Below are 57,671 nucleotides of genomic sequence, written 5' to 3' on the forward strand. Positions count from 1 at the left end.
CCGCCACCCTGCGGGCGTACCTGCGGGACCGGCTGCCCGACCACATGGTGCCCGGCGCGTTCGTCACCCTGGACGGGCTGCCGCTCACACCCAACGGCAAACTCGACCGGGCGGCCCTGCCCACCCCGGAGTTCGAGTCCGATGCCCCGGGCCGCGCACCGCGCACCCCGCGGGAGCAGTTGCTGGCCGAGCTGTTCGCCGAGGTCCTCGGCACCGGCCGGGTCGGCCTCGACGACGGCTTCTTCGACCTGGGCGGTCACTCGCTGCTCGCCACCAGGCTGGTGTCCCGGATCCGGGCGGTGCTGGGTGCCGAGGTCGCGCTGCGTACCTTGTTCGAGACGCCGACCGTGGCCGGTCTCGCCACCGCCCTCGACGGCGCAGGACGGGCCAGGCCCGCCCTGACGGCCGCCGAGCGCCCCGAGCGGGTACCGCTGTCGTTCGCCCAGCGCCGACTGTGGTTCCTGCACCAGATGGAGGGAGCGGAAGCCACCTACAACATCCCGTTCGCCCTGCGGCTGTCCGGACGGCTGGACGAGCGGGCACTGGACACCGCCCTCGCGGACGTGGTGGCCCGGCACGAGACCCTGCGCACGGTGTTCCCCGAAGCGGACGGCAGCCCGCATCAGCACGTCCTCGACCCCGACGACGCCCGCCCGCGGCTGCGCGTCACGCAGACCGACGAACACCGTCTTCCTCAGCTGCTGGCAGAAGAGGCCCGGTGCGTCTTCGACCTGACCGCCCAACCGCCGCTGAAGGCGGCGCTGTTCGCGCTCGCCGATGACGAACACGTACTGCTGCTCGTCCTGCACCACATCGCGGGGGACGGCTGGTCCACCGGTCCGCTCTCCCGTGACCTCGCCGAGGCGTACGCCGCCCGGTGCGCGGGCCGCAAGCCGGAGTGGCAGCCGCTGTCGGCCCAGTACGCGGACTACACCCTCTGGCAGCGTGGGCTGCTCGGCGACACCACCGACCCCGACAGCGCCTTCGGCCGCCAACTCGGTTACTGGTCCGAGCAGTTGGCCGACACTCCGGAGAAACTCACGCTCCCCGTCGACCAGCCGCGTCCGGCGGTGGCGAGCTACCGGGGCGCGCACCTCCTCGTCGAGCTCGACGCGGAGCTGCACACGGGCCTGCGGGACCTCGCACGCCGCTCCGGGGCCAGCCTGTTCATGGTGCTCCAGGCCGGACTCGCCGCCCTGCTCACGCGGCTCGGCGCGGGTTCCGACATCCCGGTCGGCACCCCCGTGGCGGGCCGCACCGACGAGGCCCTGGACGACCTGGTCGGCTTCTTCGTCAACACCCTTGTGCTGCGCACCGACACCTCCGGCGACCCGTCGTTCGGGGAACTGGTGCACCGGGTCAGGGAGACCGCGCTCAGCGCCTACGCCCACCAGGATCTGCCGTTCGAAACCCTGGTCGAGGAGCTGAACCCGGCCCGCTCGCTCTCCCACCACCCGCTCTTCCAGATCATGTTCGCCCTGCAGAACGCGCCCATGGGCACGTTCGACCTGCCCGGCCTGCGGGTGAACCCGCTGGCCGTGCCGACCGGTACCGCCAAGTTCGACCTCGGCTTCAACCTGTACGAGCGGCTCACCGACGACGGCGCCACCGCGGGCATCGCCGGCGCGGTCGAGTACGCCACCGACCTGTACGGCCCGGACACGGTCGCCGGCCTGGTCGACCGCTGGACGCGGCTGCTGCGGGCCGTCGTCGCCGAACCGGAGCTGCCCATCGGGGACATCGACGTCCTCACGGACGACGAGCGGCGGCTGCTGGGGGACGCCAACGACACGGCCGTGCCGGTGGATCCCGTTCCCCTTCCGGTGGCCTTCGCCCGGCAGGCGCGGAAGACACCCGGCGCGATCGCCCTGGTCGCGGGCGAGCGCGAGCTGACGTACGCCGAACTGGACGCGCGTGCCAACCGGTTCGCGCACGCGCTGATCGGACGGGGCATCACGGGGGAGGACATCGTCGCCCTGCGGCTGCGGCGCTCCGTCGAGCTGGTCGTCGGCATCCTCGGGGTGATGAAGGCCGGGGCCGCGTATCTGCCCGTCGACCCGGACTACCCCGAGGCGCGGGTCACCCACATGCTCGACGACGCGCGCCCCGCCCTCGTCGTCGACGACCCGGCGACCGTCTCCGCCACCGACGGCCACCCGGACACCGACCCCGCGGCAGCGCTCGACGTACGGCACTCCGCCTACGTCATCTACACCTCCGGCTCGACCGGCCTCCCCAAGGGCGTCGTCGTCAGCCACGCGGGCATCGCACACCTGGTGGCCGCGCAGGCCGAGCGGTTCGCCATCGACGCGGACAGCAGGGTGCTGCAGTTCGCCTCGCCCAGCTTCGACGCCTCGGTGTCCGAGCTGTACACGGCGCTGCTGACCGGCGCCGCACTGGTGCTGCCGCCGCCCGGCAACCCGCTGCCCGCCCTGACGGACACCACCCTGGGCGTCACCCATGTGACGGTCCCGCCGTCGGTGCTCGCCACCGTCGACGACGCGGCGCTGCCGGTGTCCACGCTGGTGGTGGCGGGCGAGGCGTGCAGCCCGGAGCTGGTGGCCCGGTGGGCTCCAGGACGGCGGATGATCAACGCGTACGGTCCGACCGAGACGACGGTGTGCGCCACCATGAGCGCCCCGCTCACACCGGCCGGCCGGGTTCCTTCCATCGGGCGGCCGATCGCGGGCACCCAGGTGTATGTCCTGGACGCCCGGCTCAAGCCCGTGCCTCCGGGGGTTGCGGGTGAGCTGTACGTGGCGGGGGCGGGGCTGGCCCGCGGATACCTCCACCAGCCGGGTCTGACGGCCGGGCGCTTCGTCGCCTCCCCCTACGGCCCGCCCGGCACCCGTATGTACCGCACCGGTGACCTGGTGCGCTGGACGGCCGGCGGCGAGCTGGAGTTCGCCGGGCGCGCCGACGACCAGGTCAAGATCCGCGGCTTCCGCGTCGAACCCGCCGAGATCGAGACCCAGCTGGCCGGCCACGCCGAGGTCGGCCGGGCCGTAGTCGTCGCCCGCGACGACCAGCACGGCGACAGGCGGCTCGTCGCCTACGTGGTACCGGCCGCGGAGACCCGCGACCACCGACGGGAACTGGACCTGGTCGACACCTGGCGGCAGACCTACGACGCGTTGCCCGTCGACGCCGCGCGCACGGCTCCCGGGGAGAACTTCACCGGCTGGAACAGCAGTTACGACGGCCGGCCCATCGCGGAGGAGGAGATGCGGGAGTGGCGGGACACCACCGTCGACCGCATCCGGGCGCTGCGGCCCCGCCGCGTCCTGGAAGTCGGCGCGGGCACCGGCCTGCTGCTCGCGCGGATCGCCCCGCACTGCGAGACGTACTGGGCGACGGACTTCTCCGCCAGGGCCATCGGCACGCTCGAACAGCATGTGAGCCAGACCCCCGGGCTCGGCGGGCGGGTGGTGCTGCGCACCCAGCCCGCACACGACCTGACCGGGCTGCCGGCGGGTACCTTCGACACGATCGTCGTGAACTCCGTCGTCCAGTACTTCCCGAGCGCCGACTATCTGCTCGACGTCATCCGGAAGCTGACCGGTCTGCTCGCCCCGGGCGGTGCGCTGTTCGTCGGCGACGTGCGCAACCTGCGGCTGCTCCGGCCGTTCGCCACGGCCGTCCAGTTGCACCGGGCGGCCCCCGGCACCCCGGCGGCGGACATCCGACGGGCCGTGGAACAAGCGGTGCGCCGCGAGGAGGAACTCCTCGTCGACCCCGACTTCTTCACCGCCGTGCGCGACCACGTCGACGACATCGGCGCGGTCACCGTCGAGGTCAGGCGGGGACGGCACCACAACGAACTGACCCGCCACCGCTACGACGTCACCCTGCGGAAGCGGCCGGCTGAGCCCTTCGAGCCGGACAGCGTCACCGAGTGCGCCTGGGAGGCGGGCCTGTCCGCCCAGGACCGGGTGCGCGAACTGCTGGCGGCGACGCCCGCGGTCCTCAGGATCACGGGCGTCCCCAACGCCCGGGTGGCCCGCGAGGCCGCAGCCGACCGCGCCCTGCACGACGGCGCCGCCGCCACGGCGGAGCTGCTCGACCGGTTGCACTCACCCGCACCGGATGCGGCCCCCGGGCCCGAGGACTGGTATGCCGTCGGCGATGCGTACGGACGTCACGTCCACCTCAACTGGTCGCCCGATGCGCCGGATCTGCTCAATGTCGTCCTCGCCGACCCGGAGCAGGTGGACGCGGACGCGCCGCTGGAGCCGTACCGGCCCGTACCTCCGCAGCGGCGGAACCTCGGCTCGCTGACGAATACCCCCGGTGGCGCCCGCGCCACCGGATCCCTGGTCAGCGCCCTGCGTGCACACGCCCGTGAGCGGCTGCCCGAGCACTTGGTGCCGTCGGTGTTCGTCGTGCTCGACGCGCTGCCGCTCACCGCGGGCGGCAAGCTCGACCGTGCCGCGCTCCCGGACCCGGACGCGGGCCAGGTCACAGGCAGCAGCGGGCGGGCGCCGCGCACTCCGCAGGAGGAGCTGCTGGCCGACCTGTTCGCCGAGGTACTGGCCACCGGCCGGGTCGGTGTCGACGACAACTTCTTCGACCTCGGCGGGCACTCCCTGCTCGCCACCCGCCTGGTCTCCCGCATCCGGGCCACCCTCGGCGTCGAACTGGACGTCAGAGCCCTGTTCGAGGCCCCCACGGTGGCCGGTCTCGCGACCCGGCTCGACGAGGCGGGTGCCGCACGGCCGCCGGTCACGGTCCGCGCGGAGCGGCCCGAGCGGGTACCGCTGTCGTTCGCCCAGCGCCGGCTGTGGTTCCTGCACCGCATGGACGGGCCGAGCGCCACGTACAACATGCCGCTCGCCCTGCGCCTGACCGGACCTCTCGACCGGGACGCGCTGCGGACGGCCATCGGGGACGTCGTCGCCCGGCACGAGAGCCTGCGCACGGTGTTCCCGGATACCGGCGGCCTTCCGTACCAGCACGTCCTGGACCCGGCCTCGGCCCGGCCCGTCCTCGCGGTCACCGAGTCCGACGAGACCCTGCTGCCCGGGCTGCTGGCGCGGTCGGCGGGGCACGGCTTCGACCTGGCGGCCGAACCCCCGGTGCGCGCCGAGCTGTTCGAGCTCGCGCCCGAGGAGCATGTGCTGCTTGTCGTGGTCCACCACATCGCCGGTGACGGCTGGTCCATGGGCCCGCTGTCACGGGACCTGGCTGTCGCGTACGCGGCGCGCCACGAGGGGGAGGAGCCGTGCTTCACCCCGCTGCCGGTGCAGTACGCCGACTACACCCTCTGGCAGCAGGAACTGCTCGGTGATGCGTCCGACGACGCCAGCCGTCTGGCCGCCCAACTCACCTACTGGGAAGAGGCGCTGGCCGGACTGCCCGAACAGATCCCGCTGCCAGCCGACCGGCCCCGGCCGGCCGCCGCATCGCAGCGCGGCGCCCAGCTGCCGCTGCGGATCGACGCCGGGCTGCACCGCGCGCTGCGCGACCTTGCCGCCCGGCAGGGCACCAGCCTGTTCATGGTGCTGCAGGCGGGTCTTGCCGCGCTGTTCACGCGGCTCGGTGCGGGTACGGACATCGCGGTCGGCAGCCCTGTGGCCGGCCGTACGGACCAGGCTCTGGACGACCTGGTCGGCTTCTTCGTCAACACCCTGGTGCTGCGTACGGACACGTCGGGTGATCCGGGGTTCGCCGAGCTCCTCGGCCGTGTGCGGGAGACCGCGCTGTCCGCCTATGCCCACCAGGACGTGCCGTTCGAGCACCTGGTCGAGGTGCTCAACCCGGCCCGGTCCCTCTCCCACCACCCGTTGTTCCAGGTCATGCTGGCCCTGCAGAACGCCCCGGCAGGGGAGTTCACCCTGCCCGGCCTCACCACGGGCCATCTGGCCGTGCCGACCGGGACGGCCCGCTGCGACCTGACGTTCAGCCTCGCCGAACGGTACGACGAGGACGGCACCCCCGAGGGCGTCATGGGCGCGGTGGAGTACGCCACCGACCTGTTCGACCCCGCCACCGTGACGACGCTCGTCGCCCGCTGGGTGCGGCTGCTCCGGGCCGCCGTCGCCGACCCGGAACTGCCCATCGGCCGGATCGACCTGGTCCCGGGCGAGGAACGCCACCGGCTGATCGTGTCGAACAACGACACCGGAACGGTGCCGGCCGCGGCCCGCCCGCTGCCCGAGCTGTTCGCCGAGCGGGTGCGGGCCACTCCCGACGCGGTCGCCGTCGACAGTGCCGATGAGACGGTGACGTACGCCGAACTCGACGCCCGCGCCAACCGGCTCGCGCACGCGCTCACCGGCCGGGGCGTCGGTCCCGGTACCCCGGTCGCGGTGCTCATGGAACGCTCGGCCGGCCTGGTCACGGCGATCCTCGGCGTCCTGAAGGCGGGCGGCGTGTATGTGCCGCTGGACCCGGGCTTCCCGCCCGCGCGCGTCGACCTCGTCGTACGCGAGACCGGCGCCGTGCTGGTCCTCACCGAGGACGTGCTCACCGCGCTGGTGCAGGCCGAGCCCAGGACCGGCGCTCCGGACGTGGCCTGCCACCCGGCACAGTCGGCGTACGTGATGTACACCTCCGGCTCGACCGGCGGGCCCAAGGGCGTCACCGTCACCCACGCCGACGTGGCCGGGCTCGCCCTGGCCCCGTGCTGGGCGGGCGGCACCCACGAACGGGTGCTGCTCAACGCACCCGCCGCCTTCGACGCGTCGACCTACGAGCTGTGGGTGCCGCTGCTGTCCGGTGGCACCGTCGTGGTCGCCCCGCCGGGACGGCTGGACGTCCGGGAGCTGTGCCGGGTGATCACCGAGCGGCGGGTGACCGGGCTGTGGCTGACGGCCGGTCTGTTCCGGCTGGTCGCCGAGGAGGAACCGGCCGGACTGGCCGGGGTACGCGAGGTGTGGACCGGCGGTGAGGCGGTGTCCGCGGCGGCGGTCGCCCGCGTGATGCGGGCCTGCCCCGGCATCCGCGTCGTCAACGGCTACGGCCCCACCGAGACCACCACGTTCGCCGCGCACCACCGCATGTCCACCGCGCCCGACCCGGAACGCGGCGTGCCGCTGGGCCGGCCCATGGCAGGGATGCGGCTGTACGTACTCGACGAGCGGCTGCGCCCGGCCCCGACCGGTGTCACGGGCGAGCTGTACCTCGCAGGAACCGGAGTGGCGCGCGGCTACCTGAACCGTCCCGGTCCGACGGCCGAGCGCTTCGTCGCCGACATCTACGGCCCGCCCGGCGCCCGCATGTACCGCACCGGCGACCTCGCCCGGTGGAACGCGGACGGCGAGCTGGAGTTCGCCGGCCGCGCCGACGACCAGGTCAAGATCCGCGGCTTCCGCATCGAACCCGGCGAGACCGAGGCGGCGCTCGCGGCCTGCCCCGGCGTGGCACAGGCGACCGTCGTCGTCCACGAGGACCGGGAGGGCGACAAGCGGCTCGCCGCCTACGTGGTGCCCGGCCCCGACGGCGGGACGGAACCGCAGGAGCTGGCGGAACGGCTGCGCCGCGAGCTGCCCTCGTACATGGTCCCGGCGGCGTTCGTGGTCCTCGCGGCGCTGCCGCTGACCGCGAACGGCAAGGTCGACCGGGCCGCACTGCCCGCGCCGGACTACGGCGACGGCGGGCACGCGGCCCACCGGGGCCCGCGTACCCCGCAGGAGCAGGTGCTGTGCGACCTGTTCGCCGAGGCGCTGGGCGTGGAACGGGCCGGTGTCGACGACAACTTCTTCGACCTCGGCGGTCACTCCCTGCTCGCCGCCCGCCTGGTGGCCCGCGTCCGCGACACCCTCGGCGTCGAGATCGGGCTGCGTACCCTCTTCCAGGCCCCGACGGTCGCCGCGCTCGCCGACCGCCTCGCCCTGTGCGACGCCGACGGCTCCCTCGACGTCGTCCTGCCGCTGCGGCCCGCCGGGCCGGCCACCCCGCTCTTCTGCGTGCATCCGGGCGGCGGGGTCAGCTGGTGCTACAGCGGCCTGCTGAACCACGTGGCCCCCGAGCACCCGGTCTACGCCGTCCAGGCCCGCAGCCTGGCCCGGGACGAACCCCGGCCCCGTTCCTACGAGGAGATGGCAGCGGACTACGTGGAGCAGATCCGCAAGATCCAGCCGGAGGGGCCCTACCTGCTCCTCGGCTGGTCGGCGGGCGGGCTCATCGCCCACGCCGTCGCCACCGAACTGGAGCGCCGAGGACAGCGAACCGCGCTGCTCGCCGTCCTCGACGCCTATCCGGTCGTCGACCTCACCTTCGACGAGGCGCCCGTGCCCAGCGAACGGGACGTGCTGGCGGGCATGCTCGACTGCGACCCCGCCGAGATCGGCGAAGGACCCCTCACCTACGAGGAGGTCATGGAGGTGCTGCGGCGCCGGGGCAGCGCCCTGGCGAGCCTGGAACAGCGGCACATCGAGGCCATCGTCGCCGTGATGATCAACAACGCGCGGCTGGCCCTCGACTTCCGGCCCGCCGTGTTCCACGGGGACATGCTCCTGTTCAACTCCACCATCGACCGCGAGAAGGACTCCCCCGGAGCCGGGGTCTGGCGCCCCTACGCCACCGGCTCCATCGCGTCGTACGACATCACCGCACGCCACGACCGAATGACCCAGCCGGGCGCGCTCGCCCAGCTCGGCCCCGTGCTCGCCGCACGGATCGCCGAGACCGAGCGCGGCCTCCGCTGCCCGAACACAGCTGACGAATGCCCGAACGCAACCGACGAACCCCTTACCGAGGAGAACTGAGCCATGACCAACCCCTTCGAGGACGCCGACGCCACGTACCTGGTGCTCGTCAACGACGAGGCCCAGTACTCACTGTGGCCCGCCTTCGCCGACGTGCCCGCCGGCTGGACCGTCGCCCACCCCGAGGACAGCCGGCAGGCGTGCGTCGAGTACGTCGAGCGCACCTGGACCGACATGCGGCCCAAGAGCCTGGTCGACGCGGTGAACGCGGCCGGCGGGGCGCAGGGGGCCTGAGTGAGCACCCCGACGGACAGTGGCGTGACCGGCCTCGCGGCTCACGCCCCGCCCCCCGTACCCGACTACGCGGCGGCCATGGCGACGGACGCCTTCCGCCGCGACCCGTACCCCTTCTACGCCCGTATGCGCCGGGAGAGCCCGGTCCACCGGACGGCGCAGGGCATCTGGTACGTCACCCGGTACGCGGACGCCGAACAGGCCCTCGCCGACGTCCGGTTGTCCAACGACGGGGACCGGATGACCCAGGCCCTGGTCGCACGCGACGGCCGGCTGCGCGACCTGAGCCGGCTCACCGCCCGGCTCGGCCCGGTGATGAGCAACACCGACCCGCCGGACCACGCCCGGCTGCGCAAACTGGTCAACAAGGCGTTCACCGCACGCCGGGTGGAGGAGCTGCGCGAGCGGATCCAGGTGGTGGTCGACCGGCTGGTCGACGGGGCCGTGGCCACCGGCGGACCGTTCGACGTGCTCGCGGCCGTGGCCTCGCCGCTGCCGCACACGGTCGTCTGTGAGCTGTTCGGCATCCCTGAGGCCGACCGGGAGCAGGTCAAGGAGTGGTTCCGCGGGCTGGGCCGGATCCACGAGGACATCGACCGCGCCGAGCAGGTGGTGGACGAGTTCGAGGCGTACCTCATGCGGCTCGCCCGCGAGCGGCGCGCCCGCCCGGGCGACGACCTGATCAGCGCTCTGGTCACAGCGCAGGGACACGACGACCGGCTCACCGACGAGGAGTTGCTCTCGACCTGCTTCGTGCTCATCACCGCGGGCGACGAGACCACCACCAACCTCATCGGCAACGGCCTGCTCGCCCTGCTGAACCACCCGGACCAGCTGGACCTGCTGCGCGACCGGCCCGAACTGATCCGCACCGCGGTCGACGAACTCGTCCGCTACGACAGCCCCAGCCAGGCCATCGTCCGGGTGGCCGCCGACGAGGTCACCATCGGCGGGCAGACCCTGGCCCCCGGCGACCTGGTCTACCTGGTGCTGGCGTCGGCGGGCCGGGACCCCGGCCGCTACGACGATCCCGACCGGTTCGACCTGACCCGGCCGGGGGCCTCCCGCCACCTCGGGTTCGGCCACGGCCCGCACTTCTGCCTCGGCGCGCCCCTGGCACGGCTGGAGGCGGAACTCGCCATCGGCACGCTGGTGCGACGGCTGCCGGGGCTCCGTGCGGCCGTCGGGCCCGAGGAACTCGACTGGCGGCCCAACCCGCTGCAGCGCCGCCTGACGGCGCTCCCTCTCACCTACGACCGGAGAAGTGATCGACATGCCGCGTGAGTTCCAGGTGCGACGCGACCAGGTGCTGCCCTGCCCGCCCGAGCGGGTGTGGCGCGCCGTCGCCACCGGTGAGGGCAACGCCGGCTGGCTCTACCCGATGGAGATCGAGCCGGGCACCGGCGGTGCGGTGTCGCGCGGCTCGTCCACCGTGGTCGAGTGGCAGCCGCCGCACCGCTTCGCCTGCCGCACCCCGGACCAGGACGGCTTCACCAACACCCTCAGCTACGCCGTCGACGCCGGGGACGACGGGACCTCGCTTCTCTCCATGGGCATCCACTGGGTGCACACGGGCACCCCCGACGACGGCTGGGACACCCGCGCCGACGCCGCCGAGAGGCACGTGGACTTCTACCAGCACAGCCTCTCCGAGTACCTCCGCCACTTCGACGGACGGCCCGCCGGTTACGTCAAGGCCAGTCGGCCCGGCCCCCCTTCGTCCCCCGACGCCTTCTCCGCCGTACGCGACCGGCTCGGCGTACCGGGCACCGCCACCGCGGGCGACACGGTGAAGGTCACCCTCCCGGACACCCCCGGCGGCCCCGTCGAGGCGCACGTCGACTACACCGACGCGGACTTCCTCGGTCTGCGCACCCCGGACGCGCTGTACCGCTTCTACAACGGCAGCGCCTGGAAGTGGCCCCTCTGGGTCGGCCACCACCTCTTCGCGGCCGACGCGGACGTCGAGGCCGCGACCCGGGACTGGGACATGTGGCTGGCGGAGTCGGCCCCCTGACAGCACGGCACGAAGGACACCACCCATGCAGACACAGACACAGACACAGACACCGGCACCGGCACCGGCACCGGCACTCGTGTATTCCGCCGAACTCGTCGAGGAGGGCGGCGTCTACACGCTCGTGGTCACGGACCGGATCCACGGCACCGTCCAGACCTCGGTCGTGCCGCAGCGCGCCATGGACAAACTGCCGTACTTCCTCTCCCTGTTGAACTCCCGCCAGTCCGCCGCGTTCCGCTGAGCCAGAAGGCCACACCGACCATGCCCCTCACCCGTCCGACGTTGACCGCCGCGCCCGGCCCGGTGGCACGCCGCCGCCCCACCACCGACCGGTGGTTCCGTGTCCACCGGTGCGCCGCGCCCCGGCCCGCCCGCCGCCTGGTGTGCTTCCCGCACGCTGGCGGCACGGCCCAGCTCTTCCACGACTGGACCGCCCACCTGCCCTCCGACGTCGAGCTCCTGGCCGTGCGCTACCCGGGACGCCAGGACCGGCTGGCCGAGCCGTGCGTCGAGAACATGGCGGAGATGGCCGACGCCGTCACCGAGGCCCTCACCGCCCATCTCGATGTCCCGCTCGCCCTGTTCGGGCACAGTATGGGCTCCGCCATCGCCTACGAGGTGGCGGTCCGTCTGGAGGCCCGCCGGGTACGTCCGGACCGGCTGTACGTCTCCGGGCGCGCCGCCCCGCACCGTGCACGGCCGGCCGGTATCCACGCCGGCGACGACGCGGGTCTGATCGCCACCGTGCGCGCTCTGGGCGACTACCAGTCGGAGGTCTACGACATCCCGGAACTGCGGGAGTTGCTGCTGCCGGCCCTGCGCGCGGACTACCGCCTCATCGAGACGTACCGGCCGCCGCGGCCCGCTGTGCTGCGCACCCCCATCACCGCCTACACCGGATTGGACGACGCCCACTGCCCGGCGGACGACGTGGGCGCCTGGGCGGAGCTGACCGGGCCGGGCCGCTTCGACCTGCGCACCTTTCCCGGCGACCACTTCTACCTGGTGCCGCACGAGGGCGAACTGGTCCGCGACATCAGCACCCGGCTCCGGGGCAACCCGCAAGACACCGACGAGGGTTGAGCACAGCATGCTGGATCTGAGCGAATCACCCATGCGCCGCCCGGCGAAGGAGCCGTACCTTCTCGAACCGGCCCTGCAGGCCGACCCCGCCGCCGGCTTCGGCAAGATCCGCGAACAGGGCCCCGTGGTACGTGGCTGGCTCACCGACACCCAGCCGGTCTGGCTGATCACCCGCTACGACGATGTCCGCGCGGGCCTGCGCGACCCCCGCTTCGTGAACACGCCGGACGCGGTGGACGGCCACACCGGCGAGGACCCGCGCCAGGTCCTGGTGGACATGCTCAACCTCCCCGACGAGGTCAGGAAGTACTTCCTGGTGTCCGCTCTCGACATCGACCCGCCGGACCACACCCGCCTGCGGGGCGTCGTCGCCCGTGCCTTCACCGCCCGCCGTATGCAGGACCTGCGGGCCCGTGTCGAGCGGCTCACCGCCGGGCTGCTGGACGACCTCCACCGGTGCTCGCCCGACGGCGTCCTCGAACTCGTCGACGGATACGCGTACCCCCTGGCCGTCACCATCGTCTGCGAACTGACCGGCGTCCCCGAGAAGGCCCGCCCGGTCTTCCGCCGCTGGGGCGACGACATCCTCGTCATGGAGGCCGGGCGGCTGCGGGAATCCTCCCCGGCAGTGATCAACACGGTCCTCGGGCTGCTCGACGAGCGGCGCCGCGAACCCGGCGACGACCTGCTGACCACGCTCGCCGCGGCACGCGACGACGACAGGTTCCGGCTGTCCGACGAAGAAGCCGTCGCCATGGTCCTCAACGTGGTCATGGCCGGCTACGACAACACCGCCCAGCTCCTCATCAACAGCGTCGCCGCTCTCCTCACGCATCCGGATCAGCTGCGGCTGCTGCGGGACGACCCGGGCCTGATGCCGGGCGCCGTCGACGAGTTCATCCGCTGGGGCGGCCCCGACATCATGGTGCGCATGCGCATCGCGGCCGAGGACGCCGACTTCCGGGGCACCCGCATCCGCAAGGGCGACTGCGTCCAGTTCATCCTGGTCTCCGCCAACCGCGACCCGCGCCGCTACGACGCCCCCGACCGCCTCGACATCACCCGCGTCCCGCAGGACGGCGGCGAGAACCACATCGGCTTCGGCCACGGCATCCACTACTGCGTAGGAGCCGCCCTGTCCCGGCTGCAGTGCGAGATCGCGCTGAAGACCCTCCTCGCCCGCTACCCGGACCTCTGCCTGGCCGACGGCCCGGACAGCCTGCACCGCACCGCCATTCCGGGGGCGGCGCCGCGGCTGCCGCACCTGCGGGTGCGGATCTGACAGCCGTCCCGCCCGCGTCCGTGGCGGTGGCTTGCTGAACGCAGCCTGAACACGTTCGTTCCCGGCGTGACCCGTGTGGGACGGGGGCTGTTGGGCAGCGCGAAACACGGCGGCCCCGACAAGGGAGATGGTTCGATGCGTCACGGAAAAGCGCTGCGCGATGCGATCGGTACAGCGGGAACGACGCCGTTGATCGGCGTGTACGACATGTACTCGGCGTCGATCGCGGCCTCGCACTACGACGGGATGTTCGTGTCGGGCTTCGGCTTCGCCGCATCCCACTACGGGCTGCCGGACATCGGGTTCATCGCCTGGCCGGACATGGTGGCCTTCGTGGAAAGGCTCCGCGGAGCCTTTCCGGCGCATCATCTGCTGGTGGATGTCGACGACGGTTACGGCGATCCGGAAGTGGCCTGCCACGTCGTGCGGCGTCTGGAGCGGATCGGCGCCTCGGGTGTGATCCTGGAGGACCAGAAGCGCCCCCGCCGGTGCGGGCACGTGGCCGGGAAGCAGATCCTGCCGCTCGACGAGTACCTCGAAAAGCTGGAGCGGGTGCTGGCCTGCCGGACCGATCTGCTGGTGGTGGCGCGTACGGACGCCACGGACGAGGCCGAGATCCTGACACGGGCCAAGGCGCTGGCGGCCACCGACGCGGATGTGGTGCTGGTCGACGGGGTCCGCGATGTGGCCGCTGTCCGGCGCATCCGGCAGAGCATCGGTGACAAACCACTGCTGTTCAACCAGATCGCGGGAGGCCGCTCCCCGCGGCTTTCGCTGCCCGAGCTGGGCGAAGCCGGTGTGGACGTGGCGATCTACAGCACGCCGTGCCTGTTCGCCGCGCACGAGGCGATGGACAGTGCGCTGGCCGGACTCCGGGCAGCGGACGGACGGCTGCCCGCAGCCGAGGGCGCCGGAATCGGTGTCGCCCAGTCCATCGAGCTGCTGAACGGCAATCTCCGGGGGATGCGCACGGCTCCCGCGCTGTGACGTCCCGGGGCAGGTGAGGGGTTCTACGGGGGACCGGCCCACGCCCGTAGTACCTGGGTATGACGGGCGAGGCCGGGACGAGCCCTGGGTACCACGGCGGACGCGTTCCCCGCTCCTAGCGTGGGGTGACGCGAGCCGGGACGGTCCGGCTGCCTGAGGTGAGGGCGAACCGATGATCGAGGCGCACCAGTTGTCCAAACGCTACGGGGACAAGGCGGCGGTCGATCGCCTCGACTTCACGGTGCTGCCCGGCACGGTGACCGGCTTCCTCGGTCCGAACGGCGCGGGGAAGTCGACGACCATGCGGATGATCGTGGGCCTGGACGCGCCGACCAGCGGTTCGGTCACCGTCAACGGGCGCCTCTACGCCGAGCACACCGCGCCGCTTCAGGAGGTCGGTGCGCTGCTCGAAGCCAAGTCGATCCACCCCGGGCGCTCGGCCTTCAACCACCTGATGGCGCAGGCGTACACCCATGGGATCCCACGGAGGCGGGTGGATGAGGTCATCGGGATGACCGGCCTGCAGCAGGTGGCGAAGCGCCGTGCCGGCGCGTTCTCCCTCGGGATGGGGCAGCGGCTGGGGATCGCGGCCGCCCTGCTGGGCGATCCTGCGACGATCATGCTCGACGAACCGGTCAACGGCCTGGACCCCGAGGGGGTCCTGTGGATCAGGAATCTGCTCATCGGTCTGGCTGAGGAGGGGCGTACCGTCTTCGTCTCCTCGCACCTGATGAGCGAGATGGCGCTGATCGCCGATCACCTCATCATCGTCGGACGTGGCAGGCTGCTGGCCGACACCACGGTCCACGACCTGGTGCGGCAGGCAGGCGGTGACACGGTCAAGGTCGCCAGCTCCGACCCGGTCCGGCTGCGCGAGGTTCTCACCGGCCCCGGCGTCGACATCACCGGCCGGGCAGGCTCGGAAGAGCTGCAGGTCACCGGCCTCTCCGCGCGCGACATCGGGACCCGGGCCGCCGAGCACGCCATCGCCGTGTACGAACTGACCGCCAAGACCGTCTCGCTGGAACAGGCGTTCATGGACCTGACCCGGGATTCCGTCGAGTACCACGGCTCCGCCGCAGGCACCGAGACCACCAGGAGTGCCGCATGAGCACCGTCACAGAAGCGCCGGCCGACAGCCCGGTTCAGGCGGCGCGGCCGTCCTACCGGGTGAGCGGCCCCCGGGTGCTGCGTTCGGAGTGGGCCAAACTCTGGTCCCTGCGCTCCACCTGGATCACCCTGGGCCTCGCCCTGGTCTTCATGGTGGCTTTCGGGCTCATCGCGTCGGCCCGCTACAAGTCGGGCATCGGGTCCGGAAGGCCCATGGACAAGGACTTCGCCGACGCCACGGCGGTCAGTCTGTCGCTCTTCGGGACGAACTTCGCCCAGCTGGCCCTCGGCGTCCTCGGTGTGCTGGTCGCCGCCGGGGAGTACTCGACCGGGATGATCCGGTCCACCCTGGCCGCGGTCCCGCGCAGGCTGCCCGTTCTGTGGTCCAAGGCCGCCGTGTTCGGGGTGATCGCCCTCGTACTCAGCAGCGTCGGCGCCATCGTCGTCTTCCTCTTCGGCAGCGTCATCGTCTCGGGCACGCCCGCGGCGCTCTCCCTGTCGGACGCGGGTGTCGTGCGCAGCCTCCTGGGAGCGGGCCTCTACCTCGGTCTGGTCGGTGTGGTCGGTGTCGCCCTGGGCGCGCTGCTGCGCTCGGTCGCCGGAGGGATCTCGGTTCTGGTCGGGGCTCTGATGCTGGTACCGGGACTGGTCTCGCTGCTGCCCGGTTCCTGGCGGGACAACATCAGCCCCTACCTGCCCAGCAACGCGGGCGAATCGGTCTTCACGCTCCACAACAGCGCCCCGGCGCTCTCGGCAGGCGCCGGTCTGGCGGTCTTCATCGGGTGGACGGTGCTGGCCCTGGCGGCAGCCGCCTACCGGCTCACGCGCACCGACGTCTGACCAGCGGCGAGCGGGACGCACGGCCCCGCCCCGCACGTACCCGGATCCCGCCGGGTGGCTCCGCCCGCCCCTCGGCGGTGTCACCCGGCGGGTCGCGGATGATGGGGTGGTGACACACATGGCGAACGAGGACCTGCTGTGGGAACACCCTCTGGTGGCTCGTCTGATACGCGGCGGACGACGCCTGCGCCAGGACCACCGGAGCCGGCCCTGGCTGCTGAACACCGGGCTGGTCGTCCTCGTCCTGCTGCTCTTCGGCCTGCCGGACCTGCTGCACCGGGGCGATCGCGACGAACTCGTCCGTGTCACGGACTTCCCGGTCGTGGGAGCTGTCGCCCTGCAGCTGGGGCTGGCACTGCCGCTGCTGTGGCGGCGCAGCAGGCCCGTCACCGTGTTCGCCGCCGTGATGACGGTCTTCCTGCTCCAGTGGTCGATGGATGTGTGGCTGCACATCGATATCGCTCTGTTCATCGCCCTCTACGGTGTGGCGAGGCGAGGCGGGCTGCGGTACCTGCCGTGGGTCTGCGGTGTCACGGTGGCGGCGATGGTGCTGGTGGTTCTGCGGGTCTCCACCGTGGCGTCGCCTTTCGAGGCCATGTTCTTCCTGTGCAGCGCCGCCACCGCGGCGGTCGCCCTCGGCCTGGGCGTACGGATCGGGCAGGCTCACCTGGGGGCGCTGCGGGAGCGCGCGGCCCGACTGGAACGCGAGCGGGACCAGCAGAACAGACTGGCCGCCGCTGCCGAACGGGCCCGGGTGGCACGGGAGATGCACGACATCATCGGCCACAACCTGTCCGTGATCATCGGCCTGGCGGACGGCGGTGCCTACGCGGCCGATGTCGTACCCGAACGAAGCAAGGAAGCACTCCAGCTGATCGCGGGGACCAGCCGGCAGGCGCTCGGCGAGCTGCGCCGGATGCTCGGCGTACTCCGGGAGGAACCCGGACCTGGGCCGCAGGGGCCCGAACTCAGTCCGCAACCCGGAATCGCCGACCTCGAAGCCCTGTGCGAGCGAGTCCGGGTCGCAGGTCCCGAGGTGGCCTACCGCACCGCCGGTGATCTGGACACCCTGAACGAGGGGGTGCAGCTGACCGTCTACAGAATCGCCCAGGAGTCGCTGACCAACGCTCTCAAGCACGCCGGACCTGACACCAGGACCTTCCTCACCGTGGCCGCCGATGCCGGGGGGATCCGTATCCGGGTCGAGGACACGGGTCCGGCGGACGGCCGGACCGTTCCGGCCGGGCCGGACACCGGACACACCGACGTGGGGCGTTCCTGGCCCAGCGGGCAGGGCATCGCCGGTATGGCCGAGCGTGCGGCCCTCTACGGCGGTACCGTCACGGCCGGGCCGAGGCCCGGCGGCGGCTGGGCGGTGGAGACCCGGCTGGACCCCGCTCCGCCTCCCGCCGTGCCTGCCCGCCTGCACCGGTGTGAGGCGTCATGACGACTGTGCTCATCGTCGACGACCAGCCCCTGCAGCGCTTCGGCTTCCGTATGCTCCTGGAGAGCACGCCCCACACCGAGGTCGTCGGCGAGGCCGCACACGGCGCGGAGGCCGTCCGGGCGACCGCGGAACTGCGGCCCGACGTCGTACTGATGGACGTGCGGATGCCGGGCATCGACGGCATCGAAGCCACCCGCCGCATCGTGGCGGCCGGCGGCCGGTCCCGCATCCTGGTGCTGACAACCTTCGACCTGGACGAATACGCACACGCGGCGCTGCGCGCGGGAGCCAGCGGCTTCCTCCTCAAGGACGCCCTGCCCGAGGAACTCCTCGCCGGTATCCGCGCGGTGGCCGCTGGAGACGCGGTCATCGCTCCCGCGCTCACCCGCAGACTCCTCGATGCCTACGCGCACCACCTGCCCGCCCGGGCCCCCGAGGAAGTACGGGCTGACGACACCCGGCTGAGCTCGCTGACCGAGCGGGAACATCAGATCCTGGTCGCTCTGGGACAGGGCTGGACCAACGGCGAGATCGCGGAACGGCTGGTGCTCTCCGGGTCGACGGTGAAGACACACGTCGGTCGCGTGCTGGCGAAGATGGGCGCCAGGGACCGGGTGCACGCGGTGATACTGGCCTACGACCTCGGCCTGACCCGGCCGAACCGCCCGCGGTGACACGGGGACTTGTCCAGGACCGCCGGCAGGAAGGGCCGCGCGGGCGGGGCTCCGCCGCTCCCCGGGATGTGCTGCGGGAGCGACGGAACAGCCGGTGAGTGGGCCGACGGCGCTGTCCGCGCGGCTACTTCGCCACGACGGCGACCGGTGCGTCCCAGGCGTCACGGTCGATGGTGAGGGTGCCCCCGGTGTGGGTCACCTTCTTGTTGACGGCGAACTGGTGGCCGCGGCGGTGCCCGGTGTACAGGGTCGAGGCGTACGGGAAGCCCTTGGTGGTGGAGTAGATGTCGTCGTAGCGCGCGTACCAGAGGATCTCCGGCAGGTCGGTGCGTGTCCTGGCGTTGGCGATGACGGCGGCGCTGGAGTTGCTGAACCCGTAGAAGCCGGACCAGTAGCCCTTGGCCTTGACGGTCTTGTCGAAGGAACGGACATAGGCGAGCACGGTGTTCACGCAGGACGTGTTGGCCGGATCGAAGTACTCCATGTCCAGGTACACGGGGCTGCCCGTCTTCATGCCGAGTCCCGCCTCCTTCGCCACGGCGTCGGCGGCGTCGGTGGCACCGAGCGAGGTGGCGTTGGCGGCGGTGATCTTCTCCGGGTTGTTGCTGGTCTGACACGGCGGCTGCGCGCCGACGTACAGCGGGATCAGCTTCCAGCCGGTGGCGCTCACGGACTTCACCCAGGAGGCGGTGAGCTGCGGCTGCGCACAGCCCCGGTTCTTCCCGCCGACGTACACGGCCGCGCCGCGGTAGACGGACGAGGCGTACCAGCCCTTCATCGCGGTCAGTGAGGGAGCGGTGCAGGTGTCGAAGGCGTGTCCGGTGAAGACCGTGGGCGCGGGCCGGGTGACGGTCGTGGCGTTGGCGGCCGCAGCCGCGAAGGCGCCACCGGCCAGAACGCCCGCACCTGTCAGAGACATGGCGATATAGCGCCGCTTTTTGGATATGCGGTGATTCGGCACAGAGACCTCGACGGTTCTCGAAGGAGGAGGAAAAGAGAGCAAGGCAGTGGCCGGAGACGGGCATGCGGGCAGCCGTCTCGGCGGATGTGCAGCATCTCACGACCGTGATCAACTCAGGCAGGTTGTGGAGGAGTTGTGCCGACCTGTGATCTAAGCTTGACGTGCCCATTACTTCTGCGGCGCCGGGGAGCCTTCATGGCGCGGTGTGGGCGTAGTACAGCGTGTACGCCCCGTAGGTCACGGAGACCGCGGCAACGGTGGCGATGAGGACGACGGCGGTGCGCGGCCGGGCCTTCGTCAGGGCGAGTGCCGGGGGAAGCAGCAGTGGAAACGCGGGCAGGAGGAAGCGTGGCCGGGAGGCGTAGAACCCGGTGCCGCCGATCGCGATGACGAGGAGCACGAAGGAGTAGACGACCAAGGACAGCGGCGGCCGGTCCATGGCGAGCAGGACGAACGCGGCCACGGCGGCGAGCAGGACAGCGGCGGCCATGTCGTAGGCCAGATGCGGTGCGGCGCCCCGGTCCGTGAAGAGCCGCCGGACGAAGTGGAACTCACTCGCGCCGAAGTCGAAGCGGGAGCCCCATTCCCGCTGGATCCTGAAGTAACCGAGCGGGCTGCCCGAGCGGTGGCCCACCCAGGCCGCGTAGCCGAGCCAGCCGAGCGGTGCGAGGGCCGCGCCGGCCCAGATCCGCCAGTCGCGCCGGAGATCCTTTCTCCGCAGGAGTGCGAGTCCTGCCGCGCTGATCACCGCGACCGCGACAGCGATGGCGTTGGGGCGCGTCAGCCCGGCGAGCAGGGCCAGAGCTCCGGCCCACAGCCAGCGGCGGGTGAGGAGCGCGTACAGCGACCAGGCGGCCAGCGCCGTCATCAGCGGTTCGCTGTAGGCCATGGTTTCCACGACGGCGTGCGGGAGCAGCCCCCACAGCAGGACGAGGAACGTCCCGGTCCGGCGGCCGTGCAAGCGCTCACCGACGGCGTAGATGCCCCAGGCGGCGGCCCCCGCGGAGAGCCAGGCCACGACCAGTCCGGCAATCGTCAGGCTGATCGGAGCGAGTGTGGCAACTCCCCGCTCCAGACCGGGGAAGAGCGGGAAGAACGCCAGATCACTGCGCGTCGTGCCGGGAAGCCTGCCGGGGATCACCGTGCCATAACCGTGCCGGGCGATATGTGCATACCATCTGCTGTCCCAGGAGTCGCCCAGCGCCGCCCACACCGGCCGGTGCGTCGTCAGCGCGACAGTGGCCGCGACGGCCAGGCCCGCCAGGCGCGCCACGGCGTACAGCACCAGAGCAGGAGCGGCCCTGCGCAGTGCGCCACGCGCCCGGTGCGACGGGCGGAGGGCGCGCTCGGTGCGGGGAGGTGCGCCCACTGCGGGATCGGCAGGCACCACTCACCTCCGCTGCCGGTGCGACGAGACGCACTGACTCCCGCTCGTCCTGGACTCTGACATCCCCACCTCCCCGATGGTGCGTGGCGCGTGCTGCGCGCGCGAGCGGGGCAGGGCAGGCGGGTGGCGGCCGGGAGTGGGACAGGAGTGCCGGACGGGGCGGGGCGGCACTCAGGATGTGTTCAGGTTTCCGATGGCACGGTCTGGCGTCATGACATCCGATACGTACAGCAGGCCCGGCGCGGCTCGTGGCCACGGCCTGCGTTGGAACAAGGTTCCCGAGGTCACCGTCTACTTCTGGGTGATCAAAGTGCTCTGCACGACGGTCGGTGAGACCGGGGCCGACTATCTCAATTCCCAGATGGGGCTGGGGCTGACCGGTACCTCGCTCGTCATGAGTGTGCTGCTGGTGGTGGCCCTGGTCGTCCAGTTCCGCGCCAACACCTACCGGCCGGGGATCTACTGGCTGGCCGTCGTGCTGATCAGTGTGGTCGGAACCCTGATCAGCGACAATCTGACCGACAACCTGGGAGTGCCGCTGCAGGACACCACCGCCGCGTTCGCCGCGGTGCTCGCGGTGGTGTTCGTCGCCTGGTACCGAGCCGAGCGGACCCTTTCCATCCACACCATCGACACGGTGAGCCGGGAGGTCTACTACTGGCTCGCTGTGCTGTTCACCTTCGCGCTCGGAACGGCCGCCGGTGACCTCGTCGCCGAGCAGCTTTCCCTGGGCTACTGGGTGTCCGCGGTGCTGTTCGCGCTGGCCATCGCCGCGGTCGGGGTGGCGCACTTCGCGATGGGCCTGAACGCCGTCTGGAGCTTCTGGATCGCCTACGTGCTCACGCGCCCGCTGGGAGCTTCCATGGGCGACTACCTCTCGCAGCCGACCGGCGACGGCGGGCTCGGCCTGGGAACCACGGTGACCAGTGTGCTGTTCCTGGCGGTGATTCTGGCACTGGTCGTATATCTGACCGTGGCGCGGCGGGACTCGACGGAGCCCCGGGAACTCACCCAGCCGGCAGACTGACGACGAACCGGGCACCGGTGGCGTGCAGTTCGTCGTAACGCACATCACCACCTGCGGAGCGGGCCAGGCGTCGCGCGAGCGACAGTCCCAGGCCCGCTCCGGTGTGCTCGTCGTCGGGGGCCGCACGCCGGCCGGGGTGGAACAGGTACGGCACGAACGGCCCCGGCACGCCGGGGCCGTCGTCCGTGACATCGATCCGTACGCCGCCAGGCAGGCCGGAAACGTGCAGGCTGACACCTGAGTCGGCATGGCGCAGACCGTTGTCGAGGAGCGGGCCGACGATACGTTCGAGCAGCGCGGGGGAGACCCCGACGGACAGTTCCGGGTCTCCGCCCACGACGGTGAGTCCCGGGGTCCGCGGGCCGCTCGGGCCCTCGGCCAGTCGGGTCAGTACCGCCAGGACGACTGCGGTGCCGGGTTCGCTGCGAGCGCCGGCGCGCGCGTCGTCGAGCAGGGTCTCGCAGATCGCCCGCATGGACTGCGCGGCGTCGGCGACGGCCAGGTGGCCGGTCCGGGTTTCCTGTGCCGTACGGGGACGGGCCTGCAGCCAGTCGAGTTCGGCCACGATCCTGGCCAGCGGATTGCGCAGCTCGTGCGACAGCTCCTTGGTCAGCTGCTGCTCGTGCCGCAGCACGGCCCGTATGCGGTCCAGGAGCGCGTCCAACGAGCCGCCCAGCTGGGTGAGTTCGGTCGGCCCCGCCCTGCCGCGGAAGCGCTCGTCGGAGTCGGCGGCGCTCCACCGGGTGGCCTGGTCCGTCATGGTGTGCACCGGGCGCAGTGCCCGCCCCACTGCCAGCCGGGTGAGGGCGTAGGTGCAGGCCAGCATGGTGATGTCCAGTGCGATGGACGCGAAGAGCATGGTGTCGGCTGAGCTGAGGTAGGGCGCGAGGTCCAGTGCGGTGACCACGACCGCGCGAGGCGCGGCGCCGTCGGTCGTCGGGACGGCCACGGCACACAGCCGGACCGCTCTGCCGGTGTGCAGGGTCGTGCAGCCCTGCCCGCCGTGTCCGGCGAGGGCGTCGGCGGCGCGGGTGAGGGAGCGGGCGCCGGAGCTGTTCGGCGGACGTTCGAGCAGGAGCCCGCCCGCGTAGATCCACACGTTGTCGTCCAGCAGCGCGTCGTTCGGTGATTCCAGCACTCTTACGGAGCCGCCGGCCGTGTCGACCGTCGTGGCGACAGCGGTGGCCCGGGTGCGCAGATGGTCGTCGGCCTGGTGCTGGAGCCGCTGCTGGGCGATCGTATTGAAGACGACCGTGAGTATCGCCATCAGCAACAGTGCGGTGGTCACCGCGACCAGGGAGAGCCGACCCCGCAGGGTGCGCGGCCACACCCAGGCCGGCAGGGCCGTCATGAGAGCTGGTGGCCGACACCGCGTGCGGTGCTGATCGTCAGCTCGCTGCCCGTGTCGCGGAGCTTCCGGCGGAGCCGGGTGAGGTACTGGTCCAGGCTGTTGTCGCTGACCTGGGAGCCCTCCGGCCAGCCCGCTCTGATCAGCTCGCGCCTGTGGACGATGGCCCCCGCCGATGCCATGAGCGCGGCCAGCAGCCGGAACTCCGTCGGGGTCAGCGCGGCCGAGGTGCCCCGGACCGTCATCGAGTGCCGGACGGCGTCCAGGACCAGGTCACCCGTCGTGGCGGGGGAGGGCGGCCCGGTGCGCTTGAGCGCGGCCCGCAACCTGGCGGCGAGTTCCGCGAAATGGAACGGCTTGGGCAGATAGTCGTCGCCGCCCGCCGAGAACCCGGTCAGCCGGTCGGTGAGCCGGTGATGGGCGGTCAGGAAGATGACGGGGGAGAGGAAGCCGTTGGCGCGCAGCGCCTGGCACACATCCCGTCCGTCGGCATCGGGCAGTCCCACGTCCAGCACCACCGCGTCGATGCCGGCTGTGGCCAGCCGCAGGGCGCTCGCGCCGTCGGGTGCGGGGACCGTCGCGAAGCCCTCGTCGCGCAGGCCGCGCCGCAGGACGTCCCGCAAGGCGTGATCGTCCTCGACGACCAGGATCCTCTGCTGCACGGCTCGGTCTCCTTTCTGCGGTTCCCGGTGGGGGCGGCGGGGCCTCCGGGCAGCGGCTGAGGTGTGGGCCGGTGCGGGGTGGGAGGCGTGTTCGGGCGCCGGATGGTGCGAGAGGGGCGCGAGTCGGACCGGAGTGCTGCACCCGGACTCATCGTCTACGTGACTGTAGACGATAGCCGGAGGCGGCTGCGGCCCGCGTTGCGCGTGCGCCTCCAGTGGGGCGCGTTCCCCATACTTCTACATCATGTAGTAGCTTCCCGCGTGAACGCCGCGCACCGGCTCCGTTTGCCTGCCCGTCTGCCCGTCTGCCCGTCTGCCCGTCTGCCCGTCTGCCCGTCTGCCCGCCTGTCCGGTGCGTGCGGAGCGTGCGTGCGGGTGGGGTGCGACCGCCCGGGGCCGGGATGTACGGGTGGCGCACATTCCCTTAGTTCTACATCGTGTAGTAGTTTCGGCGGCGGCCCCCGGCTCCGGCCCGAGCGAGCAGACCGTGCCGGGCGGCGCCGTTCTCGCGCGCCTGAAATCGCAGCTCGCCGACCGGCGGAAGCAATTCCCGTTCGCGCCCTGACCAGCATGGAGGCTGATCGGCTGTGCCCCACCGTGGCAATTCCGCGAAGGCGTGTGCTCTCCCGCCGTCGTCCGACGTCCCGTCGCAGCGGCCGTCCGCCCCCCGGATCGTCATCATTTCGGCGAGCGTGGGCGCGGGGCATGACGGCGCGGCCGACGAACTGGCGCGACGCCTTCAGACCGACGGGTTTCTGGTGGACCGGCACGACTTCCTCGATCTGCTTCCCGTCCGGCTGGGGAGGCTGCTGTCCGGCGGATACCACCGGCTGCTCACCTGGGCCCCCACGGGATACCAGCGGATCTACGCCGCCACCGAACGCACCGGGCGCCCGGGGCCGCTGGTCCGTGCCCTGTTCCGCAGCGCGGAGCGCCGTACCCTGCGGACCGTCACCCCGGACACCCGTGCGGTCGTCTCGACCTACCCCGGGGCCGGCCAAGTGCTCGGCGCGATGCGCTCACGAGGGCGTCTCGGGGTGCCCGCCATCACCTACCTCACCGACTTCTCCGTCCACTCCCTGTGGGTCGCGCCCGGTATCGACGTACACCTCGCCGTGCACGCGATACCGGCCGGGCAGGCACACGCACAGGGCGCCGCCGGGGTCACGGTGACCGGCCCGGTGGCTGCCGAGCGATTCACTCCCGCCACCGTCGGGGAGCGGCGCGCGGCACGCGTCCGCTTCGCTCTCCCCGAACGGTCCCCGCTCGCGCTGCTGGTCGCGGGTTCCTGGGGGGTGGGCCCGGTGGAGCAGGTGGCCGCCGAGATCCAGGAGAGCGGTGCTGCGGTGCCCGTCGTGGTGTGCGGCAGGAACCAGGCCCTGGCCGAACGCCTCCGCAAGGCCGGTGTCGAGCATGTGTACGGCTGGGTGGCTGACATGCCGGCCCTCATGTCAGCCGCTGATGTCCTGGTGCAGAACGCGGGCGGCCTCACCTCACTGGAGGCGTTCGCCAGCGGCCTGCCGGTCGCCAGCTACCGCTGCATACCCGGTCACGGACAGACCAACGCCGCCGCCCTGCAGGAGGCCGGCCTCGCCACCTGGATCCAGCAGCCGGCCTCCCTCAAGCCGGTACTCGACGAACTGCTGCACGGCTCCCTCGGCCACCAGCAGCGCGCCCGGGGGCTGGCGTTGTTCCGCCCCGGCAACGGCCCGGCACAAGCCGTCGCCGCCGTCGCGCGCACGGTCCCCCACCGGGACAGGGCCGTCAGCCCCGGGGGCCGCCGGCCGGCCATCCGCCGCATCCGCCTCGGAGTCCCGGTCGCGACCGCGGCGGTGGCGGCCACCGTGCTGCTCGGCGTCGGCGCCCCGATAGCCGAGGCGTACGGCGACTCCCCGGCGCACCTCGGCGCACTCACCCGATTCCTGGACGGACACGAACGATGACCACGGCCCGAACCCTCCTGCGCGCGGGGGCCGTGACGCTGCCCGCGCTCGCCGCTCTCCACGCCGCGCCCGTCATCTCCACCTTCGGGCCGCTGCGCAACCGGCTCATGCCCCGGCTGTCCGGCCAGGGCCGCTCCGACCACGTCGCACTCACCTTCGACGACGGCCCCGACCACCTCTCCACCCCGCATTTCCTGCGCCTGCTGGAAGCCCGGGAGCTGCGTGCGACGTTCTTCCTGCTCGGCTCCATGGCGGTGCGCTCACCCCAGCTCGTGAAAGCCATGTCGGCCGCCGGGCACGAGATCGCGGTGCACGGCTGGGCCCACCGCCCGCTGCTGCTGCGGGGCCCCCGGGCCACGTACGACGACCTGGCCCGTGCCCGCGACACCATCGGCGGCCTCACCGGCACCCCGCCCCGCCTGTTCCGGCCCCCGTACGGCGTCATGACCACCGGCACCTACCGGGCCTGCCGCCGTCTCGGTCTGACGCCTGTCCTGTGGAGCGCCTGGGGCGAGGACTGGCGTGCCCGGGCGACACCGGATTCCGTCCACGACACCGTCGCCCGCGATCTGCGCGGCGGGGCCACCATCCTGCTCCACGACTCCGACTGCACCTCCGCCACCGGATCCTGGCGCAACACCCTCGGCGCGCTGCCCCGCATCCTCGACACCTGCCGGGACGGCGGCCTGAGGGTCGGACCGCTTCGCGACCACACCCGTACGGGCCCGGCCGGGCGAGGAGCACCCGCAGGTCCCTTCTACAGGCCGTAGTACCTTGAGTGCTCCGCGCGCTCCGCAACGTCGTCGACGACCGAGGCCGACGACCGGCTCCGGTGAGGGGCCGCGGAGTGCCGACGACGGACGACGAGCGGTGGTGAACAGCGGTGGGAAGCATGAGCGAGCAGGGCGGTGCGGCGGCAGGCCGGCGTGCGCCCGGCGAGCTGGAGAGCGAAGTCCTGGCGGCCCTGTGGGCGGCCGGCAGGCCGGTGGGGGCGAGCACGGTACGCGAGCAGGTGGCCGGTGACCCCGCTCACACGACCGTCCTGACGATCCTGACCAGGTTGCACGACAAGCGCCTGGTGACCCGTGAGCGCGTCGGGCGCAGCTATCTGTACTCACCGGTCCAGGACAAGGCCGGGCACACCGCGGCGGGAATGCGCGATCTGCTGGACCGCGGTGGGGACCGGGCTGCCGTCCTCGCCCGGTTCGTCTCCGAGCTGCCGGCCGAGGATGAGCAACTGCTGGAACAGCTGCTGCACGGGCCGGCGGAGGACTAGACGGTGTGGATCAGCCTGTGTACACCGCTGCTGGTCAGCCTGATTTTCACGCTGACCGCACCGTGGGCGGCCCGGCGACTGCCGCCCCGCACGGCTGCCTGGACGCTCGCGTCGGCCGCCGTGACAGCCGCGGGCGCGTGGCTGACCGTACTGGCGATGGCGGGGTTCACCCTGGTCGGCCAGGACCCGGAAGTGGCCGAGGAAGGATGCTGGTCCCCTCGCCTGCTCGCCATCGACACCCCTATCGACCGGCCCGTCGCCGCCGCCTGCACCCTGGGCGTACTCGTATGTGTGGTCACCGTGACCGTGACCACCTGGCGCCGGCTGCGGGTGCTTGTCGACACCCGGCGGGACTGCCGGGACCTGCCCGCCACCGGAGACCTGGCCGTGCTCGACGACCCCGTCCCCACGGCCTTCGCCCTGCCCGGGGCCCCGGGCAGGGTCGTGGTCTCCTCCGGCATGCTGCGCGCACTCACCGCCGATGAACGGCGCGCGCTGCTTGCCCATGAACGTGCCCACCTCCACCGCCGCCACCACCTGTTCCTGCTCGTCCTGCAACTCGCCGCAGCGGTCAACCCGCTCCTGCGTCCCCTCGCCCGAGCCGGCGCGTTCGCACTGGAACGCTGGGCCGACGAAGAAGCAGGCGCCGTCGTGGCCGACCGCGGGCTCGTCGCCCGCGCCGTCGCGCGGGCAGCACTCGCCACCAAGCGCACCGCACAACCAGCACTCGCGGCCACCGGCGGACCGGTGCCCCAACGCGTACGAGCCCTGCTCGCCGCGCCCACACCCTTCCGTCGCGGCCTGGCCATGGTGTTCCCGGCCTTGATGATGCTGTGCTGCGCCAGCCTTGCCCTGGCCGCCCACGACATGGATCAACTCTTCGACGGCGCTACGACCTCCCACATCACCATGCGGGCCCACTGAACCAGCAGCGCCACACGTCGCCGTGTGCGGGGCGGTGCCGGCTCCCGGACCGTGCGGTCCGCTGAGCCGTCCCAGGTCAACGGTGCTGCGACCCCGCGCACTTGGCCTCAGGGGTCTGCCATACTTCGGGCTTCCGAGGCAGGTGGCAGCCTCCTGAGGCAGTGGCGGAACAGGGCCGGACGTGAACCAGAGCGGACCGTACATACATCAGCGCACCCCGACCGAGCGCTCCCAGCTCCGTCGCACCGACCTCATCGCCACCGGGCGGAGACTGTTCGCCGACACGTCGTACGACGCGCTGTCGATGGACGACATCGCCCGGCACGCGGGGGTCGCGAAAGGGCTCATCTACTACTACTTCAAGAGCAAACGCGGCTACTACCTCGCCGTCGTCGAGGAGTCGGTGGCCGAGCTGGTCGCCCGCGCGGCCAGCGACACCGAGCTGCCCCGGGCCGAGCGCGTCCACCGCACCGTCGAGGGCTATCTGCTCTACGCCCAGCACAACAGGGCGGCCTTCCGGACCATCGTGACCGGCGGCGTCGGCTTCGACACCCAGGTACAGGCGCTGCGCGACGCGGTCCGCGAGGAGCTCATCGCCACCATCGCGGAGGGCGCCTACGGGCGCCGGGACATCCCGCTCCTGGCCAGGCTCGCGCTGCTGGGCTGGCTGAGTGCCGTGGAGGGCATCACGCTCGACTGGCTCGGCCACCAGGAGCTCGACCGCGCGGAGGTCCGTGAGCTGCTGGTCCGGATGCTGCGCAACACCCTCGACACCATCGGCGAGTTCGTCGCCGAGTGCCCGTCGCCGCCGCCCCCGGAGTGAGGCCGGGGACCGGCTCAGGGGGTGGAGGGCCGGCCGGCCCTCCACCCCCTGATATGTGGGATGTGTGGTGACAGGTCCTAGCTAGCTGATGGCGTGGATCAGCTCGCCGTTGGAGGTGTCGCCGCTGAGCTCCCAGAGGAAGGTGCCGCCGAGGCCCTGCTGGTTCTTGTAGGCCATCTTGCCCGCGATGGTGGCCGGGGTGTCGTAACTCCACCAGTTCGAGCCGCACTTGGCGTACGCGGTCCCGGCGACGGTCCCGGTGGCCGGGCAGCTGGTCTTGAGGACCTTGTAGTCCTCGATCCCCTGCTCGTACGTGCCGGGGGCCGGGCCGGTCGCGGTGCCGCCCGGGGCGTCCTGGGTCACACCGGTCCAGCCGCGGCCGTAGAAGCCGATACCCAGCAGCAGCTTGTCCGCGGGCACGCCCAGGCCCTTGAGCTTGGTGATCGTGGCGTCGGTGTTGAAGCCCGCCTTCGGGATGCCGGTGTAGGAGGTGAGCGGGGAGTGCGGGGCGGTCGGCCCCTGCGCATCCCAGGCGCCGAAGTAGTCGTACGTCATCGGGTTGTACCAGTCCACGTACTGCGCGGCTCCCGCGTAGTCGGTGGAGTCCATCTTGCCGCCGTCCGATGCGTCAGCCGTGATCGCGGCGGTGACCAGCGACGACGAGCCGAACTTGGCGCGCAGCGCGGCCATCACGTTCTTGAAGGCCTCCGTTCCGCTGGTGTCGCAGGAGAGGCCGCAGTTGTTGGGGTACTCCCAGTCGATGTCGATGCCGTCGAAGACATCCGCCCAGCGGGAGTCCTTGACCAGGTCGTAGCAGGACTGCGCGAAGGCGGCCGGGTCCTTCGCGGCCTCGCCGAAGCCGCCGGACCAGGTCCAGCCGCCGAAGGACCAGAGGATCTTGAGGTTGGGGTGCAGCTTCTTCAGCTCACGCAGCTGGTTGATGTTGCCCGCCACCGGCTGGTCCCAGGTGTCGGCGGTGCCGTCCACGCTGGAGGACGCGTCGTACGTCTTCTGGTAGTCGGCGTAGGCGTCTCCGATGGCGCACTTGCCGCCGGTGACATTGCCGAACGCGTAGTTGATGTGCGTGAGCCGGTCCGCCGAGCCCGAGGTCTGGATGTTCTTGACCTGGTAGTTGCGCTGGTAGACATCCCAGTCCGCGTAGTACCCGACGACCTTGCTGCCCGCGGCCGTACCGGTGCCCGCCTCGGTGCTCGCTGCCTTCCTGGCGACCGCCGCGGCGTGGTGCTCGCCGGCGGATGCCGTGCCGGCGCCCGCGAGCATGGTGACGCCGAGGGCTGCCGTACAGGCGGCGGCGAGCAGGGCCCGGAACCGGGCCCGTGGGTGGAATCGTCCGAACATGCTGTCTCCTTGTGGGGAGGGGACGGGAGGTGGGGGGAGCTGCCTGGCACGCGTTTTGGCATGAACGCGAAAAGCCAATAGCGGGAAGATAGAAGGACTAGACCAGTGCGGTCAATGGTTCGGACCAATTCCGCCCCGTGACGGAAGTCCGCCGATCGGGCATACTCAAGCCGCCACAGCCTCTGGTCAGCCTCTTCCGCGATCCGGGAAGGCAGCATCGGCTGAAGGTGAGACCCGGCGGCGTTGCCACACCCTGGCCACGCGTACGCCGTAGTGCCCGACAGGGAGGAGAGTGTCGCCATGTCCGACCGCGCCCCGCAGTTGGTGGACCGTCAGTTGCCCACCGAGGAGTCCCGGGACCTGCTCGCGCTGGTGCGCGACATCGTCCAGCGGGAGATCGTGCCAGGTGCGGCCGCCGAGGAGGAAGCCGGCCAATTCCCCCGTGAGGTCTTCACCCTGCTCTCGGATGCCGGACTGCTCGGCCTCCCCTACGACTCCGCGTACGGCGGCGGCGACCAGCCGTACGAGGTCTACCTCCAGGTACTCGAAGAGCTGGCGGCGGCGCGGCTCACCGTCGGGCTCGGCGTCAGTGTCCACTCGCTCGCCTGCCACGCACTCGCCGGATACGGCAGCAAGGAGCAGCAGGCCGCGCAACTGCCCGCGATGCTCGGGGGCGGACTGCTCGGGGCGTACTGCCTCTCCGAACCCGCGTCGGGCTCGGACGCCGCATCGCTCCGTACGAGGGCCGTGCGGGACGGCGACGACTGGGTCATCACCGGTACCAAGGCATGGATCACGCACGGCGGCCTCGCCGATTTCTATACGGTGCTCGCGCGCACCGGCGGCGAAGGGGCGCGCGGGATCTCGGCGTTCCTGGTGCCGGGCGACGCCGCGGGGCTGACCGCCGCCGCCCCCGAGAAGAAGATGGGGATGAAGGGTTCGCCCACCGCCCAACTGCACTTCGACGGCGTACGGGTGTCCGGCGAGCGGCTGATCGGGGACGAGGGCCAGGGCTTCGCCATCGCCCTCTCCGCGCTCGACTCCGGGCGGCTGGGGATCGCCGCCTGCGCCATCGGCGTCGCCCAGGCCGCACTGGACGAGGCGGTGCGGTACGCCACGGAGCGGCAGCAGTTCGGCCACCCCATCGCGGACTTCCAGGGGCTGCGCTTCATGCTCGCCGACATGGCCACCCAGATCGAGGCGGGCCGGTCCCTCTATCTCACGGCCGCCCGGCTGCGGGACGCGGGACGTCCCTTCTCGCGGCAGGCCGCCATGGCCAAACTCTTCTGCACGGACGCGGCGATGCGGGCCACCACCGACGCGGTCCAGGTGCTCGGCGGCTACGGCTACACCGTGGACTTCCCGGTCGAGCGGTTCATGCGGGAGGCCAAGGTGCTGCAGATCGTCGAGGGCACCAACCAGATCCAGCGGATGGTCATCGCCCGCCACCTCGCGGGTCCGGAGTCGCGCTGAACTGGCCCGGCTGGACGGTCGTCGCGGTCAGGAGTGCCCACTCCTGGTCGCGACGGCCCGGCAGAGTCCGGCCGGCCCGTCCCCACTGGTGGACCATGGCCTGGTAGATCGGCGCTTCCGTGCTCTGCGGAAGCGATTCTTCAGGGGTGGGCGGCGGGAGCCGGCGCAGTCCCGTCCCGGTCCCCGTCCCGTAGTGCAGAACAGTCATGCACGGTCAACGCGGGGCGGCGGCGCACGGTCACCGCCCCGCGCCGTCGGGCGTCTGTTCGCGCCGTCAAGTCCGGTGCGCGCGCCGCCCGTCCGGGTCCGGCCGGATCCCGCGCGATCCGGGTCTGGCCGTCCGTGCGGTTTCTGACGTACCGTCATCTTCCCTTCAGCAGGAGGATGTTGTGGCCGACGACCGTCCCATCGCGCTCGACGAATACCCCGTCCACCAGGTGCCGCTGTCGATGAAGCACGTCGCCACGGGCGACCGCAACGCCTATGACCGCTGCATCTTCCATGTCTTCGACCACCAGGGCAGAGCGCTGCTCGTGGTGGGACTCGGCGTCTACCCCAACGCGGGTGTGATCGACGCGTACGCGACCCTGCGCACCGGAGACCGGCTGCACGCCGTACGCGCGTCGGACGCCCTCACCGACGACCGGATGAACCTCTCCGTCGGCCCGCTGCGCATTACCGTCGACGTACCGCTCCAACGGCTGACGCTGCACTGTGAGGCCGACCCCGCCGACCCGGACTCGCTCTCGTACGACATCGAGTGGACCGCCGACTTCCCGGCCGTCTGGGAACCGCACCATGTGCAACGGCGCGGCGAGCGGCTGATGCTCGAAGGCCGCCGCTTCGTACAGGCGGGCAGCTGCTCCGGGGTCATCCGCGCGGGCGGCGATGAGATACGGGTCGGGGCGGGGGAGTGGACCGGCACCCGTGACCGCAGCTGGGGGGTGCGGCCCATCCCCGGCGAGGACGGCGGGCGCGCCGAGGCCGAGTACCGGCCCGACGGGTTCCACTGGCTCTGGATCCCGGTCCGCTTCGACGACCGCTTCGTCCTGGTGATCGCCCAGGAGGACGCCGACGGCTACCGGACGCTGAACGAGGCGCTGCTGGTCCGCAGAGAGGGCCACGACGTCCAACTCGGCTGGCCGCGTACGGAGATCGGCTACCGGTCCGGCACCCGCCACCCGGAACGGGCTGTCATCCACCTCACCGGCCCGGACGGGCGGCCGATGGAGCTGACCGCCGAAACCCTCTGCTCGTCGCCGCTGGCGCTCGGCGCGGGCTATCCGCCGGCCACCGACTGGCAGCACGGCACCTGGCAGGGGCGGGGCTGGAGCGACCGGCGCAGCTACGACATGAGCGACCCGGCGGCCCATCCGGCCGTCGCCTACGGCGTCACCGACCACGCCGCCCGCTTCACCCTCGACGGCCAGGTCGGCCACGGCATCTTCGAGCACGGCAGTTTCGGCCGCCACGACCCCAGCGGATTCACCGGATACACATCGGTCGCTCCCTGAACGGACGGCCAACGGCCCCGGCAGTACACCGGCCGCACCCCCTTCCCGAGCGAGGAGCACCGCCATGACCACGGCACCACGCCCCCGCACCACCACCCGAGACCCGCAGGAACTGGGCCGCAGGCTCGCCGCCTGGCTCGGCACCCGGCTGCCGGGCGCCCGGGCCGGCGACCTCACGACCCCCGCGTCGAACGGCATGTCGAGCGAGACCCTGCTCTTCGGCATCGAAGGCCCGGCCGTCCCGGTGGACTCCTGCGCCCTGCGGCTGGCCGCCGACCCCGCCGCGTACACCGTCTTCCCCGCCTACGACATGGAGCGGCAGTACCGGGTGATGAGCCTGGTCGCCGAGCACACCGACATCCCGGTGCCGCGCGTCCTGTGGCTCGAAACGGATCCGGGGCCGCTGGGCGCGCCGTTCTTCGTGATGGAACAGGCCCACGGCAGGGTCCCGCCCGACGTCATGCCCTATACGTACGAGGGGAATTGGCTGTACTCCGCGACCGACGCCGAACGCGCCGCGCTGGAGGAGGCGACCCTGCGGGTCCTGGCCGGGCTGCACCGGCAGTTCCCCGCGGCGGAGGCGGAGTTCCTGCTGCCCGCAGGGGACGGCAGCCCCCTGCGCCGCCATGTGGACGAGCAACGTGCCTACTACGCCTGGGTGGTGGACGGGCTCCCGCCCTCACCGCTGATCGAGAGCGCCTTCGAGCGGCTGGAGGAGCTGTGGCCCGAGGACGAGGGGCCCGCAGTGCTGTGCTGGGGGGACGCCCGGATCGGCAACATCGTGTACGACGGTTTCGAGCCCGCCGCCGTGCTCGACTGGGAGATGGCGGCCTTCGGCCCGTGCGAACTGGACCTCGGCTGGACCGTCTATCTGCACCGCTTCTTCCAGGACCTCACCGAGGGATCCGGGCTGCCGGGCCTGCCCGCCCTGCTGCGCCGGGAGAACGCCGAGCGGCGGTACGCCGAACTCACCGGCCACACACCGCGCGACATGGACTTCCATCTGCTCTACGCGGCCCTGCGGCACGCGATCGTCATGCTGCGCATCGCCTACCGGCAGGTGCACTTCGGCGAGGTCCGGGTCCCCGCGGACCCGGATGCCATGATCCTGCACCGGGCCTCCCTGGAGGCCCTGGTGGGCGGAGCGTACGACTGGTCAGGCGGCGGCGCGCACCGGCCGGGCGGCCTTGACGGGGCGTGAGCCCGGCCCGCCGACGTGGGAGAACGGCTGCTTGCGCCAGTCGAGTCCCTGAGGGAGCGTCAGCAGCAGTGCGGCGTCCTGCTCCTGGGCCTCCAGGGACTCGTCGGCGGCCCTGGCGTCCGCCGCCGCGCGGCCGGTGCCCGCGCACGCGGTCAGCCCGAACGGGTTCCAGGGGCTGGCGCAGAGCGCGTGCTCGGGCAGCACGGTCTCGCCCGCGAGGAGGGCGATCGGCTGCGCGCAGTCCGGGCAGATCACCCGGTACATCTCAAAGGTGTCGTAGGCCGCGAGACCTGGGTCGTTCTCGATGGCCGCGAGCTCTGCGGGCTCGATGGAATCGACGCTCTTCAGCTTGTGCATGGAGATTCTCCCCCTCGGGTGGGCCGACCAGAGAACTGTGGTCTCGGCCACAGCAAGCACTTCCCGCCCGGTGTCCGCGGTAACCGCGCGTTCCCCGCGGACACGGCTCCAGGCCTGTGGCCTTCGTCACATGAACGCGTCAGGGGACCCTTACCGGCCCTCTCCAGCTGTGCCGGAGAGGGCCGGGGCCATAGGTTGATCCGTATGGAGGAGCTGGATCGCCGCATCGTGGAGTTGCTCGTCAAGGACGGGCGGATGAGCTACACCGACCTGGGCAAGGCCACCGGCCTGTCCACATCGGCGGTGCATCAGCGGGTACGCCGTCTCGAACAGCGCGGAGTCATCCGCGGTTACGCCGCGGTGGTCGACCCGGAGGCCGTCGGGCTGCCGCTCACCGCCTTCATCTCGGCGAAGCCCTTCGACCCGAGCGCTCCGGACGACATCGCCGAGCGGCTCGCCGGGGTCCCGGAGATCGAGGCCTGCCACAGCGTGGCGGGCGACGAGAACTACATCCTCAAGGTGCGCGTCCCGACACCGCTCGCCCTGGAGAACCTGCTGACCAGGATCCGCTCACTGGCCGGGGTCTCCACCCGTACCACCGTCGTGCTCTCCACCCCGTACGAAGCGCGGCCCCCGGAGATCTGAGCGGCCCCCGCCCCGCGCAGGGGCCCCCTGCGCGGACCTGTGCTCCGCAGGCGGGAGACTGTTCCCCATGACCGAGAGCACCGCCCCCCAGGCCGACCACCGCACCGTACTGCTGCGCGGTGGGGACATCCACAGCCCCGCCGACCCCTTCGCCACCGCGATGGTCGTGGAACGCGGGCACGTCGCCTGGGTGGGCTCCGAAGGGGCGGCCGACGCCTTCGCCAAGGGCGTCGACGAGACCGTCGACCTCGAAGGGGCCCTGGTGACCCCGGCGTTCACCGACGCACACGTCCACACCACATCGACGGGGCTCGCCCTCACCGGCCTCGACCTGTCGGCCGCGCGTTCCGCGCAGGAGGCCCTCCGTCTCGTCCGGGAGCACGCGGCGGACCGCCCCGGCGACCGGGTGCTGCTCGGCCACGGCTGGGACGCCTCCGGCTGGCCGGACGGGCAACCGCTGTCCCGCACCGCGCTCGACGAGGCGGCCGGCGGCCGGCCGGTCTATCTGCCGCGGGTCGACGTCCACTCGGCCGTGGTCTCCACCGCCCTGCTCGATCTGGTCCCGCGGGTCATCTCGCTGTCCGGCTACCGGTCCGACGCCCCGCTCACCGGCGCGGCACACCACGCCGTACGCGCGGCGGCCCACGCGCAGATCACCCCGGAGCAGCGCACCGAGGCGCAGCGCGCCGCCCGCGCGCGGGCCGCCTCGCTCGGTATCGGCTCGCTCCACGAGTGCGGGGGGCCCGACATCTCCGACGAGGACGACTTCACCGGCCTGCTCCGCCTCGCCGGGCAGGAGAAGGGGCCGCGCGTCTTCGGCTACTGGGCCGAGCGCGTCGCCGACGCCAAGGATGCCGGGCGCATCAGGGAACTCGGCGCGATCGGCGCGGCCGGTGACCTCTTCGTCGACGGCTCGCTCGGCTCGCACACCGCCTGCCTGCACGAGCCGTACGCGGACGCGGCGCACACCGGCACCGCGCACCTGGACGCCGCCGACATCGCCGCCCATGTCACCGCCTGCACCGAGGCCGGGCTCCAGGCGGGCTTCCACGCCATCGGGGACGCCGCGCTCAGCGCGGTCGTCGACGGGGTGCGGGCCGCCGCGGAGAAGCTCGGCCTCGCCCGGGTCCGCGCCGCCCGGCACCGCGTCGAGCACGCCGAGATGCTCACCCCGGAAACCGTCGCCGCCTTCGCCGAGCTGGGTCTCACCGCTTCCGTGCAGCCCGCCTTCGACGCGGCGTGGGGCGGCGCCGACGGGATGTACGCCCAGCGGCTCGGCGCCGAGCGGGCCGGCACCCTCAACCCGTACGCGGCGATGCTGCGGGCCGGGGTGCCGCTCGCCTTCGGCTCCGACAGCCCGGTCACTCCGCTCGACCCCTGGGGGAACGTGCGGGCCGCGGCCTTCCACCGGACCCCCGGACACCGGATCTCCGTACGCGCCGCCTTCGCCGCCCACACCCGCGGCGGCTGGCGGTCCATCGGCCGGGACGACACCGGGGTCCTCGTGCCCGGCGCCCCCGCCGACTACGCGGTCTGGCGCACCGCCGACCTGGTGGTGCAGGCCCCCGACGACCGGGTGGCCCGCTGGTCGACCGACCCGCGCTCCGGCACCCCGGGGCTGCCGGACCTCACCCCGGGCGCCGAACTCCCGGTCTGCCTGCGGACGGTGGTCTTCGGACAAACTGTCTTCGTGAGGCCGAACGAGTGACATCACGGGATTTCGTGCGGCCGATCGATGCCGGAAAGTCTCTCCCGCCACCTGCGGCTCTTCCGTACTGACCTGGTCATTCATCAGAACACCGCAGGTCGGGCGAGTATTGACAGGAAGCGGCCACCGGCGGGTAGGTTCGGCCGAGTCCACCACAGGACGTCCGACCGGCAAACCTCCACGCAGTCGTCGAACGCCGCTGGGTCATGGGGCGGTACGCCGGAAGGCGTGCCACCACTGGGAGCCAGGTTCAGCGCCCGCGCCTCGGGGGCGAGGGAGGTTTCAGCCGGAAGGGGGTCCGCCCTGCTCCTCAGGAGTTCGCGGGCAGGTGCGACCCGGGTGGGGCCCGGACGTTCAGTAGACAACGGCTCTCGGTCGACCCGCAGCCAGCGGGCCCCAGGTCGGCCCGAAGGACGCCGGGCCCCGATCCGAAGTTCCCCTCCCCCTCGGGAGCCGGGCCCGCCGACGCGGCTGCGTTCCACCGTCCCCGCGCTGGATAAGGTGATGGTCCGGCACACAGTGAGGGGCAGTAGTGAACGACGGCGGTGAGCGGCGATTCGGTCCGCTCGGCAAGGCCTTGGTCATCATTCCGACCTACAACGAGGCCGAGAACATCAAGCCGATCGTTGCCCGGGTTCGCGCCGCGGTGCCGGAGGCGGACATTCTGGTCGCCGACGACAACAGCCCGGACGGCACCGGGAAGATCGTTGATGAGCTGGCGGGGGACGACCCGCAGGTCCAGGTGCTGCACCGGAAGGGCAAGGAAGGCCTCGGCGCCGCATACCTCGCCGGCTTCCGCTGGGGCATCGAGCACGGGTACGGCGTCCTGGTGGAGATGGATGCCGACGGCTCGCACCAGCCGGAGGAACTTCCCCGCCTGCTCACCGCGTTGAAGGGCGCCGACCTGGTGCTCGGCTCGCGGTGGATGCCGGGCGGACGGGTCGTCAACTGGCCCAAGTCCCGGGAGCTGCTCTCGCGGGGCGGCAGCACGTACTCGCGGATGCTCCTCGGCGTACCGATCCGCGATGTCACCGGTGGTTTCCGGGCGTTCCGCAAGGAGACCCTGGAGGAACTCGGCCTCGACGAGGTGTCGTCCCAGGGGTACTGCTTCCAGGTGGACCTCGCCCGGCGGGCCGTCGAGGCGGGCTGCCATGTCGTGGAGGTTCCGATCACCTTCGTGGAGCGCGAGATCGGCGACTCCAAGATGAGCAAGGATATCGTCGTGGAGGCGCTGTGGCGGGTGACGGCCTGGGGGGTCGGCTCGCGGGCGTCACGCCTGTGGGGGCGGGAGCCTTCCTAGGGGCTTTCGTTGGGGCCCGTGAGCCCGGCCTGACCTCAACGAAAGGCCTGGCTCCCCGGTACGTCATCCGTGCGCGCCTGCAGGCACACTGGGAGTATGACGACCGGCACACAGCCCCCGACCGCTCCCAAGCGCTCCCGGGCGCGCACCTTCGTACCGCTGGGCATCGCCGTCTGGGTGGTCCTCGAGATCTGGCTGCTGCTCCTGGTGGCCGACGTGGTGGGCGGGCTCACCGTGTTCTTCCTGCTGGTCGGCGGTCTCGTGCTCGGCGCCGCCGTCGTCAAGCGGGCCGGGCGGCGGGCCTTCCGTAATCTGACGGAGACGGTCCAGCGGCAGCAGTCGGGAGCGCTGCCGGCCCAGGAGCGCGAGAGCGGCGGGAACGGCTTCCTGATGCTCTCGGGGCTGCTGATCATGCTGCCCGGGCTGATCACCGACGCGGTGGGGCTCCTCCTGCTGGTGCCGCCCCTGCGGTCGGCGCTGAGCCGGTACACCGAGCGGACCGTGGAGCGCCGGATGGGCAGGGCCGCGCCGGGGACCGTCGGTGACGCCTTCCAGCAGGCGCGGATGCACCGCCCGGACGGCAGGGTCGTCCAGGGCGAGGTCATCAAGAACGACGACAGGCCCGGCCCCCGCGGGGACGACGAGGGCCCGCGCCCGCCGCTGACGCCCTGACCCCGGCCGGTCCCGGAGCCAGGGCACGGGGCAGGACACAGGACACGCCAAGAGCGGCAGGGCAGCGGCAGGGCATGGGACATACAAAGAGCTGAGGGCTCCGGCACACCCTGAAGTGTGCCGGAGCCCTCAGCTCCTGATGTAGTCGTGCTGTACGCGAACGCCTGGGCGTTACGCGGACTTGCGGCTGTCCCGCGGATGCACGGCAATGTTCATGGCGCCGGAACGAAGGACGGCCAGCCTCTCGGCCAGCACCTCCTCCAGCTCCTCGCGGGTGCGCCGCTCCATGAGCATGTCCCAGTGCGTGCGCGCGGGTTTGCCCTTCTTCTCCTCAGGGCCGTCCCCGTCTACCAGGAGTGCTTGGGCGCCGCACGCCTTGCACTCCCACTCCGGCGGAATGTCCGCCTCCACAGAGAACGGCATCTCAAAGCGATGTCCGTTCTCGCATGCGTACTCCACCGCCTGGCGCGGAGCCAGGTCGATGCCGCGGTCGGTCTCGTAGCTGGTCACCACGAGGCGCGTGCCGCGAAGAGCTCGCTCACTCATGAATCGTGCCTCCCGGGCTTGTCGCCCACAGGACAGGTGTCGCTGTCGTCGTCATCCGGTCAACGTCCGGTCGGCGGTAAAGATTCCCGTTGCGGGTCATACGTCGCCCGTCGTGCCGCCCCTTGTTGTACCCACCGGTGCCCTCTTTGTCACATCTGCTCAGAGATGTCACCCTGCGATTTCGGCTGATGATCTCGCAGTAACGGTCCGTCTGGTGAGCCAAAGGCGTACACTACCGGCCTTTCACTTCAATGCCTAAACCCGCTGTGGTGCCGCGTTTCCGGCCGCTGCCACGGCCTCCCTCACAGGTACCCGCGCAAGCAGGAAGAAACCCAGTACGAAGAAGGTCACCAGCGAGATGATCGCCGCACGGTAACTGCCGGTCAGCTGGTAGGCAAGCCCGAACACCAGGGGGCCGAGCCAGCTCAGTCCGCGGTCGCTCATCTCGTACGCCGAGAAGTACTCGGCCTCCTTGCCCTCCGGCACCAGATGCGAGAAGAGCGAGCGCGAGAGCGCCTGGCTGCCGCCGAGCACCGCGCCGATCGCCGCCGCCAGCGCGAAGAACCAGACCGGGGCCCGCGCGGGCAGGAAGTACCCGGCGCCGAGGATCAGTGTCCACACGGCGAGTGAGCCGAGCACGGTGCGCTTCGCGCCGTACGTCCGCGCCAGCCGCCCCATGCCGAGCGCGCCCGCCACCGCCAGCACCTGCACCAGCAGAATCGCGGTGATCAGGGTGGTCTGGCCGAGGCCCAGCTCTTCGGATCCGTACACGGACGCCTGCGAGATCACCGTCTGGATGCCGTCGTTGTAGACGAGGTACGCGAGCAGGAACGAGAGTGTCAGCGGATAGCGGCGCATGTCCCGCAGCGTCCGCAGGAGCTGCCGCCACCCGGCGCCGACCGCACCGCGGCCCGCGGCCGCGCCCACCCGCCGGTCGCGCAGCCTGCGCAGCGGTATCAGGGTGAACGCGCCCCACCACACCCCGGCCGTCGCCAGGCAGATCCGTACCGCGGTGGACTCCGACACCCCGAAACTCGCGTGGCCCGAGTACAGCACCAGATCCAGCACCAGGACGAAGGCGCCCGACGTGTACCCGAAGGCCCAGCCGCGTGAGGAGACGGTGTCGCGCTCCTCCGGCTCCGCGATCTGCGGGAGGTAGGCGTTGTAGAGGACCATCGAGACGGCCAGCGAGGAGTTGGCCACGATCAGCAGCAGCGAGCCCAGCAGGTAGCGGTCGCCGTCCAGGAAGAACATTCCGGCGGTGGCTCCGGCCCCGAGGTACGCGGCCCCGGCGAGCAGCGGTTTCTTCCGCCCCGTCCGGTCGGCGACGGCCCCCGCCAGCGGCATGACGAGCACCGCGACGACCACGGACACCGAGACCGTGTACGCGAAGACGGATCCCGCCCGCAGCGGAATGCCGAGCGGGTGGACATAGCCCCCGGAGTCCGCCGCGGCCCTGGCGACCGAGGTCAGATACGGGCCGAGGAACACCGTGAGCACGCTGGTCGAGTAGACGGAGGACGCGAAGTCGTAGAAGTACCAGCCGTGCTGCTCGCGCCTGCGGCCGGCCGCGGTGGCCGCCTCGGTCGTGACGGCCGTGCCGTCCGCGGTGCCAGCGCTCAAACCGCGCCCCCTGATCGTCAGTTCCACGCCCCCCGCGCGGTGAGAACCGTGCGCAGCGACTCCAGATGATCGGTCATGATGCCATCCACTCCCAGGTCGAGGAGGGCGGTCATCCGCCGGGGGTCGTTGACCGTCCAGACGTGCACCTGGAGTCCGCGGGCGTGTGCGGTGCGTACGAAGCGGTCGTCGACCACCCGGATCCGGCCGTGGAATTCCGGAACCTGGGCGCAGACGGCGCCCGGGCGCAGGGGCGCCGGGACCCCGTAGGAGCGCAGCCGCAGCGCCGCGATGCCGCTCATGCCGTACGAGGTGGCGAGCCGCGGACCCGCCAGCCGGGCCGCCGCGGCCACGCGCCTCTCCGAGAACGAGCCGACGCACACCCGGTCCCAGGCATCGGTGCTGCGGATCAGGCCGATCAGCGGGGCCAGCGCGGGACCGGCCTTGATGTCGACGTTCCAGCGGGCTTCGGGGAACTCCTCCAGGAGGTCCGCGAAGAGCGGCAGCGGTTCGGTGCCGGCCACCCGCGCCTGCCCGACCTCGCTCCACGGCAGGGAGGCGATGGGGCCGTGCGCGTCCGTCATCCGGTCCAGCGTCGCGTCGTGGAAGGCGACGAGCCGGCCGTCGGCCGTGGCGTGCACATCGGTCTCGAAGTAGCGGTAACCGGCGCGGTCCGCCCGCCGGAAGGCGGCCGCGGTGTTCTCCAGGCCGTCCGCCGAGCCGCCCCGGTGGGCGAACGGGATCGGGCCCGGGTGGTCCAGATAGGGGTGGTGGGTCCTCGTCACTCGGGAAGTATCGCCCGCGCGGTGGCGCCGGTCAGCGGCGCCCGGTCGGCGGCCGGAGCGGGCACCGCGAACACCCGCAGGAAGATCTGGGCGAGCGGTCCGATGGAGAGGGCGTAGACCACCGTGCCCACCCCGAGCGTCCCGCCCAGGATGAAGCCGGTGGCCACGACGGCGATCTCGATGGCGGTGCGCGACAGCCGGATCGAGAGACCGGTGAGGCGGTGCAGCCCGGTCATCAGTCCGTCCCGGGGGCCGGGGCCGAAGCGGGCGGAGATGTAGAGGCCGGTGGCCGCGCCGTTGAGCAGGATGCCCGCGGCCATCAGCGGGATCCGGCCGGGCAGGCCGTGCACGGCCGGGACCAGGTCGAGGGTCGAGTCCATGGCGATGCCGATGACGAAGACATTGGAGACGGTGCCGAGCCCCGGGCGCTGCCTGAGGGGGATCCACAGCAGCAGTACGGCGGCACCGACGATGATCGAGACGGTGCCGATCCGCAGTCCGGTGAGCCGGGCCAGCCCCTGGTGCAGCACGCCCCACGGCTCAAGGCCGAGGCCCGCCTGGACGAGAAGGGCGGAACTGACGCCGTACAGCGCCAGACCTACGTAGAGCTGCACAAGCCTGCGTATGACGTTCCTGGACAATATGGTCCTCCGTGGTGGTGGCTGGTCGTAGTGGACTGGTACGTGACACTCTGTGGCTTGGAATCCGAGGCCAACCATGGCCAATTCCGGGAAGGTGGACTGAATTCCATGACGCAGTGGACTTCGGCGGTCGGCGCGGCGCAGCTGGCCCGGCAGCTCAGCACCCAGCAGTCACGGCCGGCCGGCCCGGGCACGCGCAAGCCGCCCGCCTACCGGGCGCTCGCCGACGGCATCAGGGTGCTCGTCCTCGAAGGCCGCGTCCCGGTGGCCGCACGGCTGCCCGCCGAGCGCGAACTGGCGGTGGCGCTGGCGGTGAGCCGCACCACGGTGGCCGCCGCCTACGAGGCGCTGCGCACCGAGGGCTTCCTGGAGTCCCGCCGGGGCGCGGGCAGCTGGACCGCGGTTCCGGCCGGCAATCCGCTGCCCGCCCGCGGTCTTGAACCGCTGCCGCCCGAGACGCTCGGCTCGATGATCGACCTCGGCACCGCCGCGCTGCCCGCCCCGGAGCCCTGGCTCACCCGCTCGGTCCAGGGCGCGCTCGAAGAGCTGGCGCCGTACGCGCACACCCACGGCGACTACCCGGCCGGGCTGCCGGCGCTGCGCCAGATGCTCGCCGACCGCTACACCGAGCAGGGCATCCCGACCATGCCCGAGCAGATCATGGTGACCACCGGGGCGATGGGGGCCATGGACGCCATCTGCCATCTGTTCGCCGGGCGCGGTGAGCGCATCGCCGTCGAGTCGCCCTCGTACGCCAACATCCTCCAGCTGATGCGCGAGGCCGGGGCCCGGCTGGTGCCGGTCGCGATGGCCGAGGGGCTCAGCGGCTGGGACCTGCCCAGGTGGCGGCAGGTGCTGCGCGACGCGGCACCCCGTATCGCCTATGTGGTGGCCGACTTCCACAACCCGACCGGCGCGCTCGCCGACGAGGACCAGCGGCGCGGTCTTGTGGACGCGGCCCGCTCGGCCGGCACGGTCCTGGTCGTCGACGAGACCATGACCGAGCTGCTCCTCGACGAGGGGACCGAAATGCCGCGCCCGGTCTGCGCCTTCGACCCGGCCGGGAGCACGGTGCTGACGGTGGGCTCGGCGAGCAAGGCGTTCTGGGCCGGTATGCGGATCGGCTGGGTGCGTGCCGCGCCGGACGTGATCCGCAGCCTGGTGTCGGCCCGGGCCTACGCCGACCTGGGCACCCCCGTGCTTGAGCAGCTGGCCGTCAACTGGCTGATGAGCACCGGGGGCTGGGAGGAGGCCGTCTCCATCCGCCGGGCCCAGGCCAGGGAGAACCGCGACGCGCTGGTCGGTGCCATCCGCAGGGAGCTGCCCGACTGGGAGTTCGACGTGCCGCACGGCGGGCTGACGCTCTGGGTGCGGACGGGCGGGCTCTCCGGCTCCCGGCTCGCCGAGGTCGGTGAGCGGGTCGGGGTCCGGGTGCCGTCCGGGCCCCGGTTCGGGGTCGACGGGGCCTTCGAGGGGTATGTGCGGCTGCCGTTCACCGTCGGGGGCCGGGTGGCCGACGAGGCCGCTCAGCGGCTGGCGGCAGCCGCGCGGCTGGTCGGGACCGGCGCGAGCACCGGCACCGAAGCCCCGCGGACGTTCGTGGCCTGACCTCTCCCGGCAAGCCCCGGTCGGTCCCCGTCAGCTCTCGGCCGCCACCGGCGCCGCGTCCATGGGCCGCGGCCCGGCCTTCAGCAGATCAGCCTCCACGGGAGCTGCTTCCATCGGCGCGGACTCCGCTGAGGCCTGTTGCGGCGCGGGCGCCGGGTCCGGCATGCCCTGCCGGCCGGGGAGCAGATCCAGTACGGCCTTGCGGTGCGCCTCACTGGTCGCGTCGTCGTACGGGTCGGGGGTGGCCGGGACCTGGAGCCGCAGCACCGGCCCGGACCCGAGCCGTGCGTAGCCGCGCCCCGGCGGAGTGCCGGGCGTCGGCGTGGTGTGGGGCGGTGCGCCGAGCAGCGCCTCGATCTGGCCTTCGGGCACCGGTCCCAGCACGACGCGGGCGCGGGTGTGGTGCCGGACGGCGTCGCTCAGCCCGTCCACCGAGTCGGACTGTTCGGCCACCACCACCGTCACGCTCGCCGCCCTGCCGTGCCGCAGGGGGACCTGCAGCAGCTCCTGCGGGTCGGTACGTCCGTCGGCCGCCGCCAGATGCCCGAAGACGCCGGGCCGGTCGAACAGGATCCACAGCGGGCGCCTGGTGTCCTCGGGCGTGGGATGCCCGGACTGCCTGGCGCGGTTGGCCGCGATCAGCCGCCGCTCGGTCTCGTGCGCCGCCCACTCCAGAGTGCTCAGCGCCCCGGCGAGTCCGCACTCGACGGCGAGCACCCCGTCGCGCCCGGTGAGGCAGGCGTACTCCCCGGTCCCGCTGCCCTCGATGATCACCACGTCGCCGTACCGCAGGGCCTGGAGCGCGATCGAGCGCAGCAGCGTGGTGGTCCCGCTGCCCGGCTCGCCCACGACGAGCAGATGCGGTTCGGTCGAGCGCGCGCCCGTCCGCCAGACGACGGGCGGTGCGTCGCTCTGCTCTTCGCCGTCCCGCACCGGCACCGTGCGCCGCACCGCGTCCTGGTCGGTGAAGCCGAGTACGGTCTCGCCGGGCCCGGTGACGAAGGGCTGTGCGGCGATCGTGGTGGACAGGGCGGGCAGCACGCTCATCGCGAGCCGGTTGCCCTCCTCGTCCCAGTCGAAGCGGTACTCGCGCCCGCGTCCGGACTTGGCGTGCAGGAGCTGTTCGATCCGGGTACGGGACGCCGCTTCGCCGTCGGTGAAGTGCGGCGGGTAGGCGACGTGCAGCGCGGTGAGCCGTCCGTCGCCGTCGAAGACGTAGTCGCTGAACGCCTCGTCCCACGCGCCTCCGTGGCTGAAGAGGGGAGCCGGGTCTTCGGGTACGGAGAAGTACGGCACCAGGGCCTCGTACAGCGCCTGGAGCCGGGCGGTCTCCGCCTCGTCGGGCCCGGTCTTCACCACGCCCCGCTCGTGCCCCTTCCAGGCGGCCGCGGCCATCACCGTGATCAGGGCGAGCAGCGGCCCGTACGGGATGAGCGCGACCACCAGGACGCAGGCCGCGACGAGGAACAGCGCGGGACCGCGCCGGTCCTTGGGTGTCGCGGCCCACCGCTGCCGCCCGGCCGAGGCCAGGCTGCGCAGGCCGCGCCCGATGGTGATCAGTGGATGGAGGACGTCGGTGGCGCTGTCGGCGGCCGTCCGCGCGATCTCGCGGCTGCGGGTGATCGATGCGCTGCTGCTGCTCAGAATGCGGGGAAGTGGTCGCCGGGCCACGTCTGTCTCCTGGGGTGGGTGGGGAAACGGTTGCCGAGGGTCAGAACTTGATTCCGCCCAGCATGCTGGCGAGGCTCGCGCCGCCGGCCGTGATGCTCGGTGCGATGGCGGTACCCGCGACGTAGAAGCCGAAGAGGGCGCAGACGAGCCCGTGGGAGGCCTTGAGCCCGTCCTTCTTGAAGAAGAGGAAGGCGATGACTCCCAGCAGTACGACGCCTGAGATGGAAAGGATCATGAGTGTTCTCCTGGTTGGGGGGACAGTCACCATGAGTTCTTCCAGGTTCACAGAAAGTATCTATGCGATAAAAGGTGCAAACGGGTGAAATATCAGTTAATTCACCTGAGTGGCCGACGGGGGTGCACGCGCGTGCCAGGCGCCGGGAGCGGGCAGTAATCTGTCGGTTCACTCGTACGGCTCACCTGCCGTACCCCGAGGTCACAGCATGGAAGGCGGTACGAGCGATGAGCGAGGCTCCGGACCCCGAGGTGGTCGAGCTGGCGACGAAGGTCTTCGACCTCGCCAGGCAGGGGGAGACCGCCGCGCTCGCCGCGTACGTCGACGCGGGGGTCCCGGCCAACCTCACCAACGACCGCGGCGACACCCTCGTGATGCTCGCCGCCTACCACGGCCACGCGGCGACGGTGGAGGCCCTCATCACCCGCGGCGCCGAGACCGACCGGGCCAACGACCGGGGGCAGACCCCACTGGCCGGAGCGGTCTTCAAGGGCGAGGACGCGGTGATCCGCGCCCTGCTCACCGGCGGCGCCGATCCGGAGGCCGGGACTCCGTCCGCGGTGGATACCGCGCGGATGTTTGGGAAGACGGAGCTGGTGGAGCTGTTCGGCGCACGCTGACCGGCCTGTCGTAAATGTGGTCGCGGTGGCGATTTGGCTGGGTCATCATGACGTCGCGGGTCCATATCGGACCACCGACGAGAGGCAGAGGAAGATGAACTGCACCAAGCAGATGGCAACGGGCGGCCGGACATGTTGTTGCGCGGCCAGGTAGTCCACGTATCCCCGGTTGCGTCTACAGCTTGATGTGAGGCCTCTTCCATGATCGATCCAGTCATAGCGCCGAGCGGCACCTTGCTCGGCCTCCTCCAGCGGGGCCGCGGCGACGGCACGCTGCACGCGCTCGCCGCACCGCGCAAGGAAGCGCTGGCCGCCCTGAACCACTGCGTCCTGAGCGACCCCCGCCACGACTGGCAGGTCGAGAACCGCTCGCTCTACTACGCGCGCCTCTACCTCGACCTCGACGGCGGGCTCGGCGAGATCGAGCGGCACCTCTTCGTCCCGGACGACCACTTCGTCACCGAGGACAGCAGGACGGGGCTCGCGCTCGCGGTGCTGGGGCACCTCGCCTCGTACGACAGGGACGACGCGCTCGCGCTGCTGCGGCGGTACGCGGCGACCGGCTCCAACTGGGCCTGGGCGCTCGACGAACTCGCACTGCGCGACGACGACGCCGGACTGCGCGCTCTGGCCGTGCCCGTGCTCGGCCGCTTCCCCGCCACCCCGCAGGGCGACGCCGAGCTGGCCGCCGCCGTGCGCGACGCCTACGAACCCCGGCCCTGGCGGCTGTGGGCCGACGACCCGCGGGAGTCCGTGGGCGCCCGGATCCGGGCCGCCGGGGAGCAGGGGTCCTTCGACCGCTGGCAGCGGCAGATGCGCCCGACGGGCCCCCGCCCCGGCTGGAGCGTGCAGGCCGTCTTCGACTGGGCGCAGCAGGGACTGGAGCGCGGCAGCGAACTGCACCTGCCCGCCGCCCGCTGCCTCACCGCCGTGGCCGGTCCGGGGGACCGCGCCGTGATCGTCGAGGCCGCCCGCAGCGGTACGGACGGAGCCCGCTGCGCGGCGCTGCACTATCTCGCCGAGGCGCGGGACCCCGCTGTGCTGGACCTCATCGAAGCAGCGGTGGACAGCCCCTCCCGTACCGTCGCGGAGACGGCCGTGGCCGCCTTCGAGCGGATGTGCGGCGACGAAGCGGTGGACCGGGCGCGCTGCTGGGTGCAGCGGCCCGACGCGCTGGGGGCCTCCGCCGCCGGTGTGCTCGCCGGGCGCGGCGGGGCGCAGGACGCGCACCTGGTCCTCGGCGCGCTGCGCGAGACGGTCCGGGCCGACGGCCCCGACGCCGCACTGCTCTGGACGCTCGTCGACGGGGCCGGCCGGCTCGGCATCGCCTGTGCTGCCCCCGTCCTGCGCCATGTGTACCGCGAGACGGCCTCCTCGCATCTGCGCGGCAGCGCGGCCCGCGCGCTCGCCGCCACCGACCCGTCCTTCGCCGCCGGATTCGCCGTCGAGTGCCTGTGGGACTGCGAGGAGACCACCCGGGAGGTGGCCGCCCTGCACGCCGCGACCGGCGACATCCGGGTGGTCGACCGGCTCCGCCGGCTGGCCGCCGATCCCGCCGAGGAGGCCGAGGTGCAGACCGCGGTCCGCAGCCGGATCGGCACCGAGGGGACCGCGGTCTGACGCGGCCACGCCGCCCGCCCACCACCGGGCGGGCCCCGGCCGTCGGACCGGCGGACGGCCGGCGGCGAACACGCCTGGAAGGAACTGGCATACGCCGTGGGACTGTTGGGACATAGGTTGGGCGCTGAACAGTACACATCTCGGCCCGAAAACGGACGGTACCCATGACCGACCACCACGCGACGCCGCCCGGACCTGCGGCACAGCGGAAGCCCGACACACTGGTGCCGCACTCGGCCCGGATCTGGAACTACTGGCTCGGCGGGAAGGACAACTACCCCGTCGACGAGGAGGCAGGCGACGCGTACAGCGCCGTCTTCCCCGGCATCGTCACCGTCGCCCGCAGCAGCCGCGCCTTCCTGCGCAGGAGCATCACGCACCTGGTCCAGGAGGCGGGCATCCGGCAGTTCCTGGACGTCGGGACGGGCCTGCCGACCGTGGACAACACGCATGAGGTCGCCCAGAGGCTCGACCCCGGGGCCAGGATCGTCTACGTCGACCACGACCCGATGGTCCTCACGCACGCCCGCGCCCTGCTCACCTCCACCCCCGAGGGGGCGACCGCCTATGTCGACGCCGACCTGGCCGACCCGGACCGCATCCTGGCCGCTGCTGCCCGGACGCTGGACCTCACCCGCCCCACCGCCCTGATCCTCAGCAACATCCTGGGCCACGTCGCCGACTACGGCCGGGCGCGCGCCATCGTCGACCGCCTGATGGAGGGACTGCCGTCCGGCAGCTACCTCGCCGTCAACGACGGTTCGCGAGGCACCGACGCCGACTACGAACAGGCCCAGGACGCCTACAACGAGACCGGCGCCGTGCCGTACTTCCTGCGCCCCGTCGACGAGATCGCGGCGTTCTTCGACGGCCTGGAGCTGCTGGAACCCGGAGTTGTCTCCGTCCAGTTCTGGCGCCCGGACCCCGGCTCCCCGGCCCCGCAGCCCATCGGCGAACACGGTGGCCTCGCCCGCAAGCCGTGACACCCGACGGGCACGCGGCAGGCGTACGGCCCGGCGCCCCGGATCAACGGGCCGGCCGGCCCGGGGCGCCGGGCGCCGGACGGCCGTGTACGGGAACGAACACCACCGGAGTCCCCGGCACCGCCTGCCCCGCAGCCCCGAGCCGGTCCTCGGGGACGACCCCGATCACCGGGTAGCCCCCGGTGACTGGATGATCGGCGAGGAAGAGCACCGGCAGCCCGTCGGGTGGCACCTGCACCGCGCCCAGAACCATTCCCTCACTGGGGAGTTCGGCGCTGTCCGCACGTTTCAGGGGCGGGCCGTCGGTGCGCAGTCCGATGCGGTTGCTCTCGGCCGAGACCCGGTATCCGGCCTCCGGCAGGGCCCGCAGCGCCGTATCCGTGAGCCGGTCGGCCCGGGGGCCCAGGACCAGCGGGAGCACCAGCTCGGCCGGGGGAGCGGGCAGCGGGACCGCGTCCACCGGGCCGGGCGGCGGTTCACCCGGGACCCCGAGCGGCAGCAGCTGCCCGGCCTCCAGCGGTGCGGGGCCGAGGCCGGAGAGCAGGTCGGTGGCCCGGCTGCCCAGCACCGGCCGGACCGCGACGCCACCGCCGAACGCCACATAGCTGCGCAGCCCTTCGACCGCCCCGCCCACATCGAGCACGGACCCCGCCGGCACCCGTACCGGCGCACCCCAGGCGGCGGGGCGGCCGTCGATCCGTACCGGACAGGGCGCACCGGTCACGGCCGCCGTGACGTCCGTACGGACCCGTACCGCGGTGCCGTCGAGAGTGGTCTCCAGGGTGGCGGCGTCCGCCGGGTTCCCGGCGAGGAGGTTCGCCAGCCGGTGCGCGGCCGGGTCCAGGGCGCCCGAGCGCGGAACGCCGAGATGCGCGTAGCCCGGGCGCCCGAGATCCTGCACAGTGGTGAGCGCCCCGGGGCGCACCACCTCCAGCGCCTCCGGAACCCCCGCCTCCGGCACCCCGGTCCCCGGGCCTCCCGAGCCGGTCGTCCTCATACCGCCTCCTCGGTGGTGAACCGCACCCGCGCGCCGGGCACCAGCAGCGCAGCGGGCTCGCGGTCCTGGTCCCACAGCACCGCGCCGGTGGTGCCGATCAGCTGCCAGCCGCCGGGGGACGAGCGGGGGTAGACGCCCGCGTAGGTGTCGGCGAGAGCGACCGAACCGGCGGGCACAGCCGTACGGGGCGTGGCCCGGCGCGGCAGCCGGAGCCGGTCGGGAAGTCCGGACAGATAGCCGAAGCCGGGGACGAAACCGCAGAAGGCGACCCGGAACCGGAGCCCGCCGACGATCCCCGGGACGTCCTCCGGCGCCACCTGCCAGTGGTGCGCCACCTCCGCCAGATCGGGGCCGTCGTAGCGCACGGCGATCTCGATCTCAGGGCCGCCGGTCCCGGCGGACGGCGGCACGCTCCAGGTGGTGAGCCGGGCGGCGAGCTCCTGGGGGCGGGCCAGACCGTCCAGCAGTACGGTCCGGGCGGCCGGCACGATCTCCGTCACCGGGGGAAGTTCACCGGCGTCGCGCCGGCGCAGCAGCTCCGCGTGGAAGGCCTCCGTCTCCGGCGCCGACTCCAGCTCGACGAGCAGGGCGTGTGCGCCCACCGGGAGTACCCTCACCGACCCGGCCCTCCGTGCGGCCGGTGCGCCCCGCCGCGTACCAGGGCCGTCATGCGAAGGGCTCCAGGACCACACCGGCGGCGAGCAGTTCCCGGCGGACCCGCAGTGCGATGTCCGCCGCCTCCGGGGTGTCGCCGTGCAGACAGAGCGACCGCGCGTCGACGCTGACGCGCTCCCCGGTGATCGCGGCCACCGAGCGGTCGTGCACCATGATCAGCGCGCGTGCGACCACCACGTCCGGGTCGTGCAGCACCGCTCCGGGCCCGCTGCGCGGAGCGAGTGTGGCCTGCGCGGTGTACGCGCGATCGGCGAAGGCCTCGGTCACCGCGGGCAGCCCCGCGTCCGCCGCTGCCGCCAGCAGCCGGGAGCCGGGCAGCCCGAGCACCGGCAGCGCGCCCCCGGCGAGCCGCACGCCCGCGACGACCGCGCCCGCCTGCTGCTCGTCGTGGACGGTGCGGTTGTAGAGCGCGCCGTGCGGTTTGACGTACGACACCCGGCTGCCGGCGGCCCGCGCGAAAAGCTCCAACGCGCCGATCTGGTAGGCGACTTCGTCGGCCAGCTCACGGGCGGGGACGTCCATCGCGCGCCGCCCGAAACCCGCCAGGTCGCGGTACGAGACCTGGGCGCCGATCCGTACACCGTGAACGGCGGCCAGTTCGCAGACCCGGCGCATGGTCGACGGGTCGCCCGCGTGGAAGCCGCAGGCGACATTGGCACTGGTGACGACGGAGAGCAGCGCCTCGTCGTCGGTGAGCGTCCAGCGGCCGAACCCCTCACCGAGGTCGGCGTTGAGATCGACCACGGCCGGGGTGGCGGGGGTCGGGGCGGTCGTGCTCATACGGCTCCCTCCGGGAGCGGGACGGGGTCCGTACCGGCGCGGGATCCGGGACGGACCGGAGGCGGTTACGGAGTGGACAGGACGTGGGCCGGGGGCGGACACCGCGTGAACCGGGGGTGGTTGCGGCCGGATCCGGGCCGGTACGGGGAGCACGAAGCCTAGCCGTCGAGGGCCGTGCGGGCCCGGTGGACAGGCGCCCCATCCGCGCCGTTTCGACCGTTGTCAGTGCGAGGACCTAATCTGTGCAGCGTGACTTCGCCTGCCCCGACGGAATTCGTTCCGCCCCAGCTCAGCGCGGGGCCGCGCCCCGCACCGGGCCCGGCCGCCGACGAAGGGCTGGCGCGGCGGCTTCGCGCGCTCGCGTGCACCGCCCCGCTGCACGACCTCGATGTACGCAAGGCCAATCTGGCCGGCGAGTACACGGTCTACGCCATGGCCGAGGTGGCGCTCGCCGCGATCGACCTGGTCACGCTCAATATGGACTTCGACACCGGGGCCGACCACGACCAGATAGTGGCCAGGCTGCTGCCGCGCGTCGCGGCCCAGGCCCCGCGCCGCCCGGCGGACGAGCACGAGCGGGTGGCCCGCTGGGTGCTGGAGAACCTGATCAATGTCGGCAGTGTGGACCGCGGGTTCCGCGCGGTCTACGGCACGTTCGGCCCCGACGGCGAGTACGTCCGCCGCGACTACGACTTCAAGCTGGTCGAGGAAGTGCCCGGCCATGGCGGCACCGTCTATCTGCGCACCACCGACGAAGCGGTCAACGTCCTGGTGGGCGCCCTCGACACGGACGTCACCAGCGCGCAGATCGCCGCCGAGGTGAAGCTGGAGGTGCTGATCAGCCGGGGCAGGCTCGCCGACGCCCAGCTCGCGGCGGAGCAGGCCCGGTACCGGACCGTGCAGTACGCCGAGACGCTGCGCAGGACGCTGGAGGCGACCCGGCGCAACGTCCGCGCGGTCGACTGGCTCAGGACCGTGCCCGACATGATCGACGAAGCCCTGGACCACGTGGCCGACCGCTACCGCCATGAGAACGCGATCCTCACCAACATCCGCAAGGCCAGGGACGAGACGGAGGAGCCCGAGCACAAGCGGCGCGCCGCCGAGCTCGTCGACATCGTCAAGGACTGCATCCGCCGCCACACCCAGCTCCAGTCCCGGCTGCTGGAGGCCGGGCCGCTCTTCCGCGCCGAGCAGGACCGGCAGGCGTTCGCCCCGCCGACGGCGAGTTCCGGACTGGACCTGTACGGACAGCTGGTCGCCCCCGTACTGCCACTGCCGCTGGAGCAGGCCATCCGGGTCACCGACGCGTTCTTCGCACGGGGCACCGGACTGCGTACACCCGTGTCCGTACGGGTCGGGGACCTGGTCGACATCCTGCTGACGCCGCCGGCCGAGCGGGAGCACCTGGGCGCCGAGATGCCCGAGCCCGACCTCATCGCGACACCGGACGACAGCCGGTTCAGCGAGGAGCAGCTGGCCGCGGCGATGGAGTTGCTCGACCTGGAGCACGACGCGCCGCGCCGGCTCTCCGGTCTGCTGGCCGAAGCCCGGCTGCGCGATCCGGAACTGCCCTATCTGGTCGCCCTGCTGGCCATCCACGCGGCCAGCCCGCCGGTCGGCACCGCGTACCGCCAGGGTGAGGAGCGCCTGCTCTTCGCCGTGGACGACGGCACCGATCTGGACGACTCCGAGTTCGGCGGTGCGGATCTGATCGTGGGGACGGCCCTCCTGGACACCGTCGGAATGGCCGCGGGCCGTACGGAGTCCGCATGAACCTCCGGCGGGACGTCCCGCCCGCCCCGGACACCCGGGCCAGGAAGCACGGCAGGCCGCAAACCCGGCACCCAGGACCCGGGGCGCAGCCGGGACCCGGGGCCCGCCCAGGACCCGGGGCCCGGCCAGGACCTTGGGAGCAGTACCGAACGACACCGACCGAGGAGCAGCAGCTGTGAGCGAGACCCACGCCGAGCACACCGCGTGGAGCGAGCCCGACCAGGCCGCCACCGCCGTGCCGCCGGCCGGCCCGGCGGTGACCCCGGCCGACGCCGCCGACGCGGCACGCCTCGTCGCCTTCGGACTCCAGCCGAAGCTGCTGCCCGCCCGTGACGCCGAGTACGCGGAGCTGCTCCGCCGCTACCGCGAGGCGCCCGCCTTCGCCCGGCTCGCCGACGCTGTCGCCACCGGACTCGGCCTGGTCGTCCTGGAGGTCTCGACCCGCGCCGGCATGGCCGTCGCCGCGGGCGAGGACTCGGTCTTCGCCGTACGCATGGGCGACTACGCGCGCCGCGCCGCCGCCGACTCCGCCGACCGCTTCCTGCACGGGCTGGCCCATCTCGCTGTCGCGGCCATGTCCTTCCCGCGCCCCGAAGACCTCGCCGACGACGGGTACATCGGCCGGATCACGGTCAACGGCGTCGACGCGTTCGTCCGCCAGGCCTGCCGCCGGCTGGAGGAGCGGGCCGACGAGCAGGGCGAGAACAGCGACCCGGCCACCGACGCACCCGGGCTCGAAGCCGCCTGGCGGATCTACGCGAGGCGCAGCTCCACCGGAGCCACCAAGGACGCCAGGCGCCTGGCCGGTTCCACCACCGGGATCGTCGCCAAGGCCGTGGTCTTCCTCACGGATTCGGGGTTCCTGCAGCGCACCGGCGACGACGCCGGAGGCGCGTACCGCACCACCGCCCGCTACCAGCTCCAGGTCCGCGACATGGCGGGCAGCGCCGCCATGGCCGAGCTGCTCGACCTGGGCGTCGTGCCGGTGACCGACGGAACGGCCACGCTGCTGCCGCCCTCCGGGACGGACGACCTCGAACTGACCGCCGACGCAGGACTCCCCTTCCACTCCTGACCAGCCCCTGACTGAGCCAGATCCCGCACCACAACGACGAGAGTCCGCCGCCATGTACGAGCTGTCCCGGGTCCGCCTCTACTCCATCGGACCTGCCGGTGCGCGCTACGCCGACACCGTGCTCGACCTGCGGGGAGTGGGCGCCCCCGTGCCCAACCCGGCTCCGGCCCAGGCGGAGTTCTTCGAGGAGGAACCGGTCGGCCCGCCGCGCCGCCCCGCGCCCGCGGGTGTTCTCTTCCTGGAGAACGGCGGGGGCAAGTCGGTCCTGCTGAAGCTGATCTTCTCGGTGATGCTGCCGGGCCACCGCAACACGCTCGGCGGGGCCAGCTCCGGCGTCCTGCGCAAGTTCCTGCTCGCCGACGACTGCGGCCATGTCGCCCTGGAGTGGCAGCACACCCTCACCGGTGAGCTCGTCGTGGTCGGCAAGGCCAGCGAGTGGCGCGGCCGGCAGGTCTCCAACGACCCGCGGAAGTTCGCCGAGGCCTGGTACTCGTTCAGGCCGGGCCCGGGGCTGAGCCTCGACTCCCTCCCGGTCGCCGAAGCCACCACCGTACGGCCGTCGGCGGAGGGCGTCTCCGGGGCGCGGGGCAGGCGCCGAACCATGAAGGGCTTCCGTGACGCGATCACCGAGGCCGGGAAGTTCTATCCCCATCTGGACGTCCACTGGGAGGAGATCCACGACCGCTGGAACGAACACCTCGGCGATCTGGGCCTCGACCCCGAACTCTTCCGCTACCAGCGCGAGATGAACGCCGACGAGGGCGAGGCGGCCGGTCTCTTCGCGGTCAAGAAGGACTCCGACTTCACGGATCTGCTCCTGCGGGCCGTCACCGACACCCGCGACACGGACGGCCTGGCCGACCTCGTCGGCAGTTTCGGCAGCAAGCTCGGCCGCCGCGCCGAACTCACCGCGGAGCGCGACTTCACCGCGGGCTCGGTGGACCTGCTCGGCCGCATCGTCGACGCCGCGGCGGCGCGCTCGCGGTCCCGGGACGTCCACGCGGGCGCCGAGCGCCGTACGCGCACCCTCGCCCGCAGGCTCTCCGCCCGCGCCGCCGACGAGCGGGGCCGCGCATCCGACCTCGCCCAGCAGGTCACGTCCGCCGCCCACACCGTCACACAGGCCGAGGAAGCCCGCGGCCGCAGCGCGCTGATCGCCGCGGAACTGGCCTACCGGCACGCCTCGTTGGCGCTCACCGTCACCGAGAAGGCCGCAGCCGCGCAGCGCAGGGAGCTGGCCGACGCGCGGACGTTCCACTCGGCGTGGCAGGCGGCCGAGGCGGTGCTGCGGCACCGCGCGGCGGCCGACCGGTCCGCACGGGTCGCCGTTGCCATCCGTGAGGCCGAGCGGGACGCCGCCCCGGCCCTGGCCGCCCGGGCCACCGCGGCGGCCGACCTGGTCCGCGCACTCCACTCGGCGGCCGAGAGCGGCGAGCAGCTCGCCAACGAGGAGGAGGAGCGCGCGGCCGTACTGCAGACGGCGGGCGAGGCGGCCCACCGCGACGCCACCGCCGCGGCGACCGAGGCGCAGCGCGCCCGCAGCGAGGCCGGGCACCTGCGCCAGCGCCTCACCGAGGTCGGCCAGGAGACCTCCGAGGCCGTCCGTGCGGGCTGGCTCGACGACACCGCGCCCGACGCGGATCCGGCGCGCGCCGCTCTGGCGGCCAGCGACGCGGAGAAGTCAGCGGTCGCCGCCTGGGACACGGCCCGCGAGCAGGCGCGGACCACGGCGGACGAGGCCAAGGAAGCCGCCTCCCGGGAGAGCCGGGCCGATCTCGCCGCCGCCCGGGCCGCGGACGCGGCGCGGGCCGCCGAGCACGCGTACGAGGCGGAGCTGCGCACCGCCGAATCCATCGCGGCGGAGACCCGGCTGGCAGAGCTGCTCGGCCTCCCCGCAGTAGCGACACCGGGGTCAACTCCGGTATCCGGCACCGCTGTCGGGCTGCCTCAGCCCCGTAACGGCACAGTGCCCCCGGATACGGACCGGCCCCGGCGCACGGCCACCGCAGGCACGGCCGACGACGCGGAGCCAGCGGGCTCCGGAGCCGCCCGTCCGCAGGACGTACCGGCCGACGGGGGCGCCGGCGACCGCGAGCCGGAGAGCCACGCGCGCACCCTGACGCGCGGCCGGCTCACCGCGGCCGAACTGGACCGCAACGCGGAAGAGCTCCGGGAACTGCTCGACGCGGGCGTCGCATCGGCCGAACGACAGCTCTTCGAGCTGCGCACCGCCGCAGCGGACGACTCCCGCATCCTCGGCGCACTGGGCGACGGCGGGCTGCTGCCGCCGGGCCCCGATGTGCTGGCCACCGTCGAGTTCCTGGGCGAGCACGGCATCCCCGCACTGCCCGGCTGGCGCTATCTCGCCCAGGCGGTGGACCCCGCCGACCACGCGGCGGTGCTGGCCGCCCGCCCCGAGCTGGTCGACGGTGTGGTGATCACCGACCCGGCCGCGCACAGCCGGGCCCGGTCCGTACTGAGCGGGGCCGCCCTGCTGCCGCGCTCCGCGGTCGCCGTCGGCACCGCGTCCGCGCTGCTCGCACCGGTACCGGGCCCCGGCCCGTCCGGCAGCGGGGACGGCGACGTGTTCCTCGTACCGCCGAACCCGGCCATGCACGACGAGCACGCCGCCGACGAGGAGCGGCAGGCGCTGCGCTCCCGTGCGGGCCTGCGCGACGAGGAGATCCGCACACTGGCGGCCAGGCTGGGTGGCGACCGGACGCTCGCGGCCCGGCTCGGCTCCTGGCGGGCCGCCTGCCCGCCCGGGACGCTCGCCGAACTGGCCGCGGTCGCGAGCAGCGCCGAGGAGGCTGCCGGGACCGCCACCGCCGCACTTGAGGAAGCCCGTGCCGCCCGGGCCGAGGCGGACGAGGCCGCCGCCGACGCCGCCCGGGTACGCGACGAACGCCAGGACACCGCACAGCGCGCCCGGCGGGTGGCCGACGCGCTCTCCGGACTCGCCTTCCGGCTCCGCGAACGTGCGGGCTGGCAGGTCACCCTGCGCGAACTGGGTGACGAGGCGGCCGAGTCGGAATCCCGGGCCGCGGCCTGCCTGGAGCGTGCCAGGGCCGCCG

At 72.4% G+C, this 57,671-nt stretch carries 47 protein-coding genes (2 of these 47 only partly in view); 32 read left to right on the forward strand and 15 right to left on the reverse strand.

The annotated features are described in order from the left end of the window. The 12 genes from OG210_RS28120 to OG210_RS28175 form a co-directional block, all read left to right on the forward strand. Positions 1–8,708, forward strand: the 3' end of a protein-coding gene (locus OG210_RS28120; RefSeq protein ID WP_371539247.1) for a non-ribosomal peptide synthase/polyketide synthase. The gene continues 15,382 nt to the left of window position 1, outside the view; 8,708 of the gene's 24,090 nt are visible here — the last part of the coding sequence; its start codon lies beyond the left edge, outside the window; its stop codon occupies positions 8,706–8,708. Positions 8,709–8,711: 3 nt separating this feature from the next. Continuing rightward, a complete protein-coding gene (locus tag OG210_RS28125; protein ID WP_328324543.1) occupies positions 8,712–8,942 on the forward strand; it encodes an MbtH family protein in 231 nt (76 codons plus the stop codon). Continuing rightward, a complete protein-coding gene (locus OG210_RS28130) occupies positions 8,943–10,226 on the forward strand; it encodes a cytochrome P450 (protein WP_371539250.1) in 1,284 nt (427 codons plus the stop codon). Then, positions 10,216–10,959 carry an SRPBCC domain-containing protein gene (locus tag OG210_RS28135; protein WP_371539253.1) on the forward strand — a complete coding sequence of 248 codons (744 nt, stop codon included), beginning with the start codon at positions 10,216–10,218 and terminating at the stop codon, positions 10,957–10,959. The genes OG210_RS28130 and OG210_RS28135 overlap by 11 nt, the downstream gene beginning before the upstream one ends. Before the next feature lie 25 nt (positions 10,960–10,984). After that, the gene (locus tag OG210_RS28140) at positions 10,985–11,203 is read left to right on the forward strand and encodes a hypothetical protein (RefSeq protein ID WP_371539256.1); all 219 of its coding nucleotides are present in this window, start codon (positions 10,985–10,987) and stop codon (positions 11,201–11,203) included. A 20-nt stretch (positions 11,204–11,223) separates the two neighbouring features. Beyond that, positions 11,224–12,045 (forward strand): thioesterase II family protein, encoded by an 822-nt coding sequence (locus tag OG210_RS28145; RefSeq protein ID WP_371539258.1) that lies wholly within the window; start codon positions 11,224–11,226, stop codon positions 12,043–12,045. Positions 12,046–12,052: 7 nt separating this feature from the next. Further along, entirely contained in the window at positions 12,053–13,327 is a 1,275-nt protein-coding gene (locus OG210_RS28150; protein WP_371539261.1) for a cytochrome P450, read from the forward strand. A gap of 135 nt (positions 13,328–13,462) precedes the next feature. Beyond that, a complete protein-coding gene (locus OG210_RS28155) occupies positions 13,463–14,314 on the forward strand; it encodes an isocitrate lyase/PEP mutase family protein (protein WP_328324532.1) in 852 nt (283 codons plus the stop codon). Between the two features lie 172 nt (positions 14,315–14,486). After that, entirely contained in the window at positions 14,487–15,425 is a 939-nt protein-coding gene (locus tag OG210_RS28160; RefSeq protein WP_328324530.1) for an ATP-binding cassette domain-containing protein, read from the forward strand. After that, positions 15,422–16,264, forward strand: coding sequence for an ABC transporter permease (locus OG210_RS28165; protein WP_328324528.1), 843 nt, complete (start codon positions 15,422–15,424; stop codon positions 16,262–16,264). The genes OG210_RS28160 and OG210_RS28165 overlap by 4 nt, the downstream gene beginning before the upstream one ends. Positions 16,265–16,382: 118 nt before the next feature. Next, positions 16,383–17,711: a sensor histidine kinase gene (locus tag OG210_RS28170; protein ID WP_371539265.1), complete on the forward strand. Its 1,329-nt coding sequence runs from the start codon at positions 16,383–16,385 to the stop codon at positions 17,709–17,711. Beyond that, the gene (locus tag OG210_RS28175) at positions 17,708–18,385 is read left to right on the forward strand and encodes a response regulator transcription factor (RefSeq protein ID WP_328324524.1); all 678 of its coding nucleotides are present in this window, start codon (positions 17,708–17,710) and stop codon (positions 18,383–18,385) included. Before OG210_RS28170 ends, OG210_RS28175 begins: the two co-directional genes overlap by 4 nt. Before the next feature lie 124 nt (positions 18,386–18,509). On the opposite strand, the gene OG210_RS28180 is transcribed toward OG210_RS28175, so the two are convergent. Both OG210_RS28180 and OG210_RS28185 read right to left on the reverse strand, forming a co-directional pair. Beyond that, positions 18,510–19,304 carry a glycoside hydrolase domain-containing protein gene (locus tag OG210_RS28180; protein ID WP_371539269.1) on the reverse strand — a complete coding sequence of 265 codons (795 nt, stop codon included), beginning with the start codon at positions 19,302–19,304 and terminating at the stop codon, positions 18,510–18,512. Positions 19,305–19,539: 235 nt separating this feature from the next. Next, positions 19,540–20,733 carry a hypothetical protein gene (locus tag OG210_RS28185; RefSeq protein ID WP_328324520.1) on the reverse strand — a complete coding sequence of 398 codons (1,194 nt, stop codon included), beginning with the start codon at positions 20,731–20,733 and terminating at the stop codon, positions 19,540–19,542. 211 nt (positions 20,734–20,944) lie between these two features. On the opposite strand from OG210_RS28185, the gene OG210_RS28190 reads away from it, so the two are divergent. Then, a complete protein-coding gene (locus tag OG210_RS28190) occupies positions 20,945–21,760 on the forward strand; it encodes a hypothetical protein (protein ID WP_328324518.1) in 816 nt (271 codons plus the stop codon). Here the strand turns inward: OG210_RS28190 and OG210_RS28195 are convergent. Both OG210_RS28195 and OG210_RS28200 read right to left on the reverse strand, forming a co-directional pair. Beyond that, entirely contained in the window at positions 21,741–23,111 is a 1,371-nt protein-coding gene (locus tag OG210_RS28195; protein ID WP_371539274.1) for a sensor histidine kinase, read from the reverse strand. The two genes, OG210_RS28190 and OG210_RS28195, sit on opposite strands and share 20 nt — an antisense overlap. Further along, complete coding sequence (locus tag OG210_RS28200; protein WP_371539277.1) at positions 23,108–23,770, reverse strand: response regulator transcription factor; 663 nt, start codon at positions 23,768–23,770, stop codon at positions 23,108–23,110. The genes OG210_RS28195 and OG210_RS28200 overlap by 4 nt, the downstream gene beginning before the upstream one ends. Positions 23,771–24,357: 587 nt before the next feature. On the opposite strand from OG210_RS28200, the gene OG210_RS28205 reads away from it, so the two are divergent. The 5 genes from OG210_RS28205 to OG210_RS28225 all read left to right on the forward strand — a co-directional run bounded on the left by OG210_RS28205 (position 24,358) and on the right by OG210_RS28225 (position 28,736). After that, a complete protein-coding gene (locus OG210_RS28205) occupies positions 24,358–25,713 on the forward strand; it encodes a glycosyltransferase (protein WP_371539280.1) in 1,356 nt (451 codons plus the stop codon). Next, positions 25,710–26,483 carry a polysaccharide deacetylase family protein gene (locus OG210_RS28210; RefSeq protein WP_371539283.1) on the forward strand — a complete coding sequence of 258 codons (774 nt, stop codon included), beginning with the start codon at positions 25,710–25,712 and terminating at the stop codon, positions 26,481–26,483. Before OG210_RS28205 ends, OG210_RS28210 begins: the two co-directional genes overlap by 4 nt. A 122-nt stretch (positions 26,484–26,605) precedes the next feature. After that, the gene (locus OG210_RS28215; RefSeq protein ID WP_328324510.1) at positions 26,606–26,989 is read left to right on the forward strand and encodes a BlaI/MecI/CopY family transcriptional regulator; all 384 of its coding nucleotides are present in this window, start codon (positions 26,606–26,608) and stop codon (positions 26,987–26,989) included. A gap of 3 nt (positions 26,990–26,992) precedes the next feature. Beyond that, entirely contained in the window at positions 26,993–27,913 is a 921-nt protein-coding gene (locus OG210_RS28220) for a M56 family metallopeptidase (protein WP_328324508.1), read from the forward strand. Positions 27,914–28,094: 181 nt separating this feature from the next. After that, positions 28,095–28,736 (forward strand): TetR/AcrR family transcriptional regulator, encoded by a 642-nt coding sequence (locus OG210_RS28225; protein WP_328324507.1) that lies wholly within the window; start codon positions 28,095–28,097, stop codon positions 28,734–28,736. Positions 28,737–28,817: 81 nt separating this feature from the next. Here OG210_RS28225 and OG210_RS28230 read toward each other — a convergent pair whose 3' ends face one another. Next, complete coding sequence (locus tag OG210_RS28230; RefSeq protein WP_328324505.1) at positions 28,818–30,095, reverse strand: glycoside hydrolase family 18 protein; 1,278 nt, start codon at positions 30,093–30,095, stop codon at positions 28,818–28,820. 300 nt (positions 30,096–30,395) lie between these two features. Between OG210_RS28230 and OG210_RS28235 the strand changes: the two genes are divergently transcribed. The 3 genes from OG210_RS28235 (at position 30,396) to OG210_RS28245 (ending at position 34,283) form a co-directional block, all read left to right on the forward strand. Further along, on the forward strand, positions 30,396–31,568 hold the full coding sequence (locus OG210_RS28235) for an acyl-CoA dehydrogenase family protein (RefSeq protein WP_328324503.1): 1,173 nt from the start codon (positions 30,396–30,398) through the stop codon (positions 31,566–31,568). Positions 31,569–31,957: 389 nt separating this feature from the next. After that, positions 31,958–33,082 (forward strand): hypothetical protein, encoded by a 1,125-nt coding sequence (locus tag OG210_RS28240; protein WP_371539289.1) that lies wholly within the window; start codon positions 31,958–31,960, stop codon positions 33,080–33,082. A 64-nt stretch (positions 33,083–33,146) separates the two neighbouring features. Next, positions 33,147–34,283, forward strand: coding sequence for a phosphotransferase family protein (locus OG210_RS28245; RefSeq protein ID WP_371539292.1), 1,137 nt, complete (start codon positions 33,147–33,149; stop codon positions 34,281–34,283). On the opposite strand, the gene OG210_RS28250 is transcribed toward OG210_RS28245, so the two are convergent. After that, entirely contained in the window at positions 34,239–34,640 is a 402-nt protein-coding gene (locus tag OG210_RS28250) for a hypothetical protein (protein WP_371539295.1), read from the reverse strand. The two genes, OG210_RS28245 and OG210_RS28250, sit on opposite strands and share 45 nt — an antisense overlap. 204 nt (positions 34,641–34,844) lie before the next feature. Here OG210_RS28250 and OG210_RS28255 point away from each other — a divergent pair, with 204 nt between their 5' ends. The 4 genes from OG210_RS28255 (at position 34,845) to fxsA (ending at position 38,965) form a co-directional block, all read left to right on the forward strand. Continuing rightward, a complete protein-coding gene (locus OG210_RS28255) occupies positions 34,845–35,285 on the forward strand; it encodes an Lrp/AsnC family transcriptional regulator (RefSeq protein ID WP_328324495.1) in 441 nt (146 codons plus the stop codon). A gap of 67 nt (positions 35,286–35,352) precedes the next feature. Next, positions 35,353–36,993: an amidohydrolase gene (locus OG210_RS28260; protein WP_328324493.1), complete on the forward strand. Its 1,641-nt coding sequence runs from the start codon at positions 35,353–35,355 to the stop codon at positions 36,991–36,993. A 532-nt stretch (positions 36,994–37,525) separates the two neighbouring features. Beyond that, a complete protein-coding gene (locus OG210_RS28265) occupies positions 37,526–38,293 on the forward strand; it encodes a polyprenol monophosphomannose synthase (RefSeq protein WP_328324492.1) in 768 nt (255 codons plus the stop codon). Positions 38,294–38,389: 96 nt separating this feature from the next. Beyond that, entirely contained in the window at positions 38,390–38,965 is a 576-nt protein-coding gene (gene fxsA, locus OG210_RS28270; protein ID WP_328324490.1) for an FxsA family membrane protein, read from the forward strand. A gap of 171 nt (positions 38,966–39,136) precedes the next feature. Here fxsA and OG210_RS28275 read toward each other — a convergent pair whose 3' ends face one another. From OG210_RS28275 to OG210_RS28290, 4 genes are all read right to left on the reverse strand, one after another. After that, positions 39,137–39,511 carry an RNA polymerase-binding protein RbpA gene (locus OG210_RS28275; protein WP_161311542.1) on the reverse strand — a complete coding sequence of 125 codons (375 nt, stop codon included), beginning with the start codon at positions 39,509–39,511 and terminating at the stop codon, positions 39,137–39,139. 255 nt (positions 39,512–39,766) lie between these two features. Continuing rightward, positions 39,767–41,134 carry an MFS transporter gene (locus tag OG210_RS28280; RefSeq protein WP_328324488.1) on the reverse strand — a complete coding sequence of 456 codons (1,368 nt, stop codon included), beginning with the start codon at positions 41,132–41,134 and terminating at the stop codon, positions 39,767–39,769. Positions 41,135–41,151: 17 nt separating this feature from the next. After that, positions 41,152–41,916: a glycerophosphodiester phosphodiesterase gene (locus OG210_RS28285; protein ID WP_328324486.1), complete on the reverse strand. Its 765-nt coding sequence runs from the start codon at positions 41,914–41,916 to the stop codon at positions 41,152–41,154. Next, positions 41,913–42,635, reverse strand: coding sequence for a YitT family protein (locus OG210_RS28290; protein WP_371540518.1), 723 nt, complete (start codon positions 42,633–42,635; stop codon positions 41,913–41,915). Before OG210_RS28290 ends, OG210_RS28285 begins: the two co-directional genes overlap by 4 nt. Before the next feature lie 30 nt (positions 42,636–42,665). Between OG210_RS28290 and OG210_RS28295 the strand changes: the two genes are divergently transcribed. Further along, positions 42,666–44,165 (forward strand): PLP-dependent aminotransferase family protein, encoded by a 1,500-nt coding sequence (locus OG210_RS28295; protein WP_328324482.1) that lies wholly within the window; start codon positions 42,666–42,668, stop codon positions 44,163–44,165. Between the two features lie 30 nt (positions 44,166–44,195). Here the strand turns inward: OG210_RS28295 and OG210_RS28300 are convergent, their stop codons facing one another. Together OG210_RS28300 and OG210_RS28305 are read right to left on the reverse strand one after the other, a co-directional pair. After that, the gene (locus OG210_RS28300) at positions 44,196–45,836 is read right to left on the reverse strand and encodes a hypothetical protein (RefSeq protein ID WP_328324480.1); all 1,641 of its coding nucleotides are present in this window, start codon (positions 45,834–45,836) and stop codon (positions 44,196–44,198) included. Positions 45,837–45,876: 40 nt separating this feature from the next. Continuing rightward, positions 45,877–46,071: a hypothetical protein gene (locus OG210_RS28305; protein ID WP_164267853.1), complete on the reverse strand. Its 195-nt coding sequence runs from the start codon at positions 46,069–46,071 to the stop codon at positions 45,877–45,879. Between the two features lie 227 nt (positions 46,072–46,298). Between OG210_RS28305 and OG210_RS28310 the strand changes: the two genes are divergently transcribed. The 3 genes from OG210_RS28310 to OG210_RS28320 all read left to right on the forward strand — a co-directional run bounded on the left by OG210_RS28310 (position 46,299) and on the right by OG210_RS28320 (position 49,294). After that, complete coding sequence (locus OG210_RS28310; RefSeq protein ID WP_328324478.1) at positions 46,299–46,691, forward strand: ankyrin repeat domain-containing protein; 393 nt, start codon at positions 46,299–46,301, stop codon at positions 46,689–46,691. Between the two features lie 201 nt (positions 46,692–46,892). After that, complete coding sequence (locus OG210_RS28315; RefSeq protein ID WP_328324476.1) at positions 46,893–48,311, forward strand: HEAT repeat domain-containing protein; 1,419 nt, start codon at positions 46,893–46,895, stop codon at positions 48,309–48,311. A gap of 164 nt (positions 48,312–48,475) precedes the next feature. After that, the gene (locus OG210_RS28320; protein ID WP_328324474.1) at positions 48,476–49,294 is read left to right on the forward strand and encodes an SAM-dependent methyltransferase; all 819 of its coding nucleotides are present in this window, start codon (positions 48,476–48,478) and stop codon (positions 49,292–49,294) included. Between the two features lie 43 nt (positions 49,295–49,337). Here the strand turns inward: OG210_RS28320 and OG210_RS28325 are convergent, their stop codons facing one another. From OG210_RS28325 to OG210_RS28335, 3 genes are read right to left on the reverse strand one after another with little or no spacing between them, the layout of a single operon-like run. Further along, entirely contained in the window at positions 49,338–50,291 is a 954-nt protein-coding gene (locus OG210_RS28325; RefSeq protein ID WP_371539305.1) for a biotin-dependent carboxyltransferase family protein, read from the reverse strand. Further along, positions 50,288–50,908: an allophanate hydrolase subunit 1 gene (locus OG210_RS28330; RefSeq protein WP_328324470.1), complete on the reverse strand. Its 621-nt coding sequence runs from the start codon at positions 50,906–50,908 to the stop codon at positions 50,288–50,290. Before OG210_RS28330 ends, OG210_RS28325 begins: the two co-directional genes overlap by 4 nt. 49 nt (positions 50,909–50,957) lie before the next feature. Beyond that, the gene (locus OG210_RS28335) at positions 50,958–51,746 is read right to left on the reverse strand and encodes a LamB/YcsF family protein (protein WP_371539309.1); all 789 of its coding nucleotides are present in this window, start codon (positions 51,744–51,746) and stop codon (positions 50,958–50,960) included. 249 nt (positions 51,747–51,995) lie between these two features. Between OG210_RS28335 and OG210_RS28340 the strand changes: the two genes are divergently transcribed. The 3 genes from OG210_RS28340 to OG210_RS28350 form a co-directional block, all read left to right on the forward strand. Continuing rightward, complete coding sequence (locus OG210_RS28340; RefSeq protein ID WP_328324466.1) at positions 51,996–53,522, forward strand: hypothetical protein; 1,527 nt, start codon at positions 51,996–51,998, stop codon at positions 53,520–53,522. A 175-nt stretch (positions 53,523–53,697) separates the two neighbouring features. Next, positions 53,698–54,597: a hypothetical protein gene (locus tag OG210_RS28345; protein ID WP_371539312.1), complete on the forward strand. Its 900-nt coding sequence runs from the start codon at positions 53,698–53,700 to the stop codon at positions 54,595–54,597. A 52-nt stretch (positions 54,598–54,649) separates the two neighbouring features. Beyond that, positions 54,650–57,671 carry the 5' portion of a hypothetical protein gene (locus OG210_RS28350; RefSeq protein ID WP_371539315.1) on the forward strand. The gene runs 1,811 nt beyond the window's last position, so 3,022 of the gene's 4,833 nt are visible here — the first part of the coding sequence; it begins with the start codon at positions 54,650–54,652; its stop codon lies off the right edge, out of view.

Source organism: Streptomyces sp. NBC_00466 (assembly GCF_041433995.1).
Taxonomy (GTDB): domain Bacteria; phylum Actinomycetota; class Actinomycetes; order Streptomycetales; family Streptomycetaceae; genus Streptomyces.

Bases quoted from the DNA above. Each gene is read 5' to 3' on its own strand.
- OG210_RS28305 (WP_164267853.1), bottom strand. From the start codon at position 46,071: ATGATCCTTTCCATCTCAGGCGTCGTACTGCTGGGAGTCATCGCCTTC.
- OG210_RS28145 (WP_371539258.1), top strand. From the start codon at position 11,224: ATGCCCCTCACCCGTCCGACGTTGACCGCCGCGCCCGGCCCGGTGGCA.
- OG210_RS28295 (WP_328324482.1), top strand. From the start codon at position 42,666: ATGACGCAGTGGACTTCGGCGGTCGGCGCGGCGCAGCTGGCCCGGCAG.
- OG210_RS28195 (WP_371539274.1), bottom strand. From the start codon at position 23,111: ATGACGGCCCTGCCGGCCTGGGTGTGGCCGCGCACCCTGCGGGGTCGG.
- OG210_RS28140 (WP_371539256.1), top strand. From the start codon at position 10,985: ATGCAGACACAGACACAGACACAGACACCGGCACCGGCACCGGCACCG.
- OG210_RS28250 (WP_371539295.1), bottom strand. From the start codon at position 34,640: ATGCACAAGCTGAAGAGCGTCGATTCCATCGAGCCCGCAGAGCTCGCG.
- OG210_RS28135 (WP_371539253.1), top strand. From the start codon at position 10,216: ATGCCGCGTGAGTTCCAGGTGCGACGCGACCAGGTGCTGCCCTGCCCG.
- OG210_RS28170 (WP_371539265.1), top strand. From the start codon at position 16,383: ATGGCGAACGAGGACCTGCTGTGGGAACACCCTCTGGTGGCTCGTCTG.
- OG210_RS28275 (WP_161311542.1), bottom strand. From the start codon at position 39,511: ATGAGTGAGCGAGCTCTTCGCGGCACGCGCCTCGTGGTGACCAGCTAC.
- OG210_RS28315 (WP_328324476.1), top strand. From the start codon at position 46,893: ATGATCGATCCAGTCATAGCGCCGAGCGGCACCTTGCTCGGCCTCCTC.
- OG210_RS28210 (WP_371539283.1), top strand. From the start codon at position 25,710: ATGACCACGGCCCGAACCCTCCTGCGCGCGGGGGCCGTGACGCTGCCC.
- OG210_RS28190 (WP_328324518.1), top strand. From the start codon at position 20,945: ATGACATCCGATACGTACAGCAGGCCCGGCGCGGCTCGTGGCCACGGC.
- OG210_RS28165 (WP_328324528.1), top strand. From the start codon at position 15,422: ATGAGCACCGTCACAGAAGCGCCGGCCGACAGCCCGGTTCAGGCGGCG.
- OG210_RS28260 (WP_328324493.1), top strand. From the start codon at position 35,353: ATGACCGAGAGCACCGCCCCCCAGGCCGACCACCGCACCGTACTGCTG.
- OG210_RS28235 (WP_328324503.1), top strand. From the start codon at position 30,396: ATGTCCGACCGCGCCCCGCAGTTGGTGGACCGTCAGTTGCCCACCGAG.
- OG210_RS28245 (WP_371539292.1), top strand. From the start codon at position 33,147: ATGACCACGGCACCACGCCCCCGCACCACCACCCGAGACCCGCAGGAA.
- OG210_RS28255 (WP_328324495.1), top strand. From the start codon at position 34,845: ATGGAGGAGCTGGATCGCCGCATCGTGGAGTTGCTCGTCAAGGACGGG.
- OG210_RS28320 (WP_328324474.1), top strand. From the start codon at position 48,476: ATGACCGACCACCACGCGACGCCGCCCGGACCTGCGGCACAGCGGAAG.
- OG210_RS28290 (WP_371540518.1), bottom strand. From the start codon at position 42,635: ATGGTTGGCCTCGGATTCCAAGCCACAGAGTGTCACGTACCAGTCCAC.
- OG210_RS28155 (WP_328324532.1), top strand. From the start codon at position 13,463: ATGCGTCACGGAAAAGCGCTGCGCGATGCGATCGGTACAGCGGGAACG.
- OG210_RS28335 (WP_371539309.1), bottom strand. From the start codon at position 51,746: ATGAGCACGACCGCCCCGACCCCCGCCACCCCGGCCGTGGTCGATCTC.
- OG210_RS28325 (WP_371539305.1), bottom strand. From the start codon at position 50,291: ATGAGGACGACCGGCTCGGGAGGCCCGGGGACCGGGGTGCCGGAGGCG.
- OG210_RS28175 (WP_328324524.1), top strand. From the start codon at position 17,708: ATGACGACTGTGCTCATCGTCGACGACCAGCCCCTGCAGCGCTTCGGC.
- OG210_RS28150 (WP_371539261.1), top strand. From the start codon at position 12,053: ATGCTGGATCTGAGCGAATCACCCATGCGCCGCCCGGCGAAGGAGCCG.
- OG210_RS28160 (WP_328324530.1), top strand. From the start codon at position 14,487: ATGATCGAGGCGCACCAGTTGTCCAAACGCTACGGGGACAAGGCGGCG.
- OG210_RS28180 (WP_371539269.1), bottom strand. From the start codon at position 19,304: ATGTCTCTGACAGGTGCGGGCGTTCTGGCCGGTGGCGCCTTCGCGGCT.
- OG210_RS28310 (WP_328324478.1), top strand. From the start codon at position 46,299: ATGAGCGAGGCTCCGGACCCCGAGGTGGTCGAGCTGGCGACGAAGGTC.
- OG210_RS28230 (WP_328324505.1), bottom strand. From the start codon at position 30,095: ATGTTCGGACGATTCCACCCACGGGCCCGGTTCCGGGCCCTGCTCGCC.
- fxsA (WP_328324490.1), top strand. From the start codon at position 38,390: ATGACGACCGGCACACAGCCCCCGACCGCTCCCAAGCGCTCCCGGGCG.
- OG210_RS28125 (WP_328324543.1), top strand. From the start codon at position 8,712: ATGACCAACCCCTTCGAGGACGCCGACGCCACGTACCTGGTGCTCGTC.
- OG210_RS28215 (WP_328324510.1), top strand. From the start codon at position 26,606: ATGAGCGAGCAGGGCGGTGCGGCGGCAGGCCGGCGTGCGCCCGGCGAG.